The organism is Agarivorans sp. Z349TD_8 (assembly GCF_050870825.2).
Classification (GTDB): Bacteria; Pseudomonadota; Gammaproteobacteria; order Enterobacterales; family Celerinatantimonadaceae; genus Agarivorans.
Window position 1 is genome coordinate 1,727,801 of the sequence record NZ_CP194037.2, and the last position, 57,259, is coordinate 1,785,059.

53 protein-coding genes, 9 tRNA genes and 2 pseudogenes (2 of these 64 cut by a window edge) are annotated in these 57,259 nt (G+C 45.2%); 26 read left to right on the top strand and 38 right to left on the bottom strand.

Annotated features, from left to right (window positions below; translation table 11 throughout):
* The 9 genes in view from mltB to leuS are tightly spaced (at most 57 nt apart) and all read right to left on the bottom strand, a layout consistent with a single transcriptional unit that may run on beyond the window.
* Positions 1-405, bottom strand: partial view of a lytic murein transglycosylase B gene (mltB, locus tag ACRRS1_RS07840; protein ID WP_432468057.1) — the 5' portion only. It extends 567 nt beyond the left edge of the window; only the first 405 of its 972 coding nucleotides appear in the window; its start codon is at positions 403-405; its stop codon lies off the left edge, out of view.
* An 8-nt stretch (positions 406-413) separates the two neighbouring features.
* Positions 414-1,526 carry a rod shape-determining protein RodA gene (rodA, locus tag ACRRS1_RS07845; RefSeq protein ID WP_432459053.1) on the bottom strand — a complete coding sequence of 371 codons (1,113 nt, stop codon included), beginning with the start codon at positions 1,524-1,526 and terminating at the stop codon, positions 414-416.
* Positions 1,526-3,391, bottom strand: a complete 1,866-nt coding sequence (mrdA, locus tag ACRRS1_RS07850) for a penicillin-binding protein 2 (protein ID WP_432459054.1) — start codon at positions 3,389-3,391, stop codon at positions 1,526-1,528. The genes rodA and mrdA overlap by 1 nt, the downstream gene beginning before the upstream one ends.
* A 10-nt stretch (positions 3,392-3,401) precedes the next feature.
* Positions 3,402-3,872: a 23S rRNA (pseudouridine(1915)-N(3))-methyltransferase RlmH gene (gene rlmH, locus ACRRS1_RS07855; protein WP_432453714.1), complete on the bottom strand. Its 471-nt coding sequence runs from the start codon at positions 3,870-3,872 to the stop codon at positions 3,402-3,404.
* Positions 3,869-4,213 (bottom strand): ribosome silencing factor, encoded by a 345-nt coding sequence (gene rsfS, locus ACRRS1_RS07860; RefSeq protein ID WP_432453713.1) that lies wholly within the window; start codon positions 4,211-4,213, stop codon positions 3,869-3,871. The genes rlmH and rsfS overlap by 4 nt, the downstream gene beginning before the upstream one ends.
* A gap of 57 nt (positions 4,214-4,270) precedes the next feature.
* A complete protein-coding gene (gene nadD / locus ACRRS1_RS07865) occupies positions 4,271-4,930 on the bottom strand; it encodes a nicotinate-nucleotide adenylyltransferase (RefSeq protein WP_432468056.1) in 660 nt (219 codons plus the stop codon).
* On the bottom strand, positions 4,917-5,927 hold the full coding sequence (gene holA, locus ACRRS1_RS07870) for a DNA polymerase III subunit delta (protein ID WP_432468055.1): 1,011 nt from the start codon (positions 5,925-5,927) through the stop codon (positions 4,917-4,919). Before holA ends, nadD begins: the two co-directional genes overlap by 14 nt.
* Before the next feature lies 1 nt (position 5,928).
* A complete protein-coding gene (locus ACRRS1_RS07875) occupies positions 5,929-6,423 on the bottom strand; it encodes an LPS assembly lipoprotein LptE (protein ID WP_432453710.1) in 495 nt (164 codons plus the stop codon).
* Between the two features lie 51 nt (positions 6,424-6,474).
* Complete coding sequence (gene leuS, locus ACRRS1_RS07880; RefSeq protein ID WP_432459058.1) at positions 6,475-9,054, bottom strand: leucine--tRNA ligase; 2,580 nt, start codon at positions 9,052-9,054, stop codon at positions 6,475-6,477.
* A 325-nt stretch (positions 9,055-9,379) separates the two neighbouring features.
* Here leuS and ACRRS1_RS07885 point away from each other — a divergent pair, with 325 nt between their 5' ends.
* Entirely contained in the window at positions 9,380-9,874 is a 495-nt protein-coding gene (locus ACRRS1_RS07885) for a zinc ribbon-containing protein (protein ID WP_432459059.1), read from the top strand.
* Here the strand turns inward: ACRRS1_RS07885 and lnt are convergent.
* The 5 genes from lnt to miaB all read right to left on the bottom strand — a co-directional run bounded on the left by lnt (position 9,871) and on the right by miaB (position 15,320).
* Positions 9,871-11,412 (bottom strand): apolipoprotein N-acyltransferase, encoded by a 1,542-nt coding sequence (gene lnt / locus ACRRS1_RS07890; RefSeq protein ID WP_432453707.1) that lies wholly within the window; start codon positions 11,410-11,412, stop codon positions 9,871-9,873. The two genes, ACRRS1_RS07885 and lnt, sit on opposite strands and share 4 nt — an antisense overlap.
* Before the next feature lies 1 nt (position 11,413).
* Positions 11,414-12,298: a CNNM family magnesium/cobalt transport protein CorC gene (corC, locus tag ACRRS1_RS07895; protein ID WP_432468054.1), complete on the bottom strand. Its 885-nt coding sequence runs from the start codon at positions 12,296-12,298 to the stop codon at positions 11,414-11,416.
* A gap of 22 nt (positions 12,299-12,320) precedes the next feature.
* Positions 12,321-12,767 (bottom strand): rRNA maturation RNase YbeY, encoded by a 447-nt coding sequence (gene ybeY / locus ACRRS1_RS07900; RefSeq protein ID WP_432468053.1) that lies wholly within the window; start codon positions 12,765-12,767, stop codon positions 12,321-12,323.
* A 1-nt stretch (position 12,768) separates the two neighbouring features.
* Positions 12,769-13,827, bottom strand: coding sequence for a PhoH family protein (locus ACRRS1_RS07905; protein ID WP_432453704.1), 1,059 nt, complete (start codon positions 13,825-13,827; stop codon positions 12,769-12,771).
* Positions 13,828-13,892: 65 nt separating this feature from the next.
* Positions 13,893-15,320: a tRNA (N6-isopentenyl adenosine(37)-C2)-methylthiotransferase MiaB gene (gene miaB, locus ACRRS1_RS07910; RefSeq protein ID WP_432456192.1), complete on the bottom strand. Its 1,428-nt coding sequence runs from the start codon at positions 15,318-15,320 to the stop codon at positions 13,893-13,895.
* 218 nt (positions 15,321-15,538) lie between these two features.
* Here miaB and ACRRS1_RS07915 point away from each other — a divergent pair, with 218 nt between their 5' ends.
* Positions 15,539-16,693, top strand: a complete 1,155-nt coding sequence (locus ACRRS1_RS07915; protein ID WP_432462914.1) for an FAD-dependent monooxygenase — start codon at positions 15,539-15,541, stop codon at positions 16,691-16,693.
* A 108-nt stretch (positions 16,694-16,801) separates the two neighbouring features.
* Here the strand turns inward: ACRRS1_RS07915 and ACRRS1_RS07920 are convergent.
* The 11 genes from ACRRS1_RS07920 to ACRRS1_RS07970 all read right to left on the bottom strand — a co-directional run bounded on the left by ACRRS1_RS07920 (position 16,802) and on the right by ACRRS1_RS07970 (position 21,790).
* Positions 16,802-16,876: transfer RNA gene (locus tag ACRRS1_RS07920), tRNA-Gln, on the bottom strand.
* 38 nt (positions 16,877-16,914) lie between these two features.
* Positions 16,915-16,999: transfer RNA gene (locus ACRRS1_RS07925), tRNA-Leu, on the bottom strand.
* A gap of 37 nt (positions 17,000-17,036) precedes the next feature.
* Positions 17,037-17,113 (bottom strand) — tRNA-Met (locus tag ACRRS1_RS07930).
* Between the two features lie 146 nt (positions 17,114-17,259).
* Positions 17,260-17,334: transfer RNA gene (locus tag ACRRS1_RS07935), tRNA-Gln, on the bottom strand.
* Positions 17,335-17,452: 118 nt separating this feature from the next.
* Positions 17,453-17,527 (bottom strand) — tRNA-Gln (locus tag ACRRS1_RS07940).
* A gap of 26 nt (positions 17,528-17,553) precedes the next feature.
* A tRNA-Leu gene (locus tag ACRRS1_RS07945) sits at positions 17,554-17,638 on the bottom strand.
* Between the two features lie 37 nt (positions 17,639-17,675).
* A tRNA-Met gene (locus tag ACRRS1_RS07950) sits at positions 17,676-17,752 on the bottom strand.
* Between the two features lie 675 nt (positions 17,753-18,427).
* Positions 18,428-19,519, bottom strand: coding sequence for a redox-regulated ATPase YchF (gene ychF / locus ACRRS1_RS07955; RefSeq protein ID WP_432453702.1), 1,092 nt, complete (start codon positions 19,517-19,519; stop codon positions 18,428-18,430).
* Between the two features lie 23 nt (positions 19,520-19,542).
* The gene (gene pth, locus ACRRS1_RS07960) at positions 19,543-20,133 is read right to left on the bottom strand and encodes an aminoacyl-tRNA hydrolase (protein ID WP_432453701.1); all 591 of its coding nucleotides are present in this window, start codon (positions 20,131-20,133) and stop codon (positions 19,543-19,545) included.
* Complete coding sequence (locus ACRRS1_RS07965) at positions 20,133-20,756, bottom strand: 50S ribosomal protein L25/general stress protein Ctc (RefSeq protein ID WP_432453700.1); 624 nt, start codon at positions 20,754-20,756, stop codon at positions 20,133-20,135. The genes pth and ACRRS1_RS07965 overlap by 1 nt, the downstream gene beginning before the upstream one ends.
* A 569-nt stretch (positions 20,757-21,325) precedes the next feature.
* Positions 21,326-21,790, bottom strand: a complete 465-nt coding sequence (locus tag ACRRS1_RS07970) for a GNAT family N-acetyltransferase (RefSeq protein WP_432468052.1) — start codon at positions 21,788-21,790, stop codon at positions 21,326-21,328.
* 381 nt (positions 21,791-22,171) lie between these two features.
* On the opposite strand from ACRRS1_RS07970, the pseudogene ACRRS1_RS07975 reads away from it, so the two are divergent.
* Positions 22,172-22,324, top strand: a pseudogene (locus ACRRS1_RS07975) (transposase); the annotation flags it as partial.
* A gap of 35 nt (positions 22,325-22,359) precedes the next feature.
* Here ACRRS1_RS07975 and ACRRS1_RS07980 read toward each other — a convergent pair.
* A complete protein-coding gene (locus ACRRS1_RS07980; protein WP_432467449.1) occupies positions 22,360-23,568 on the bottom strand; it encodes an IS256 family transposase in 1,209 nt (402 codons plus the stop codon).
* Positions 23,569-23,687: 119 nt separating this feature from the next.
* Here ACRRS1_RS07980 and ACRRS1_RS07985 point away from each other — a divergent pair, with 119 nt between their 5' ends.
* Positions 23,688-24,479, top strand: a complete 792-nt coding sequence (locus ACRRS1_RS07985; RefSeq protein WP_432468051.1) for a transposase — start codon at positions 23,688-23,690, stop codon at positions 24,477-24,479.
* A gap of 260 nt (positions 24,480-24,739) precedes the next feature.
* Here the strand turns inward: ACRRS1_RS07985 and ACRRS1_RS07990 are convergent, their stop codons facing one another.
* Positions 24,740-25,078, bottom strand: coding sequence for a GFA family protein (locus ACRRS1_RS07990; protein WP_432468050.1), 339 nt, complete (start codon positions 25,076-25,078; stop codon positions 24,740-24,742).
* A gap of 167 nt (positions 25,079-25,245) precedes the next feature.
* Between ACRRS1_RS07990 and ACRRS1_RS07995 the strand changes: the two are divergent.
* A pseudogene (locus ACRRS1_RS07995) lies at positions 25,246-25,769 on the top strand (IS4 family transposase); the annotation flags it as partial.
* A gap of 200 nt (positions 25,770-25,969) precedes the next feature.
* Here ACRRS1_RS07995 and ACRRS1_RS08000 read toward each other — a convergent pair.
* The 4 genes from ACRRS1_RS08000 to lolB form a co-directional block, all read right to left on the bottom strand.
* A complete protein-coding gene (locus tag ACRRS1_RS08000) occupies positions 25,970-26,068 on the bottom strand; it encodes a hypothetical protein (protein WP_439036007.1) in 99 nt (32 codons plus the stop codon).
* A gap of 278 nt (positions 26,069-26,346) precedes the next feature.
* Positions 26,347-27,288: a ribose-phosphate pyrophosphokinase gene (locus ACRRS1_RS08005; RefSeq protein ID WP_432453695.1), complete on the bottom strand. Its 942-nt coding sequence runs from the start codon at positions 27,286-27,288 to the stop codon at positions 26,347-26,349.
* Positions 27,289-27,355: 67 nt separating this feature from the next.
* On the bottom strand, positions 27,356-28,234 hold the full coding sequence (gene ispE / locus ACRRS1_RS08010) for a 4-(cytidine 5'-diphospho)-2-C-methyl-D-erythritol kinase (RefSeq protein WP_432459068.1): 879 nt from the start codon (positions 28,232-28,234) through the stop codon (positions 27,356-27,358).
* Positions 28,227-28,847: a lipoprotein insertase outer membrane protein LolB gene (lolB, locus tag ACRRS1_RS08015; RefSeq protein WP_432453693.1), complete on the bottom strand. Its 621-nt coding sequence runs from the start codon at positions 28,845-28,847 to the stop codon at positions 28,227-28,229. The genes ispE and lolB overlap by 8 nt, the downstream gene beginning before the upstream one ends.
* A 162-nt stretch (positions 28,848-29,009) precedes the next feature.
* Between lolB and hemA the strand changes: the two genes are divergently transcribed.
* The 6 genes from hemA (at position 29,010) to nlpI (ending at position 34,952) form a co-directional block, all read left to right on the top strand.
* Positions 29,010-30,260: a glutamyl-tRNA reductase gene (gene hemA / locus ACRRS1_RS08020; protein ID WP_432453692.1), complete on the top strand. Its 1,251-nt coding sequence runs from the start codon at positions 29,010-29,012 to the stop codon at positions 30,258-30,260.
* Between the two features lie 67 nt (positions 30,261-30,327).
* Entirely contained in the window at positions 30,328-31,419 is a 1,092-nt protein-coding gene (gene prfA / locus ACRRS1_RS08025) for a peptide chain release factor 1 (protein WP_432453691.1), read from the top strand.
* Positions 31,409-32,260, top strand: coding sequence for a peptide chain release factor N(5)-glutamine methyltransferase (gene prmC / locus ACRRS1_RS08030; protein ID WP_432459070.1), 852 nt, complete (start codon positions 31,409-31,411; stop codon positions 32,258-32,260). Before prfA ends, prmC begins: the two co-directional genes overlap by 11 nt.
* 62 nt (positions 32,261-32,322) lie before the next feature.
* A complete protein-coding gene (locus tag ACRRS1_RS08035; RefSeq protein WP_432459071.1) occupies positions 32,323-33,087 on the top strand; it encodes a SirB1 family protein in 765 nt (254 codons plus the stop codon).
* 10 nt (positions 33,088-33,097) lie between these two features.
* Complete coding sequence (gene kdsA, locus ACRRS1_RS08040; RefSeq protein WP_432459072.1) at positions 33,098-33,955, top strand: 3-deoxy-8-phosphooctulonate synthase; 858 nt, start codon at positions 33,098-33,100, stop codon at positions 33,953-33,955.
* A gap of 124 nt (positions 33,956-34,079) precedes the next feature.
* A complete protein-coding gene (nlpI, locus tag ACRRS1_RS08045; RefSeq protein WP_432459074.1) occupies positions 34,080-34,952 on the top strand; it encodes a lipoprotein NlpI in 873 nt (290 codons plus the stop codon).
* A 21-nt stretch (positions 34,953-34,973) separates the two neighbouring features.
* Here the strand turns inward: nlpI and ACRRS1_RS08050 are convergent, their stop codons facing one another.
* Positions 34,974-35,849, bottom strand: a complete 876-nt coding sequence (locus ACRRS1_RS08050; protein ID WP_432453686.1) for a U32 family peptidase — start codon at positions 35,847-35,849, stop codon at positions 34,974-34,976.
* 14 nt (positions 35,850-35,863) lie between these two features.
* Complete coding sequence (ubiU, locus tag ACRRS1_RS08055) at positions 35,864-36,862, bottom strand: ubiquinone anaerobic biosynthesis protein UbiU (protein WP_432459075.1); 999 nt, start codon at positions 36,860-36,862, stop codon at positions 35,864-35,866.
* Between the two features lie 142 nt (positions 36,863-37,004).
* Here ubiU and ubiT point away from each other — a divergent pair, with 142 nt between their 5' ends.
* Complete coding sequence (ubiT, locus tag ACRRS1_RS08060) at positions 37,005-37,493, top strand: ubiquinone anaerobic biosynthesis accessory factor UbiT (RefSeq protein ID WP_432453684.1); 489 nt, start codon at positions 37,005-37,007, stop codon at positions 37,491-37,493.
* A 199-nt stretch (positions 37,494-37,692) separates the two neighbouring features.
* Here the strand turns inward: ubiT and ACRRS1_RS08065 are convergent, their stop codons facing one another.
* Entirely contained in the window at positions 37,693-38,343 is a 651-nt protein-coding gene (locus ACRRS1_RS08065; protein ID WP_432462923.1) for a L,D-transpeptidase family protein, read from the bottom strand.
* Positions 38,344-38,533: 190 nt separating this feature from the next.
* On the opposite strand from ACRRS1_RS08065, the gene ACRRS1_RS08070 reads away from it, so the two are divergent.
* The 5 genes from ACRRS1_RS08070 (at position 38,534) to ACRRS1_RS08090 (ending at position 43,305) form a co-directional block, all read left to right on the top strand.
* Positions 38,534-39,253, top strand: a complete 720-nt coding sequence (locus ACRRS1_RS08070; protein ID WP_432453682.1) for a substrate-binding periplasmic protein — start codon at positions 38,534-38,536, stop codon at positions 39,251-39,253.
* Between the two features lie 286 nt (positions 39,254-39,539).
* Complete coding sequence (locus ACRRS1_RS08075) at positions 39,540-40,544, top strand: TAXI family TRAP transporter solute-binding subunit (protein ID WP_432453681.1); 1,005 nt, start codon at positions 39,540-39,542, stop codon at positions 40,542-40,544.
* Positions 40,545-40,776: 232 nt separating this feature from the next.
* Positions 40,777-42,861, top strand: a complete 2,085-nt coding sequence (locus tag ACRRS1_RS08080) for a TRAP transporter permease (RefSeq protein ID WP_432459079.1) — start codon at positions 40,777-40,779, stop codon at positions 42,859-42,861.
* A 203-nt stretch (positions 42,862-43,064) separates the two neighbouring features.
* Positions 43,065-43,155, top strand: a tRNA-Ser gene (locus ACRRS1_RS08085).
* A gap of 59 nt (positions 43,156-43,214) precedes the next feature.
* Positions 43,215-43,305 (top strand) — tRNA-Ser (locus ACRRS1_RS08090).
* A gap of 49 nt (positions 43,306-43,354) precedes the next feature.
* Here the strand turns inward: ACRRS1_RS08090 and hutW are convergent.
* A complete protein-coding gene (gene hutW / locus ACRRS1_RS08095; RefSeq protein ID WP_432468049.1) occupies positions 43,355-44,713 on the bottom strand; it encodes a heme anaerobic degradation radical SAM methyltransferase ChuW/HutW in 1,359 nt (452 codons plus the stop codon).
* 217 nt (positions 44,714-44,930) lie between these two features.
* On the opposite strand from hutW, the gene ushA reads away from it, so the two are divergent.
* Positions 44,931-46,592, top strand: a complete 1,662-nt coding sequence (gene ushA, locus ACRRS1_RS08100; RefSeq protein WP_432468047.1) for a bifunctional UDP-sugar hydrolase/5'-nucleotidase UshA — start codon at positions 44,931-44,933, stop codon at positions 46,590-46,592.
* A gap of 455 nt (positions 46,593-47,047) precedes the next feature.
* On the opposite strand, the gene cyaB is transcribed toward ushA, so the two are convergent.
* Complete coding sequence (gene cyaB / locus ACRRS1_RS08105; RefSeq protein ID WP_432468046.1) at positions 47,048-47,614, bottom strand: class IV adenylate cyclase; 567 nt, start codon at positions 47,612-47,614, stop codon at positions 47,048-47,050.
* 285 nt (positions 47,615-47,899) lie between these two features.
* Here cyaB and ACRRS1_RS08110 point away from each other — a divergent pair, with 285 nt between their 5' ends.
* The gene (locus tag ACRRS1_RS08110) at positions 47,900-48,232 is read left to right on the top strand and encodes a DUF1840 domain-containing protein (RefSeq protein WP_432459084.1); all 333 of its coding nucleotides are present in this window, start codon (positions 47,900-47,902) and stop codon (positions 48,230-48,232) included.
* A gap of 393 nt (positions 48,233-48,625) precedes the next feature.
* On the opposite strand, the gene ACRRS1_RS08115 is transcribed toward ACRRS1_RS08110, so the two are convergent.
* Positions 48,626-49,435, bottom strand: coding sequence for a substrate-binding periplasmic protein (locus ACRRS1_RS08115; protein ID WP_432459085.1), 810 nt, complete (start codon positions 49,433-49,435; stop codon positions 48,626-48,628).
* 801 nt (positions 49,436-50,236) lie between these two features.
* Between ACRRS1_RS08115 and ACRRS1_RS08120 the strand changes: the two genes are divergently transcribed.
* Both ACRRS1_RS08120 and ACRRS1_RS08125 read left to right on the top strand, forming a co-directional pair.
* Positions 50,237-51,181: a DnaJ C-terminal domain-containing protein gene (locus ACRRS1_RS08120; protein WP_432468045.1), complete on the top strand. Its 945-nt coding sequence runs from the start codon at positions 50,237-50,239 to the stop codon at positions 51,179-51,181.
* Positions 51,182-51,183: 2 nt separating this feature from the next.
* Complete coding sequence (locus ACRRS1_RS08125; RefSeq protein WP_432468044.1) at positions 51,184-51,489, top strand: chaperone modulator CbpM; 306 nt, start codon at positions 51,184-51,186, stop codon at positions 51,487-51,489.
* A gap of 60 nt (positions 51,490-51,549) precedes the next feature.
* On the opposite strand, the gene ACRRS1_RS08130 is transcribed toward ACRRS1_RS08125, so the two are convergent.
* Entirely contained in the window at positions 51,550-52,473 is a 924-nt protein-coding gene (locus ACRRS1_RS08130; RefSeq protein WP_432468043.1) for a LysR family transcriptional regulator, read from the bottom strand.
* Positions 52,474-52,567: 94 nt separating this feature from the next.
* Between ACRRS1_RS08130 and ACRRS1_RS08135 the strand changes: the two genes are divergently transcribed.
* The 5 genes from ACRRS1_RS08135 to ACRRS1_RS08155 all read left to right on the top strand — a co-directional run.
* A complete protein-coding gene (locus ACRRS1_RS08135; protein WP_432468041.1) occupies positions 52,568-53,053 on the top strand; it encodes a GNAT family N-acetyltransferase in 486 nt (161 codons plus the stop codon).
* Between the two features lie 450 nt (positions 53,054-53,503).
* Positions 53,504-54,277: an IclR family transcriptional regulator gene (locus tag ACRRS1_RS08140; protein ID WP_432459090.1), complete on the top strand. Its 774-nt coding sequence runs from the start codon at positions 53,504-53,506 to the stop codon at positions 54,275-54,277.
* Positions 54,277-55,182, top strand: a complete 906-nt coding sequence (locus ACRRS1_RS08145; protein WP_432459091.1) for a dihydrodipicolinate synthase family protein — start codon at positions 54,277-54,279, stop codon at positions 55,180-55,182. The genes ACRRS1_RS08140 and ACRRS1_RS08145 overlap by 1 nt, the downstream gene beginning before the upstream one ends.
* 21 nt (positions 55,183-55,203) lie before the next feature.
* Entirely contained in the window at positions 55,204-56,412 is a 1,209-nt protein-coding gene (rhmD, locus tag ACRRS1_RS08150) for an L-rhamnonate dehydratase (protein ID WP_432468040.1), read from the top strand.
* Positions 56,413-56,467: 55 nt separating this feature from the next.
* On the top strand, positions 56,468-57,259 hold the 5' portion of the coding sequence (locus ACRRS1_RS08155; protein ID WP_432453667.1) for an MFS transporter. The gene runs 525 nt beyond the window's last position; the window shows 792 of its 1,317 coding nt (coding positions 1-792); the start codon lies at positions 56,468-56,470; its stop codon lies off the right edge, out of view.

Consider the following 57,259-nt stretch of genomic DNA (forward strand, 5'->3'; position numbering starts at 1 on the left):
GCCAAGCGTATACAGCGCATCGAGCACTGAATAAGTACCTTTATGGCGACCGTAATAGGTTTCCACGCCAATGATCGCAACGATGATTTCTGCGGGGACTTGAAACGCTTGCTCTGCTTTAGCTAAACTTTTTTGATGTTGTTGCCAAAATGCTAGGCCAGCATCTAAACGCTCTTTAGTAAGGAACAAATCACGGTATTGGTACCAAGGTTTTGCTTCCCAAGGGCGTCTGATAGCATCGATAACCGCTTGCTGAAATTGGGCTTGTTTAGTGGCTTGTTGTAAATCTTTTAAGGGAATGTTTAATTCCTCACTTAAGCTGGTTAGCCGTTGCTGTTGATTCGCTGCAAAGGCAGAACTGATTCCCAATTGACAAATAATAAGCAGCAAATAACACCAACGCATAATAATCCTTATTGGGCATAAAGCCGTTTATGGGTATGAACAGACATTAGAATGCCAAAACCAGCCATTAGAGTCACGATAGAAGTACCGCCATAGCTGACTAAAGGTAGTGGAACCCCAACAACAGGTAGTAAACCGCTGACCATACCAATGTTGACAAATATGTAAACAAAGAAAGTAAGAATAATACTGCCCGCGAGTAAGCGACCAAAAGCGGTTTGCGCTTGGCTTGCGATATATAGTCCCCGGCCGATGACGTAAAAATATAGGCAAAGTAATAACATTACGCCAATAAAGCCAAATTCTTCGGCGTATACGGCAAAAATAAAGTCGGTGTGTCGCTCGGGTAAAAAATCTAACTGGGATTGGGTGCCTTGCAGCCAGCCTTTGCCAGAGAAACCTCCAGAGCCGATGGCAATCTTGGATTGGATGATATGATAACCCGCCCCTAAAGGGTCACTTTCGGGGTTGAGTAGGGTTAATACCCGTTGGCGTTGATAATCATGCATTAAGAAAAACCACAATAGTGGTATAAAGGCGGCAATTATACCAGCGGCTGCGATGACTAGACGCCAACTCATGCCTGCTAAAAACAGAGCGAATACGCCAGATGTCGCCACCAATAGCGAGGTGCCCAAATCTGGTTGTTTAGCAATTAATAAGGTGGGGGCTACCGCGAGCGCAGTTCCGATAAATAAGTGTTTTAAACTCGGCGGTAGAGAGTGTTGACTAATGTAGCGTGCCACCATCAACGGTACTGCCAATTTCATGATTTCTGAAGGTTGAAAGCGAACCACACCTAAATCGAGCCAGCGTTGCGCTCCTTTACCAACATCACCAACCAGCAATACCGCCAGTAGCATGAGTAGGCCACTGAAGTAAAATAATGGGGTCCAACGCATATAAACATCGGGGGGTATTTGTGCCAACACAAACATCACCACCGCAGCTACTGCGAGGCGAATTAATTGGCGATTCAGCATGGCAACACTTTGGCCACTGGCACTGTATAGGACACATAGCCCTAAGCCTATGAGGGCGAGTAAACCGAGTAATAGTGGCCAATCTAAATGAAGCCGCCACCAAAGTGAGTTGTTTTGCTGTTGGCTAAAGTTCCCCATTATTGAACACTACCTTTTGTTTCAAAATAACTATCAAACATACTACGAGCGAGCGGTGCGGCATTACTACTGCCGCCACCGGCATTTTCGATGACCACAACGGTGACAACTTGGGGATCATCAAAAGGTGCAAAGGCGACAAACATGGCATTGTCGCGATGTTTTTCTTTAAGCTTATCCGCATCATATTCTTGGTCTTCGGCGATATTCACCACCTGTGCGGTTCCTGATTTCCCTGCCGCTTTATAGGCTGTGCCTTTGAATGCTCGGCGCCCAGTACCGTTACTTTTGTTAATTACACCATACATACCATCGAGTGCTATTTGCCAATTCTTTTGGTTTTTCAAGTCGATTGGCGGTTTAATTTGTGGCGGAAGGCCAATATGCGAGTGGCTGTCTCCAACACTTTTTAAGATCCTCGGAGAGATGATCTTGCCGCGATTGACTAAAATATTTGTTGCTTGCACGAGTTGTAAGGGGGTTGTGGTCCAGTAACCTTGGCCAATCCCTACCGAGATAGTATCGCCTTGCCACCAAGGTTGGCGATAGCGGGCTCGCTTCCATTCCCGACTCGGCATATTGCCTCGACTTTCCTCGTGGATATCGATGCCAGTATATTCACCAAAACCAAACTTACTCATATAGTTATGAATTTGGTCGATGCCTGTTTCGTAGGCTAGCATGTAGAAGTAGGTGTCAACACTTTGTTCGATAGCTTTGTATACATCGACCCAACCATGGCCCCAGCGCTTCCAGTCGCGGAAGCGACGTTTGGTATTCGGAATTTGAAACCAACCTGGATCCCAAATTCGTTGTTGTTCAGTAATCGTGCCTAATTCCAATCCCATCACCGCTAGCTCCGGTTTGACGGTGGATGCAGGAGGGTAAACCCCTTTGGTTGCGCGGTTAATCAGGGGGCGGTCAGTTGAATTGAGTAATTTGTTGTAGTTCTTGCTGCTAATTCCGTTGACAAATAAATTGGGATCGTAGCTTGGGCTAGAAATCATCGCCAGTACCCCACTGGTTTTTGTATCAAGTAAGATGATGGAGCCACGGCGTCCATCTAACAGGCTTTGAGCTCTTAATTGAAGACGAATATCGACATTGAGGTAGAGATCTTTGCCCGGTACCGGGGGGACAATCTTCATGGTGCGAATAATTCGTCCCCGGTTATTGACTTCGACTTCTTGATAGCCAACGTTTCCATGTAAGATTTCTTCATAATAACGTTCAATGCCCTGTTTACCGATGGTGCGAGTTGCATCATATTCGGCAAGTTTATTTTCTTTTTCTAAACGTTGTAAGTCTTTGACATTGATGCGTGCTACATAACCGAGCAGATGAGTCAGGCTATCGCCATAGGGATAATATCGAGTTAGGCTCGCTTCGATACTCGCGCCTGGAAATTTATGTTGTTGGGCACTAAACATCGCCACTTGTTGCTCGCTTAGCTGTGACTTTAGTACCACCGGCTTAAAGCGACGAGTATGTTGTTTAGTTTGGTAAAAACGTTCAACGTCAGTTTCGCTTAAGTTTAGCAACTGGCTGAGCTGCTGGATTAGTGTCTCGAGATCGTTCACCTTCTCAGGAATAATTTCTATGCTGAAGTTGGGCCGATTTTCTGCCAGTAGAACCCCGTTTCGGTCATAGATTAAACCTCGGGGTGGGGCGAGCGGCAGAACCTTAATTCGATTATCATCCGAGCGGGTGGTATAGGTTTCATGCTGTTCAAATTGCAGATAGTAAAGGTTTGCTAAAAGCACACAAATGAGCAGAAAAATACCAACAATCGAGACCAAACTACGACGAATAAATAATCGTGATTCAGCCGAGTGATCTCGCATTGCGACGCGTTGTCTTGGCATATCTTAGTAACTATTCCCGATGGTAAGGATGGTTGGCGGTAATGCTCCAAGCGCGATAGAGCGTTTCAGCAACGATCACTCTTACCATAGGATGAGGCAACGTCAGCGCCGATAGAGACCAACGTTGTTCAGCGATATCGATGCAACTGGGCGCTAAGCCTTCGGGGCCACCAATTAATAGGCTGACATCTCTGCCATCCATTTTCCAGAGTTCCAATTGCTGTGCTAACTGAGGGGTCGTCCAAGGCTTACCCGTTACTTCCAGAGTCACCACGCGGTTGCCTTTGGGGATCACCGCAAGGGTGGCTTCCCCTTCTTTGTCGAGGATGCGTTTAATATCGGCATTTTTGCCGCGCTTTCCAGCATTGACTTCGACTAGCTCTAGCGGCATATCTTTAGGAAAGCGACGAGCATACTCTTGATAAGCGGTTTCTACCCAACTGGGCATTTTGGTGCCGACCGCCACTAGTTGGATCTTCATCCAGCTTTAGACTCTGCGTGGTTTGGTGCCCACAGTTTTTCTAGTTGATAAAAGTCTCGAGCGCTGTCTTGCATTATATGTAATACCACATCGCCTAAATCAACTAATACCCATTCAGATTCTGCCACACCTTCTAAGCCGATAACCTCAAATTCTGCGCGTCTAGATTCGGCAATCACATTATCAGCAATGGATTTCACATGACGTTTAGAATTACCACTACAGATGATCATAGTATCGGTCACACTGGAAAATTGGCTTACGTCTAGACTTTGAATATCTCGACCTTTCATATCTTCGATTTTATCGATCACAAAATCGATTAGTTTTTTGTTTTGCAACAAATCAACCCCAAATTTGAACTAAAAAGTGAGTATACCACGCTCGGTCAAGCTAGGTTAAGCGCCATAGAGCTTATGTTGCACAATATAATGAGCGACGGCGGGAGAAAGTTTCGTTTCAAGTTGCGCTAAGCTAGCCCCTTTAGAAAGCATCTGACGAATTTGGGTCGATGAAATTGCCATGGGTTCTAATTCACAAAAATAGACCTTACCTGCACGTTGTTGTGTAGGTTGTTGATTGAGTTGTTGTAGCTGCTGGCAGTGCTTAGGGGCTAACCACTGGGCCAGCGCTTCAGAAATGTTGAGGGGGTAGCCGGGGCGTGCGATGACCAGTAGATGAGCATGATCGCATAAATTTTGCCAATGATGCCAGCGATCGAGTTGATTAAATGAGTCTAGCCCCATGACAAAACCAATCGCGTTAGTGGGATATTCGGTGGCCAATTGCTGTAAGGTTTCGTTGGTATAAGAATGGCCGCCTCGATCAACTTCCCGCCAGTCTATATGTAACTTCGGGTGATTGATTAAGGCTAGCTCTAGCAGCTGCTTGCGTTGGGCTGCAGAGGCATGTTGGCGAGCTTTTAATGGTGATAAGGCATTTGGGAGTAGGGTTAAATCTAAAGCCTTGGTTTGCGTGAGTAGTTGCTCGGCACTGCGTAAATGGCCAAGGTGGATCGGATCAAAGGATCCGCCAAAAAATAATTTAAGCGGGCTCATGTTGTACTGACGCGAGTTCGAAAACTAAACGTTCTAATTGATGCCAAGCTTGCTCTCCAGCAAATTGTTTAATCGCTTGGTCGATGGCTGCAATTTGTAGCCTAGCTCGATTGATTTGCTGCGCGTTGTAACGTTTAGCTGCCTGACTGATTAAGCCTTGGCGCTTGTTCCATACCCCATGTTGTTTAAATAAACTTGAATGGTGGTTGCTTGGCTGTTGTTGCAATCGTGCTAAGAGTTTAAATTCTTTATCCAGCGCCCAGTTTATTAAGGTGGGTTCTTCGCCTTCTAGACGGAGCTGTTTGATGATCAGTAAACCGCGCTGAAACTCCCCCGCAAGTAAGGCATCTACTAGTTGAAAACTTGAAAAGTGATTGGCATGTGATAAGCCTGATTCAATCTCTTTTAAGCTGGGGAGTTGTGGTCCCCAACGCAGTGCGATATTAGCAACTGCTTGATTCAGAGCCAGTAAATTACCCTCGTAGTAATGCACCAAGAGGGCGATTAACTCATGATTTGGGTTTAAATGATGTTGTTGAAGGCGCTGCCGGATCCAAGCCTGTAATTGGCTCCCTTCAGGTGTATAAACCATCACCACTAAACCGTGTTTTTCCAGCTGTTGGTACCAAGCCTGTTTTTCACTGGTTTTGCTGAGTTTAGGCAGGCTGAGTAATAATCGCGTTTCTGGATTGACCAATTTGAGCACTTGCTCAAGTTGAGTTTGTGTGGATTTATCAGGAACTTTATCGAGTTGCAGCTCTATCAGCCGATACTGACTAAACAGTGATAATTCAGACATTGCATCAACAATGCTGGGCCACTCAAAGTCGGTGTCTTGGGTGAATTTTATTCGTTCTTCTGCTAGCCCGTGTTGCTGTAGCTGCTGACGAATAAAGTCGATGGCTTCGATTTTAATCAGTGGTTCTTCGCCCGCGACTAAGAAACAGTGAGTGCTCGCGATATCTTGCTGCACAAGCCGATCGGCGAAGATCCGCATGCTACCAGCTTACCGTCGCTAATTGACGCATGATTTGGTCGGCGGCCATTCCCCGTAACTCGGTGTATAGGAGCTCGCGCTCTCGTTGCTTGGCTAAAGCGGCTAAGGGGTTATCTTGGAAGTCTCGGTGTAATTGTACCGTTAGTGGGTAGTTGCCAACATCGGCAATCTGGAGGTAGCCAGCAACACGGTAACTCAGCTCATATTCGGCGACTTGTCCATTGGCAAATAATGACAAGGTTCGCTTATTTATTTCTTCACCACCAATATGAAGAGTGGGAATATCCTCTTGAGGGGAATCAATCACCTGAACATTGTTTTGTGCTAACTGACGTTTTAGCTCACGGATTAGGGGGCTAAATTCATCACTAGAAGACAAATAAACTTGGGTGAGTTTTTCATCGAGTAAATAGCTACCACGAGGGGCAAAGCCACAAGCGCTGAGTATACTTAGACTCAGGATTAGCAATCCATAGCGCAGGTTTTTAAGATTCATACTTGCTCGTATTTAAAATGGCGGAATCTGCTAACAGACTCCGCCTAAGGTTTAGTTGGCAACAATGTTGAGTAATTTACCAGCAACGTAAATTACTTTACGTACAGTTTTTCCATCAACAAATTTGCTTACATTTTCATCGCTCATGGCTAAGGCCTGAACGGTGTCTTGATTCGCGTCAGCGGCTACGGTGAGTTTAGCTCGTAGCTTGCCATTGACTTGAATGACGATGAGTTTACTATCTTCAACCATGGCGTCTTCGTCGGCAATAGGCCAATCCGCAGTATCAATCTCGCCCTGATTTCCCAAAAGTGTCCAAAGTTGGTCACAAATATGAGGGGTGATAGGCGATAGCATTAATACCACGGCGTTGATTGCTTCGCGGGTTACCGCACGAGTATTTGCATCAGACTGGTCAGCTTTCGTCAGTTTGTTCATCAATTCCATAATTGCAGCAATCGCTGTATTAAAGGTTTGACGACGGCCAACGTCATCACTTACTTTGGCAATGGTTTTGTGTACTTCACGGCGTAGATCTTTTTGCTGGGTACTGAGGCTTGCCAGATTGACTGCGCCCGCTGTGCCTGCGTTAATATGTTCAAAGCTGAACTTCCAAATTCGACGCAAAAAGCGTAGCGAGCCTTCTACAGCACTATCTTGCCATTCAAGTGTTTGCTCTGCTGGGGCCGCAAACATCATGAACAAACGAACCGTATCAGCCCCGTATTTGTCTACCATCACTTGCGGGTCAATACCGTTATTTTTCGATTTCGACATCTTGCTCATACCAGCGTAAACCAAGACTTTTCCAGTGGCTGTTTTGGCGCTAGTAATTCGGCCTTTTTCGTCTTTTTCGGTAATTGCATCGACAGGCGAAACCCATACTTTGCCGCCTTTTTCGTCTTCATAGTAGAAGGCATCGGCAAGTACCATTCCTTGAGTTAATAAGCGTTTGAAAGGTTCGTCTGACTCGACTAAACCAGCATCGCGTAATAATTTGTGGAAGAAACGAGCATATAATAAGTGCAAGATGGCATGTTCGATCCCGCCAATATATTGATCGACTGGTAGCCAGTAGTTGGCTTGCTCGGGGTCGAGCATCACATCCTGATTATTGGCGCTACAGTAACGAGCGTAATACCAGCTGGATTCCATAAAGGTATCGAAGGTGTCGGTTTCATGGAAGGCTACTTGCCCTTCAAACTCAGTTTTTGCCCACTCCGGGTCGGCTTTGATTGGCGAGGTAACGCCATTCATCACTACGTCTTCTGGTAGCACAACTGGTAGTTGGTTTTCTGGGACGGGAACCACATCACCATTGGCAAGGTTAAGCATTGGAATGGGGGTACCCCAATAGCGTTGTCGGCTAACGCCCCAGTCTCGTAGGCGAAAGTTAACCTGTTTGCTCCCTTTGCCAATCGATTCAAGTTTGGCGGCTACCGCATCAAAAGCGGCCTTAAATTCTAAGCCGTCAAATTCACCAGAGTTGAACACCTCGCCTTTTTCGGTAAAGGCTTGCTCTGATAGGTCTAGTGCCGCATCGCTTGGTTTAATTACACCAACAATTTCTAAGCCGTAGGCTTGAGCAAATTCATAGTCTCGTTGGTCGTGGGCGGGAACCGCCATGACAGCTCCAGAGCCGTAACCCATTAATACAAAGTTAGCTACCCAAATTGGCACCAGCTTGCCAGTTAGCGGATGAACGGCATTTAGCCCGGTGGCCATGCCTTTCTTCTCCATCGTCGCCATATCGGCTTCGGCTACTTTGTTGTTTTTACATTCATCTATGAAAGCGGCTAAGTCTGGGTTGGTTTTCGCAGCTTCTAGGGCGAGTGGGTGCTGTGCTGCGATACCCACATAAGTGACCCCCATGACGGTGTCAGGGCGGGTCGTGTAAATTGAGAATTGTTGGTCGCTATTTTCTAAACCAAACTGCATTTCGACGCCTTCGGAGCGGCCGATCCAGTTTCGTTGCATGGTTTTAACTTGTTCTGGCCAGTCATCTAGCTGGTCTAAGTCATCTAATAGCTCTTGCGCATAAGCGGTGATCTTAATAAACCACTGCGGAATATCTTTTTGCTCAACTAAAGCTCCAGAGCGCCAGCCGCGACCGTCGATCACTTGTTCATTGGCGAGTACGGTTTGATCGACCGGGTCCCAATTCACGGTGGCCATTTTTTTGTAAACTAAACCTTTCTCATAAAGCTTGGTGAAAAACCACTGCTCCCAACGATAGTAATCTGGCTTACAAGTTGCCAGCTCGCGGTCCCAGTCGTAACCGAAGCCTAGCTGTTTTAGCTGAGTTTTCATGTACTCAATGTTTTCGTAAGTCCATTTAGCTGGTGCGGTATTGTTGTTAATCGCAGCGTTTTCGGCAGGTAAACCAAAAGCATCCCAACCCATTGGTTGCATCACATTTTTACCCTGCATGCGCTGGTAGCGTGATACGACATCACCAATGGTGTAGTTGCGCACGTGGCCCATGTGTAAACGACCACTTGGGTAGGGGAACATCGACAGACAATAAAATTTTTCTTTTCCTGGCTGTTCAACGACTTTAAACGTTTGTGCTTGCTCCCAGTGCTGTTGCACTTTGGTTTCAATTTCACGTGGATTGTATTGCTCTTGCATCTGTGGATTCTTCCAGAATGAACCAAAATTTGGACATGGCAGCATATGCTACCGTACTCGATCCGCATAGGATACCGAGTCCGCTTGCTGACAACAATAGCTAGGCCCTGTTTATCTTTGTGTTGAGGTTTGTTGTGCTTGGTTTTTTATCACAAATGAGTAGGGATTTTCTCGAAGATAAACGAAAGTCAGTTTTTGATAAAGCGCCATGGCATGCTGTCTACAGTCGATTGGTATTCCAGAATAAACTGTGTTTAGCGCACATTCATAGGTAAGCAAACAGGCTATGCTTAACTAAGAAGCTAATCTTAAGGAGTGGGTGGGTATGCCAAAACGAATTAAAGCCTATCAGGCCTTTGTTAAAGATTTAGAACAGCGTATTCAGCAAAGTGGCGAAGTGAGTCGTGAGGAGTTATCTAAACTCATTGATGCCACTCAAGAGTATTTGCATGCAGCGAGTGACTTAAGTAAGGATGAATGGCAGCTGATTGCTAACTACGTGCGACGAGACTTGAGTGACTGGCGGGATGACTATCGTCGCGCCTATGAGGAAAGTCCGTCGATGGAGATACTTAAACAGAGTATTTGGTATTGGTTAGCCAAATTAAGTGACCCGAGCCAAGTGGAATGGCATGAGTTGCTTGGTGATCTGCAACATCAAGGTATTTACCAGCGTGGAGAGTTGATTGGTTTGGGGGTTCTTGAATGTGCTCAATGTGGTGAGCACACCGCCCTATGGCACCCCACCATTATCGATGCTTGTCCGAAATGCCAAGGGGAGCGTTTCTATCGCCACCCCATGAGCCATGTGGAGGATTAAGCTTTGACTGAGCGGCGTTTTAGCCAGTAGGGCAGAGCCGTGGCAAAACCGAATAGGATGAGCAAGGCGATTGGCCATAAACCCAAGCGTTGATAGGGCGTCGCGCCAGTAGCTGGCGTGACCGCACCGCTGAGAGTCAGCTGTTGATATTCTGGCGCTCGTTGTTGGATCTTGCCAAAGCGATTAATAATTGCAGTGACCCCGGTATTAGTTGACCGTAGCACTGGACGGCCAAATTCGAGAGCGCGCATGCGAGCAATTTCTAAATGCTGCTGAGGTCCAATGGAATGGCCAAACCAAGCGTCGTTACTCACCGTTACAATGGCATCCGTTGTATCGGTTAATTGTGGCCTGAGTAGCTCACCAAAGGCGATCTCATAACAAATGGCTGCAAGCCAGTGATGTCCTTTTACCTGTAAATTATTTTGGTTTTCTTCACCGCGGGCGAATGAAGACATTGGCAAATTAAAATATGGCGCGAGAGGTCTTAACAAATCCTCGAAGGGAACAAACTCGCCGATCGGTAATAAGTGATTCTTATAATAACGATTAGGGTTTTCGTAGTAGTAACTGGCGCTGGCAGCAACTTGCTCGGTTTGCTGCCCTAGGGTGATTAGCGCGTTGTAGTAGCGATTGCTTTGTAGGTCATGAGCGATGACGCCAGTGATCAATGCTTGTTGCCGCTGGAGTAATTGTCCATCTAAGTCATGCAGAAAGTCGATCACTTGATATTCGATGGCTGCAATCGCCGACTCTGGCCAAATAATCACATCGGCTTGTTCTATGTTTAGGGTTTGTTGTTGATACATGCTCAAGCTCTCAGCACGATTCTCGGGTAACCATTTGATGTCTAATGGTACGTCTCCTTGCACTAAAGCGACTTGAATTGGTGTCTGCGCGGTGGTCCAAGCGTGGCCTTGAAATAACCAGCCGACAAGTAGCGGAGTCGCGACTATAACAGCGGCTAGCCAGCGCATTTTTCCTTGAATGGTGATTAGCAGGGCACTCGCAGCAGCCAACAGCAAGACTAACCAAGTGACGCCGTATAAGCCAAATATTGGGGCGATGCTCGCCAATGGAGAGTCGATTTGGCTATAGCCAGGTTGTAACCAAGGAAAACCAGTGAGAACCCAACTTCTTAACCATTCGCTGAGTAGCCAGCAAGCGGGAAACCAAGCCAAGTAAAATACCCAACGGCGTTTTCCTCGCCATTGATTGGCTAAGTAGCAAGCGAGGGCGGGATAAAGCGCTAAATAACAGGTTAATAAGGCCATTAAACTGAGGCTGGCTATCAATGGCATTCCGCCAAATTCGGCCATGCTCACATGGACCCAGTGAACCCCGTAACCAAACCAGCCTAAACCATAACAGAAACCGAGCTTAAAACCGGAACGACTGGGCTTGAGTAGTCCTAATAAAGCCAGTAATGATAGTGGCATGAGTGGCCAATAACCATAGGGAGCAAAGGCAAAAGGGGCGATTAAACCACTGACTAAAGCGGCTAATAGACTTAGCCGCGGGCTTAACAATAAGGGCATATTAGTCTTGTATATTCAATTGATTGGCATTCTCTTCAGGAATGCTGACCTGTAGCTGGACTAAGCGACGGCGGTCTGCGGTGCGAATTTTGAAATGGTAACCTTCTACGGTAATACTTTCACCTCGTCCAGGAAGATGGCCGAAGGCATGGGTCACCAAGCCGCCGATAGTATCGACTTCGTCATCACTAAAATTAGATTTAAAATAATGATTAAAATCTTCGATGTCGGTCAAGGCATTCACTGAGTAGGTTTTGTCATTAATTCGGCGAATGTCATCTTGCAGACTTTCTTCGTTGGCGAATTCATCTTCAATATCGCCTACGATGATTTCTAAAATGTCCTCGATGGTTACAAGGCCAGAGACGCCGCCAAACTCATCCACCACAATGGCCATATGGTAGCGTTTGCTACGGAATTCTTTTAATAACTTATCGATGCGTTTACTTTCTGGTACCACCACCGCGGGGCGAATCACTTGGCTCAGTGGTGTGTTGGCTGCATCTTGACTGAACGCATAGCCGAGTAGGTCTTTGGCGAGCAAAATACCTTCGATATGGTCCTTGTCTTCATTTATCACCGGAAATCGCGAGTGTCGCGCTTCGGTAAGTGTTGGTAAAATTTCAGCGATGGTTTGGCTGATGTCTAACGTGACCATCTGGGAGCGAGGGATCATAATGTCTCTCACTCGTTGACTCGATACATCGAGTACCCCTTCGATCATCTCGCGGGTATTTTGGTCGATCAGCTCGCGTTGATTGGCGTCTTGAATTACTTCTACCAAGTCCTCTTTACTCTTCGGCTCGCCTTGCATGAGTTGAACTATTTTGTCTAGCCAACCTTTTTTAGCTGAGCCGTTGCTCGAGTGAGGGTTGTCGTCGCTCATATACTTGTTTTTACCTAGTTGTTTAATAGGGGTCGCTAATACCCAGTTTGGTGAGCACGGCAACTTCTAAAGCTTCCATTTCTATTGCGTCTTGCTCATCAATATGATCATAACCTAGCAGATGAAGGCAACCATGTACAACCATGTGTGCCCAATGGTCGAAAACAGCTTTACCCTGCTGTTGGGCTTCGTATTCAACCACTTGTCGACATATTACTAAATCACCCAATAAAGGCAATTGTATTCCGGGAGGAGCCTGAAAGGGGAAGGATAATACGTTGGTGGGTTTATCCTTATTTCGGTATTGGTGATTGAGCGCCCGACTTTCTGCTTCATCGACGATGCGAATGGTTAATTCGATATCTTGCGCTTGTTCAACTAGGGTCGCATTTAGCCAAGCTTCAAAAGCGCTTACGGTAGGCAAGTTTTGTTTATCACCTGTGGCGATCTGTAAATCAACCATCGCCATTTTATTGCTCACTCGTTTGATTGAGCTGCTGAGTGGCACGGCGTTGCTGTTGTTTTTCAGTTGCAATACGGTCTCGTTCATCTTGTTGCTCGTAGGCTTCGACGATCGCGGCGACAATTGGATGGCGTACCACATCTGCGGCTTGGAAGAAGTTAAAACTTAAAGCTTCCACTTCGCTCAGTACTTCGATGGCATGCCGCAAGCCAGATTTTTGATGGCGAGGTAAGTCGACTTGAGTAATATCTCCGGTGATCACCGCGCGCGAGTTAAAGCCAATTCGAGTCAAAAACATTTTCATCTGCTCTACAGTTGTATTTTGACTTTCGTCTAAAATAACGTAGGCATCATTCAGGGTTCGGCCACGCATGTAAGCTAGTGGTGCGACTTCAATCACATTGCGCTCGATGAGTCGTTCAACCTTTTCAAAACCAAGCATTTCAAATAGAGCGTCATAAAGTGGACGTAAATATGGGTCAACCTTTTGGCTTAAATCGCCGGGTAAGAAACCCAATTTTTCACCTGCCTCAACGGCTGGGCGGGTGAGCAAAATTCGTCTCACTTCCTGACGTTCTAAGGCATCAACCGCACATGCTACCGCGAGGTAAGTTTTACCCGTACCAGCAGGGCCAATACCAAAAGTGACATCGTGACCAAGCATGTTGCTAATATAAGTGGCTTGATTTGGGGTGCGTGGTTTGATGACGCCCCGTTTGGTCTTAATGTTTAACTGCTTGCCGTAGTGAGGGCTCCCTTCTTCGTCTTGCTCCAGGGCTTGGCTCTCTTGAATAGCGAGGTGCACTTTTTCGGGACTTAACTCCGGTATATCTCCACCTTTAAGAGGGGCCGTCTCTACGTAAAGAGTGCGCAAAATACTCGCCGTAATTAGACAGATGCCATGACGACCGGTAATTTGAAATTGATTATTCCGATAGCTGATTTCAACCCCTAAGCGTTTTTCTAACTGTTTGAGATTGTCATCGAGAGGGCCACATAATTGAGCGAGACGAGGGCTGGAAGCGGGCTCCAGATAAATTTCAATGGAATTGATTTTATTACTCAAATTGTTTTATGGGCAGGTTTTAAGAAACCTGCCGCTACTCCTTAAGGGGTTAGCATAGACTGCAACTAAGGGGTAAAGCTTGCCACGCCTAGGTGGTTTGCTTGCCCATCGGTTTTGTCGATAATAGTGGCAGGAGCGACGTCATTTCGCAACTGCATTTGTTGCTCAGTTCGGAGTAATTCACCACGTAAAGAATGAGCAAATACGTCGACGATCTTCACATCAACAAATTGACCAACCAGTTGGTGACCGCCTTCGAAGTTGACCACCCGGTTGTTTTCGGTACGTCCACGTAATTCCATTGGGTTTTTCTTCGAGGGACCTTCTACTAAAATCCGCTGTTCGCTATCCAGCATTCGACGACTCACCTGCATGGCTTGCTGGTTGATCCGTTCTTGCAAGATATACAGACGTTGTTTCTTCTCGGCTTCGCTCACATCGTCTGGTAGATCTGCCGCTGGTGTTCCTGGACGGGCGCTGTAGACAAAGCTATAGCTCATGTCGAAGTTAACCTGCTCGATTAGTTTCATGGTATTGGCAAAGTCTTCGGTAGATTCACCTGGGTAGCCAACAATGAAGTCGGAGCTGATTTCGATATCAGGGCGAGCCTTACGTAGTTTGCGAATAATCGATTTATATTCGATTGCAGTATGGCCACGCTTCATCAAGTTGAGGATCCGATCGGCGCCGCTTTGTACCGGTAAGTGTAAGAAGCTGACTAATTCAGGCGTATCAGCATACACTTCGATAATATCGTCAGTAAACTCAATTGGATGACTGGTGGTAAAACGAATACGGTCAATGCCATTAATGCTGGCGACGTAACGTAGCAATTCGGCGAAACTACAGATACTGCCGTCGTGCTGGAGACCACGGAAAGCATTTACATTTTGTCCCAGCAAGTTGACTTCGCGAACGCCCTGTTCTGCCAGTGAGGCGATCTCATAGAGTACATCATCTAAGGGGCGGCTGACTTCTTCGCCACGGGTATAAGGTACTACACAGAAGGTACAATACTTACTACAGCCTTCCATAATGGATACAAAGGCAGTAGCGCCTTCGGCACGAGGTTCAGGCAACCGATCAAATTTTTCAATTTCAGGGAAGCTTACGTCTACTACCGATTTCTCGCCACCTTTCACTTGTTTGATCATTTCAGGCAAGCGATGTAGGGTTTGCGGGCCAAATACAATGTCTACGTAAGGTGCGCGTTCGCGGATAGCTTTGCCTTCTTGTGAGGCCACACAACCACCTACGCCAATCACCAAATTAGGATTTTTTTGTTTCAGGGTTTTCCAACGGCCAAGCTGGTGGAATACCTTCTCTTGAGCTTTCTCTCGAATAGAACAAGTATTCAATAGCAGTACATCGGCTTCATTGGCTTCTTCAGTTAGCTGAAAACCATGGGTCGCATCTAGTAGGTCGGCCATTTTAGAGGAGTCATACTCGTTCATTTGGCAGCCCCAAGTTTTGATATGCAGCTTATTTCCCATCGTTTTACTCATTATTACATCGTTGAAAAAGGACGCATATTTTACTGGTTTATATTGGTTCTGACCAGCGTCAATTGTATGCTTTCGTGGCCGGAGAGGTAAAAAACGTCTAGCAGTGCTGAGTATTGATATCGAATTGAATTATTGTCGGCAAGATTAGCTTCAACTCTAGGCTTCGGGTTAAACTTGCTGCAAACGATTTGGCTAATGTGGTTCGAGTGGAAAAATTTGATGTAGTGGTTGTGGGTGGCGGCATGATCGGTGCTGCCAGTGCTCAAGGTTTTGCCTTGCAAGGTTTGCGCGTATTAATGATTGAGTCTTATGTACCGGAGGCTTACCAACCCAGTCAAGCACTCGATTTGCGGGTGAGTGCGATTAGTCACGCCAGTGTACAATTGTTAAAGAAATTACAAGCTTGGTCTGCCATTTGCGCGATGCGTGTATGTCCCTATCAGCAGCTACAAGTCTGGGAAGATCCTCTGGATAAATTAATTTTTGATTCTGCCCAGCTTAATTTGTCTGAGTTAGGTTTTATGGTTGAAAATCGAATTATTCAATTGGGACTTTGGCAGGCGAATCAACTCTCCGGTGTGGTTTGTAGAATAGCCAAGCAAAGCCGATTAGTGAGTAATACTAGTGAAGGTGTAGTGCTGTCGGTTGATGGTTCTGAGATCACCGCCAAACTGATGGTGGTGGCTGATGGTGCAAACTCCAGTATGCGTCAACAATTGGGCTTAGGCATCACTGCTTGGGACTATCGCCACGACTGTTTTGCGATTAACGTTAAACTTGATGCACCGCAGCAAACGGCTACTTGGCAACAATTTTTCCCTAGCGGTCCTCGAGCTTTTCTACCACTAGCCAATCAGCACGCTGCACTCATTTGGTATGATGCCAAAGATACTGTACGTGGATTAAAGCAACTCAACAAATTACAGCTTAAAAAACGCATTGAAGCAGAATTCCCGAGACTTCCTGGAGCGATTGAGATCTTAGATAGTGGCAGTTTTGCATTGACTCGCCGGCATGTGAATCGTTATCTGAAACAGAGTGCGGTGGTGATTGGTGATGCTGCGCACACCATTAACCCCTTGGCTGGGCAGGGCGTGAATCTTGGCTACCGTGATGTGAAGTGCTTGCTTGCGCAAATTGAGCATTATGGTTTAGCGAATAAAGACAAGGCCTTGCGCAGCTTCAATGTGCGGCGTCGTCCTGATAACTTGATGATGCAAACGGGGATGGATTTATTTTATTTGCTGTTTTCGAATTCCCTAACACCCGTTCAGCGGTTACGCCAACTGGCGATCAAAGGTGCGCAGGGGAGTGGTCCCATCAAAGATTGGGCCTTGAAGTATGCACTGGGTGATATATAACCAGACAACAGAAATGTTAAACAAGTGAAAGCCTGCTCGATGCAGGTTTTTTTATTCGCTGTGAATTGACCAAAGAAAAAGGCCTGCTAAAAAGCAGGCCTTTTAAGGTGGCAGGGATAGCTGGATTTGAACCAACGAATGGCGGCATCAAAAGCCGCTGCCTTACCGCTTGGCGATATCCCTACAAAACTCTTTAAATTGTCTTCTTCACTAAAGAAGAATGGTGCGGAAGGAGAGACTTGAACTCTCACACCTTGCGATACTAGAACCTAAATCTAGCGCGTCTACCAATTCCGCCACTTCCGCAAATTGTTTTACATCAGACTCTTGATAGTGAGAATGATGGTGGCTATGGCGGGACTTGAACCTGCGACCCCAGCATTATGAGTGCTGTGCTCTAACCAGCTGAGCTACATAGCCATCTATAATGTTGCTAAGCAACACTACAAATTTATCGGCAGGGAAAGCAAACGCTAGTCTACGACATAGTACTTACTGTCTTACCTGGGTAAATTACCCTAATCAGTTACTGCATTCTCAAGTGATAAACTTGAGGACAATAAAAGTGGCAGGGATAGCTGGATTTGAACCAACGAATGGCGGCATCAAAAGCCGCTGCCTTACCGCTTGGCGATATCCCTGCAGAAACTTACACTCGAAACAATGTTTCGATAATCTTCACCCTAAAGTGTAGACCAACAACCAAGAATCTTAGTTCTTGTTGTTTAACTCAAGTATAAATACTCAAGCTTTAAAAGGTGGCAGGGATAGCTGGATTTGAACCAACGAATGGCGGCATCAAAAGCCGCTGCCTTACCGCTTGGCGATATCCCTACAAATTGTATCTTTCTCAAGAAAGATGGTGCGGAAGGAGAGACTTGAACTCTCACACCTTGCGATACTAGAACCTAAATCTAGCGCGTCTACCAATTCCGCCACTCCCGCAAATTGTTTTACATCAGACTCTTGGTAGTGAGAACGATGGTGGCTATGGCGGGACTTGAACCTGCGACCCCAGCATTATGAGTGCTGTGCTCTAACCAGCTGAGCTACATAGCCTTGTGAACGACGCTTTGCGTTGTTAACGGCGCGTATTATGCGTATCTGTCCTAGGAGCGTCAACCGTTTTTTTTCCAAAAAACTGCAAAAAAGTCTGTTTGAACAGTTTGTGTACGCGATGAGGCTTGTTTGTACAACTTGACTGTTTGCTTTATGGCCAATTAGTCCTTTTAGCCTGTATATGCGCTAATTTTGAACACGGTATTATTTCAAATTTTTATGACTTGTGATGGTGTCTTGGCATGAATGCGAAGTGAATGTTTGAACTCATCAATGGTCTCTGCGTTCTGAATGGGGGGGTAAGCGTGCGCAATGAGTGTAAATAGCTTACGGCTTAATACTAATCTGATTCATTATATAAGCAACTTATTGCGCTGCATAAATCTGTCGATAACGAGGTATGAAGTGCCGTAACTCGTGGCTCTAATTACAAGATACATCAATCAGTTCGCGCGGATTTAGGCCAGCAACAATCAACCAATAATGAGTGAGGTTGGTATAAGGCATCGAAGGCTTGTCTATGGAGCTAAATAATAACCTTAGGTCGCTAAGCCTAGAAAATATCATTGATTGAGGTAAAAAGTAGGTGCTATGTCCATGGGTAAGTAAGGTGAATGAGTACATTAAACAATAAAAAAGCCAACCTAAGGTTGGCTTTTTGTGAAGTTCTAAGGTTTAAACGTTAAATAAGAAGTGAATCACATCACCATCTTTAACCACGTAAGTTTTCCCTTCTTGACGCCATTTACCAGCTACCTTTGCGCCAGATTCACCCTTGTATTCGATGTAGTCGTCATAACCAACCACTTCCGCGCGAATATAACCTTTTTCAAAGTCGGTATGAATCTTACCTGCTGCCTGGGGCCCTGTAGCGCCAACAGGCACGGTCCAAGCTCGCACTTCTTTCACGCCTGCGGTGAAATAGGTCTGCAAGTCGAGCAACTCGTAACCTGCTCTAATCACTCGGTTGAGTCCGGGCTCTTCCAAGCCCATTTCGTCCATAAACTCGGCTTTTTCTTCTGCGTCTAGTTCGGCGATTTCGCTTTCTATTTCCGCACAAACAGCCACTACGGCAGCATTTTCGTTCGCGGCGATCTCTTTTACTTTATCTAAGTAAGGATTATTCTCGAAACCATCATCGTTCACGTTGGCAATGTACATGGTTGGTTTCGCGGTTAAGAAGTTCATGTAAGCGATGGCTGCTTTTTCTTCTTTGCTTAAGTCTAAGCTACGTAGCATTAAGTCAGCTTCGAGGTGGGCTTGTACTTTTACCAATACCTCTAACTCAAATTTGGCCTCTTTGTCGCCACCTTTGGCTTTTTTAGCAACCCGGATCTGAGCTTTTTCACAGGTATCTAAATCAGACAAGGCTAGCTCGGTGTTAATTGTGTCGATGTCTTCTGCGGGGTCAACTTTACCTGACACGTGCACGATGTTGTCATTTTCAAAGCAACGAACCACATGTCCAATGGCATCCGTTTCACGGATGTTTGCTAAAAATTTGTTACCTAAACCTTCTCCCTTAGATGCACCCGCAACCAACCCTGCAATGTCTACAAATTCCATGGTGGTGGGTAATATGCGTTGTGGGTTTACAATTTCAGCCAATGCATTTAGGCGCTCGTCAGGTACCGGCACTACGCCGGTATTTGGCTCAATAGTACAAAATGGAAAATTTGCAGCTTCAATGCCGGCTTGAGTCAAAGCGTTAAAAAGGGTTGATTTACCCACATTTGGTAAACCAACGATGCCACATTTAAATCCCATAATATTACCTATTGTCTAGGGGCTTAGCCCGCTTTGTAACTATGTAATCGATTCATTGCTTTGCTTAAACCATCTTTAAGCAAAATATCGGTACTGCGCACCGCTTCATCAATTGCATCATCAATCTGTTGTTGGTCGCTTTTAGGAGCTTTTCCTAAAACGTAGCCTGAAACGCGGTCTTTATGACCCGGGTGTCCAATTCCTATCCGTAAACGATAAAAATCCTTGTTATTGCCAAATTTACTGATGATATCGCGCAGACCGTTATGTCCGCCATGTCCGCCACCTTTTTTAAAGCGAGCGACACCAGGGGGTAAATCAAGCTCATCGTGAGCAACCATGATTTGCTCAAGCTCGATACGATAAAATTTAGCTAAGGATGCAACGGCTTTACCGCTGAGATTCATAAACGTTGTGGGGATCAATAAACGGAGTTCTTGGTCTGCCAACTGAATACGGCCGGTCAATCCGAAGTGTTTACTGTCTGGTTTTAATTGGATGTGATGATTGTTGGCTAGTTGAGAGACTAACCATGCACCAGCGTTATGGCGGGTCGCGGCATATTCGGGGCCTGGATTACCCAGGCCCACGAGTAAACGAATTTCGTTTATCACTATTCTTCAGTAGCTGCTTCTTCAGAATCAGCAGCGTCTTCAGAGATACCTTTAGGCATTGTGATAGAAACTACTGCTTGGTCGTGGTTTTCACCTTTACCAAGAACAACAGAAACGACGCCTTCAGGAAGAGCGATTTCTGAAACATGAATAGAAGCGCCTAACTCTAGGTTCGCGATGTCTACTTCAATGTATTCAGGTAGATCTTTAGCCAAACAGCTTACTTCGATCTCAGTTGATAGGTGGTGTACTTTACCGCCATTTTTCACTGCTTCTGCTGAATCTTCGTTTAAGAAGTGCAGTGGTACTGATTTAGTAATGGTGTGGCTATTATCAACACGTTGGAAGTCGATGTGTTGAATACGTGGTTTGTAAGCATGACGCTGCATGTCTTTTACTAGCACGTCTACGGCAGTGCCAGCAACGTTTACAGTAATGATGCTTGAGTAAAAAGCTTCCGCTTCTTGAGCTTTCATTACGTGGCGCTGCTCAAGCGTAATTGAAACAGGCTCTTGGCCTGCACCGTATACGATAGCTGGAACTTTATCTGCGTGACGTAGGCGGCGGCTCGCACCTTTCCCCAAGTCAGTACGCAGTTCAGCGTCAAGTTTGATATTAGACATTGTGTTTCTCCAAATAAATAAATGAGGCTAAGGTTTCGCGACCAAACCCTAACCAGTACCTCATTGAATGAATGCATCATACGTCATTACTTCAATTCAAAAGGCGCGGCATTCTACCATTGAGCTTTTTTGAAAGCCAATAAAAAAGCACGGTAAATCTGTTACGGTATCCATTGAATTAAGTTTGTGAGTTCACTCTAGGCGGTGTCAGGCGTTCAAAACACCTTATTTTTATACTAAGTTTGTGAGAGGGTTGAAGAACACTCAAAGTTCTAGATACTAGTATTTAATTAAAATTGTGACTGATAAGCTCAAAATGACGCTTTGTACACTTGATTAGCTCTACGTCTTAGGTCTCAAAGTGATACTCAGCTAATACGTATTTGTACAAAACGAGTTTGGCTGCTTGTATGAAATCTGTCCTTCTGCTTTTTAGTATCCCAAAAAGCAATAGCATTACTTTTCAGTGGTGCTATCAATGAAAGCTTTAGGACAACGTTCATGGCATACTCAAAAATCAATTGCGATAACTTGCACGCCAATGTAGATAAAATGCATGCGGTAACCTTTTAGTTAATCTTTTCCATTACAAAGTTAGTTAACAACTGTCCATTAATGTCTACTTTCTGTTTTTTTACGACACAGAAGCCAAAGTGTTCATAAAATGGTCGGGCTGTTTTACTCACCTGTGAGTAGTAACGCTTTATACCTTCCGAGCGCCCTTTAGCAAATAAGCACTCCATTAATAATCTACCCACGCCGATACCTTGATATCCTGCATGACAGAAAAAATGATCAATATATCCATCCTGTTGCAAGTCTGCGAAACCGACTATTTTCCCATTTAGTTCTGCGACAAAAGGATTCATATCATCCACTCGCTTTTGCCAAACAATCATGTCTAAGTTATCAGGAGCCCAGGCAGTTACCTGCTCTAGAGAATAATCATTGATGTTTATATTTCGGATCGTGTGATACTTCAGTTTCCACGTTTCTGATGCATCTTTTTTCTGGTAATTTCTTATAATAATCATGGTGTTTTTACGGATCCTTAAATTTCAGAACGTTATTTTACTAACGATTTATCACCATGAATAGCCACATAGTGTTGTGCTTTGGGATGAATATGCGAAATCAAAAAACTCATCGACTATCTTGAGCGAGAGAAAGCAATACAGAAAACAAGAAATACAGAAAACAAGAAATACAGAAAACAAGACATACAGAAAACAAGGCATACAGAAAACAAGACACCCAAACTAAAAGCAAAGAGGAATGAGAAAGAGAGACATACAGAAAACAAGACACCCAAACTAAAAGCAAAGAGGAATGAGAAAGAAGACACCCACCCCAACTAACGAAACGCTTTTAATAGTCTAAAATGTCAATAGTGGTTTATTTGGGGAGTTATTATTATGCCTCGGCCAAGACGCTCGCAGGTGAGCTTATCGGATACACTCTACTATCATTGTGTTTCGCGTTGTGTTCGACGGGCGTTTCTGTGTGGCGAAGACAAGGTAAGTGGTAAAAGCTATGAGCACCGCCGCCAGTGGGTCGAGGATTATTTACGACCCTGTAAATAATTCTGTGTAACTGCTTTGGGTTACAAGTAATCAGTAAGTCGGTCTTCAAACATAATCATAAAGCGATTGAGAGCCTGTCGCCAGTTTCTTATTGGCATCGACCAGCGTTTCGATGCATCCATAATTGCAAGATAGACAACTTTCCTCGCTGATTCATCCGTGGGGAATAGCTTACGCTTCTTTGTCGCTTTGCGTATCACACTGTTCAAGGACTCTATCGCATTCGTCGTGTAAATGGCTTTACGAATGTCCTGAGGGTAGCTGAACAATGTATTTAAATTATCCCAATGCGCTGTCCAAGAGCGGCTTATCTGTGGGTATTTATCATCCCACTGGTCACCAAATTGTTCGAGGGCCAGAAGCGCTTCTTCCTCGGTATTCGACTGGTAAATACCTTTGAGATCTGCCGTTACAGCCTTGTAGTCTTTCCAAGGGACATACTTCATTGAATTGCGCACCATGTGGACGATACAGAGCTGTATTTGGGTTTTTGGGAATACGGCGTTAATAGCATCTGGAAAGCCCTTCAAGCCATCAACACAAGCGATAAGAATGTCGTTGATACCTCGAGTCTGGAGTTCAGTGAGAACGCTGAGCCAGAACTTCGCACCTTCCGTTTCAGATATCCACATCCCCAAAAGTTCTTTCTGACCTTCGATATTTACGCCCAGAGCCAAGTAAATCGCCTTATTGACGACCTGTTTGTTTTGGCGGATTTTCACCACGATGCAATCAAGGTAGACGATGGGATAGACTACATCCAGTGGCCGTGATTGCCATTCAACAACCTGCTCTAGAACTGAGTCGGTAACTTTAGATATGAGGCTTGCAGAGACATCAGCATCGTACATTTCTTTGAACGTAGCGACGATTTCACGAGTTGTCATGCCTTTGGCGTAAAGGCTTAATATCTTGTCATCCATCGATTGAAATCGAGTTTGATGCTTACGAACAAGCTTCGGTTCAAACGAGGCATCTCGGTCTCGAGGTACATCCAGTTCAATCTCACCATCGTCGGTGATCAAGGTCTTGGATGAATAACCATTACGACTATTCTTATCGGGCTTTTCAGCGTGTTTCTGATAACCGAGGTGGTCATCAAGCTCAGCATTTAACGCTGTCTCAACAGTCACCTTGGTTAACATTTTACGAAAGTCATCTAGATCTGAAGGGGTCTTGATTGACTTAGCGGCTTCACGAGCAAATGCTTCGAGAGCTTTCTTATCCATGTTGCTTATCCTTAGCCTGTTCAGGCCTAATTATAAGCAATTACACAATTTAATTTACAGGCTCTTATTTACTCAAATTAGCGTCAGTGTTCGCCATTGATGTTTGTGCTTATGCTGTCATGAGTAATCATACCCACCTCGTGCTACATGTTAATCCGCAACAAGCAGAAGCCTGGTCAATGGATGAAGTGTTAGAACGCTGGCATAGCTTGCATCAGGGCACCTTACTGACTCAGATGTATCTCAACCTTGAGTTACGTCCGCAGTTGAGTGAGGTGCAACTACAAGCCATTCGCGCCACCGCCGAAGTGTATCGGACTCGCCTGTATGACTTAAGCTGGTTTATGCGCCATTTAAACGAACACATTGCGCGAGCCGCCAATCAAGAAGACCAATGTACCGGTCGATTTTGGGAAGGACGCTTTAAATCCCAAGCGCTTTTGGATGAAGCCGCCCTCATGGCGTGTATGGCTTACGTAGACTTAAACCCCATCAGAGCCAAGATGGCAAGTACACCAGAGGACTCGGCCCATACCAGCGTACAGCGACGAGCAAAAGCAGCTCAGCTAAAACAAGCCCAGGCAACAAACCTGTTTCCCTTTGTGGGTAACCCAAGAGAGCCGATGCCCCAAGGCTTACCCTTTGAGCTGAAAGACTACCTTGAGTTAGTCGATATGACCGGACGCATGGTAAGAGAAGATAAACGGGGTTACATCGACAGTGGAGAAAGTTCCATCATCCAACGCTTAGGGATAAATGAAGCACAGTGGCTGACTTTAAGCGGTGAGTTTGAACGGCACTTTTCTGGCGCAGTCGGTCAAGAGCGCTTGCTTAGAGAATATCATCAGCATATGGGGCATCAACGAACGGCCGGTTTAAGTTGCAGCAAACGTTTGCTAAACCGCGCTTAAGCGCGAGCTTACTTTCGAACCACCCTCAATCATCAGCCTTGTATGGGGGGATACCTTGCCTTGCTGAGACGCACATTGGCCCAGAAATCACGAAACTGAGCCTCCTAGTGTGAATTTAGCCACCAATCAGCATGATTAACGCCAGAGGACTAAATGATTGCAGTTGTGTTCACTTCACTAATACTGTTACTGTCCCTGTAGTTTTTATCATGGATGTCTATGCTCTTTTCATGCTCTTTTTAAACGCCTTGTATGGTGAGTTAGTATGATGCACCATCGATCTTGCGAACTGGAATATTTGAAAGTACTTCATTTTCAGCCATTCTCATATTGACCGCCAAGATATTTTCGGAGCATTTCTGCGTTGTTACGTAATGCGTCAGGCAGCCACATGAGTTGCAACGATGAAACTCTACTTCTTTGTCTCCCCAACAATAAAAAGCAGTTTTCTCATTCATATTGATTTGAATTTGCTCTGGAGAAAAGTACGCCCAAGCCGTAGCATAACGACGACAAATAGAACAGTTACACTCGCCAACTTCTTTAGGGAGCGAACTTAATGTTAAACTAACGTTCCCACAGTGACACTTTAATTCCATTCGATAATTCTCTGTATTCACCTAACACCGCAATCTAGATAATCCCTTGGAAATTCATATAAGTAGACGTGCCCCCGTTGTTTAAGCTAATTGATTTCGCCAAAAACCTTTTTATCAAATCCTGCGCGGAGGCTTTCGGGATGTGCGAAATTGAAATTCTACACTAAATGCTTATTGGGCTGTGCCCTTATATTCACAAAAAACACCTTAACTCTCTGATGGTTGCCCCTACATCACTCTTGGATTGCGACAAATTGTCTCTCACTGAACTCGGGCGTAATAGCACAAACCGAACCTAAACACTGCATTAAACGTATGGACCGCTTGCTCGGTAATCACCCTCTAAATCGTGAATGTTTAGCCATATACCAATGGCATGCTCGGCAGGTTTGCGGGGCTAATCCCATGCCTGTGGTGCTAGTAGATTGGACTGATGTGCGTGAGCAATGACGCGTGATGACCTTGCGTGAATCTATCTCAATAAAAGGCCGCTCCATTACCTTGTATGAACGCACCTTCGAGTTCAACGATTACTAATCATCATCAGTTCCTATCCGAGCTAGCCAATGTGTACACCGCTGATAGTGACGGATCGGGATACCGTAATACTTGGTTTAGAGAGCTGGCCTCTTATAGGTGGTATTGGTTGGGTAAGTTGCGGGGAGAAGTTTGTTATCAGCTCAGTGAACAAAGGGAACTCACTAAAACGGTAAATTTAGCCGTTAATCGGCATGACAATTAATAATAGCAGTGGAATTACTTTAACAATTGGTGTTGCTGTCTCCATGTTTCTTATCATGGATGTCCATAGTCTTACATAGTCTTATCCACAAAGTGAAGTTGAAGAAAGCGGGATGGAGCGACGATTATCGGGCACGAGTCTTCTTTGGGTTATAAATCCATCAAAGTATGCTCCCGCCCTGTGGCTACCCCAAGCACTTCCGCTATCTGTGTGCGGTTGTAGCCACGCTTAAAGTGGTAGATAGCCATTAAGCGAATTTTTAATCTAGGATCTGAGGTTTTTTTTAAAGAGTCGTTTCAGTTCATCATGTGTATGTATGCGGATAAGTACTTGAATGAGCGATAAACTATTAGATCAGATATTTAGCGCAATTGGTATAACAAGTCTCTGTCCCAAAGCGATATAGATAAATCTCGTAAATAAAAAAAGCGAACCATGCGGTTCGCTTTTTGCGTATTGGGGCCATTAAGTCAAACATTTAATTTAATGGAGCCAACTACAAGATCATATTTTAATATGCTTGTTATCAGAACATTGCAGAAATGGATTCTTCATTGCTGACGCGTCGAATCGCTTCTGCGAGCATTGGCGCTAAAGATAATTGACGTACTTTTTCCAAATTACGCATTTCATCTGTTAATGGGATAGAGTCAGTAATAATGACTTCATCGAGTGCAGAATCGGTAATGTTTTTCGCGGCATTACCCGAGAATACTGGATGAGTCGCATAGGCAAATACCCGCTTAGCACCTTTGGCTTTGAGTGCTGCAGCTGCTTGGCAAAGCGTACCGCCAGTATCGATCATATCATCAACCATGATGCAATCACGGCCATCGACATCACCAATAATGTTCATGACTTGAGCAACATTTGCACGCGGACGACGTTTGTCGATGATTGCTAAATCACTGTCATTAAGCATTTTCGCGACGGCGCGGGCGCGGACGACGCCACCGATATCGGGTGATACCACAACCGGTGACTCGAGGTTTCTATCTAACATGTCTTGCAATAGCACAGGGCTACCAAAGGCATTGTCGACAGGTACGTCGAAGAAGCCTTGAATTTGTTCTGCGTGAAGATCAACGGTTAGAACTCGGTCAACGCCGACACTTGATAGAAAATCAGCCACAACTTTGGCTGTAATTGGCACCCGTGCGCTGCGTGGGCGACGGTCTTGACGAGCGTAACCAAAGTAGGGGATTACCGCAGTAATACGACCCGCAGAGGCGCGACGTAGAGCGTCAACCATCACGATCAGCTCCATTACGTTGTCGTTGGTTGGAGCACAAGTGGATTGGATAACAAAGATGTCTCCACCACGAACATTTTCATTGATTTGTACACTAATCTCGCCATCACTGAATCGACCTACTGATATATCACCAAGAGTGGTATATAGGCGATCAGCAATACGTTGGGCAAGTTCGGGCGTGGCGTTACCGGCGAAGAGTTTCATGTCTGGCACGATGGAAACCTCAGATTTATCGGGTCAAAAGAGCGTTACGTTGTTTAATACCTAAGAAGACGGTTCCTTAAGTATCTACTGTGTTGTTGAGTGTTGTTTTGTGATTCAATTGCTGATGAAGCGGCGATTGATTACAGGCCTTACACACAAAGCCAGAAATATTCTTAGGACATTTCGCCAAAACTGACAAGGCTTCATGTTCCGTGTCGAAGGCGGCAAAAACGCAACTACCCGTTCCGGTCATCTTCGACGGCGCGTATTCTACCAACCAGCGAAGAGCTTGTGCAACCTCCGGATAAACTTTAGCCACAATTTCTTGGCAATCATTTTGCCAATCTGCGTTGGATAATTGTTGCCAACTTCTTTTGGGCGTATTTCTGGGTAAGTCTGGATGGCCAAATACACTTTCTGTCGCCACATGCACCTGAGGGTGCAGCACTAGATACCAAGGCTCTGAAATTTCGACGTTTTGCAGTTTTTCGCCAACCCCTTCTGCAAAGGCACTATGCCCATGAATAAAAATAGGCACATCGGCGCCCAGTTGCAAACCGAGTTGAGCTAAGTCTTCAATAGCAAGTTGACACCCCCACAGTTCATTTAATACCAATAGTGTGGTCGCAGCATTGGAGGAACCACCGCCAATGCCACCACCCATCGGTAAATGCTTGTCTAAAGTGATGTCGACCCCTTGGGTGATCTGACAATGTTGCTGAAGTAGCCGGGCTGCTTTGACGACGAGATTGTCATCGGCGGGGAAGTCTAGTTTGCTGGTTAGTGAGATGCTGCCGTGTGGATTCGCAACAAAATACAGTTGGTCGCAATAGTCAATGAATTGAAACAGGGTTTGAAGTTCATGGTAACCGTTAGGAAGACGCCCATTTACATATAAAAATAAATTGAGTTTAGCGGGAGAGAGCCATGGGCCACTGTTTATTTGTTTAGTCATGTATTTGCCATTGATGAATATTGAGTTTCAATAGAGTGCTTTTTGAGCGAATTTCCAGTTGGCGCGGTAAAGCAAGCTGTCCGTACTGAGCATAATTGAGGTAATTCACCTGCCAGTTATCGGCTGTCGTGAACGCGGCTAAACGATGCTGCGGATTTAATTGATAATCATTTTGAGTCGGGATCCCGAGTAACCAATTCGGTAATTGGGCGATGGGGACTTGCCAACCGGTTAGCTGCATGATTAGTTGTTGCGCATTGTCACCGAAATACTCTTGGTTTTTGGTTTTTACCCACACCTTGTGTGGCTGATAATGTAACTCGATGGCTTGGGTTCCCAAAGGGCCATTGAGTTTGAGAATGCTTTGCTCGCCATCCTGTTGCCAAGACAAATTTGCTGCTTGGCGCGAAGTTTCGCCAATAAAGGCGATCTTGCCACTGAGCTGCCAAGCTGTAAGTTGCTGGAGTTGGCTGAGATGTTGGTCCCACTCACTATTTTTAGTTGTAATTGGGGGCTGGATGGTACAGGCGCTGAGTGACACCGCGAGTACGATAAATAAGGCAAATTGGCGCACAATAGCTCCGGTCTTTTTTTGCAGTATAAAAGTTTGCATAGGTGACTGTAAATTACCTAAAAGCAAAGATGTGTTGTAAAAGCTCGATAAAAATAGTCTAACTGGCGGCGCTTTGCGATGGAGTTTCTTTTATTTAGCCCCTTATTCCCGTACAATTTCTCTTTTTACCCATAGGATACGGCGCAACAAAGCCCCACAGCGATGACCTTGTTAGTCTTAGGAATCAATCATAAATCTGCTCCCATTGGTTTGCGTGAACTTGTCGCGTTTAGCCCAGAGCAAGTCAACCAAGCCTTGAGTAAAGCAGTTGCAGAGCTTGGTGTTGAAATGGTGATCGTATCAACCTGCAATCGTACTGAACTCTATTGTCATTTAGGAGAAGTTGATAGTACCGATGTCATTAATTGGTTAATTTCTTATAAACAGTTGCCCGAACAAGAAATTATCTCTTGCTTCTATCAGCATCAGCATCAGCAGGCAGTCGCTCATTTAATGCGAGTTGCCAGTGGTTTAGATTCGCTGATTTTAGGTGAACCGCAAATTCTTGGGCAAATTAAACAAGCCTACAATGAATCACGTGAAGCCGGTGCCGTCGGCAGTGTATTAGAGCGCTGCTTTCAGCGTGCATTTTCGGTGGCGAAAGAGGTTAGAACCAATACCGATATTGGCGTGAACGCAGTCTCGGTGGCCTTTGCTGCAGTCAGTTTAGCCAAGCAAATCTTTGATGATTTAAGTGAATCTAAAGTGTTGTTGGTTGGTGCGGGCGAAACCATCGAACTGGTGGCAAAGCACTTGGTGGATAAAGGGGTGACGCATTTGATGGTGGCAAACCGAACGGTGTCACGCGCTAAATTGTTAGCTGAGCGATTTTCAGCCGATGCGATAACCTTAAATGACATCCCTTTGCACTTGGCTGACTTTGACATTGTGATTAGTTCTACAGCGAGTCCTTTACCGATTATTGGTAAAGGCATGGTGGAGAGTGCTTTGAAGAAACGTCGTTATCAACCGATGTTTTTAGTCGATATTGCGATCCCGCGAGATATTGAAGAGCAAGTCGGTGAGTTACGCGATGCCTATTTGTATAGTGTTGATGATTTGGAAGGCATCGTTGAGCAGAATATGGCATCACGCGCTCAGGCAGCAGAACAGGCTGAATTTATTGTTGAGACTCATAGCGAAACATTTATGGGCTGGTTACGGTCATTGGAATCGGTAACCACCATTCGTGATTATCGAAGTCATAGTGAGCGGGTCCGCGACGCTGCGGTAGAAAAAGCACTGGAGTCTTTAGCCAATGGCAAAGATCCGGCAATAGTGATCCGTGAAACAGCTTTCCAATTAACTAACAAGCTTATTCACGCCCCAACAGAGGCGATTAATAAGGCGGGACGTGATGGCCGCTTTGATGAATTGGCTGTGATACGAGAGGCCGTAGGCCTAACTAAATAACCTGATTATTGTCGATGCTTCGTTGCTAATCATGGTTGGCGAAGTATTGTATTTATAGAGAGAAAGCATGAAAGCGTCCATTATATCTAAGCTTGAGACCCTACAAGAGCGGTATCAAGAAGTTCAAGTATTGCTCGGTGAGCTAGAAGTTATTTCTGATCAGAACCGTTTTAGAGCCCTTAACAAAGAATACTCTCAGCTAGAAGAGGTGGTGAACTGTTTTACCACTTACCAACAGGCACAAGAGAATTTTGATTCTGCCAACGAAATGTTGAACGATGACGATCCTGAAATGCGAGAAATGGCTGAGTTAGAAATCGCCGATGCCAAGCAAGAGATGGCGCGTTTAACCGACGAATTACAGTTATTATTGTTGCCGCGGGATCCCAATGATTCACGAAGCGTATTTTTAGAGATCCGAGCTGGCGCGGGTGGTGATGAAGCGGCTATTTTTGCTGGCAATTTGTTCCGTATGTACAGTAAGTTTTCTGAAAATCAGGGCTGGCGGATGTCGATTGTATCAAGCAACGACAGTGAGCAAGGCGGTTATAAAGAGCTGATTGCAAAGATCGACGGTGAAGATGTATATGGTTTAATGAAATTCGAGTCTGGCGGACACCGGGTGCAACGGGTGCCTGAAACTGAGTCACAAGGCCGGATCCACACCTCTGCTTGTACCGTCGCAGTGATGCCGGAGATCCCTGAAGCCGAACAAATCGAAATTAATCCCGGTGATTTACGGATCGATACCTTCCGAGCTTCTGGCGCGGGGGGGCAGCACGTGAACAAGACTGACTCTGCGATTCGTATTACCCATATCCCCAGTGGAGTGGTGGTGGAATGTCAGGAAGAGCGTTCTCAGCATAAGAACCGGGCCAAAGCGATGTCAGTATTGTCGGCTCGTTTACAGGCTGCAGAAGATGATAAACGTCGTGCAGAAGAAACCAGTATGCGTCGTGAGTTGGTTGCCAGTGGCGATCGGAGCGAGCGGATCCGCACCTATAACTATCCACAAGGTCGCGTGAGTGACCATCGTATTAACCTTACTTTATATCGCTTAAACGATATTATGGAAGGGGATTTATTAGCCTTACTCGACCCTATTTTACAAGAATTTCAGGCAGACCAACTCGCGGCCTTGGCAGATAATGACGCCTAAGCCACCAAGCATCGCGGAGGCTTTAAATTGGGCGAAGCAGACTCTATTTAGTGGTGAGTCTCCGCAGATTGATGCTCGAGTATTATTACAATATGTATTGCAATGTGAACCAGCATACCTGATGACTTGGCCTGAGCGTCACTTAACGCAAGCTCAATGGGATGATTATCAACATTGGGTATTTAAGCGCCAAGGGGGACAACCAGTGGCTTATATTACTGGTTTACGTGAATTTTGGTCCTTACCTTTAAAAGTATCAGCGGCGACGCTCATTCCACGTCCCGACACTGAAGTTTTAGTTGAACTAAGCCTAAAGAAAGTCACTAACCAAGCCGATACAGAAATAGTTGACCTTGGTACAGGCACGGGGGCGATCGCTTTAGCAATTGCCAGTGAGTTGCCCTTGGCCAAAGTATATGCTTGTGATGTGCGTTTAGATGCGGTTGAACTAGCGCGTGAGAATGCTCAAGGTTTAGATTTAGAACGGGTTGATATAAGGCAGGGTTCTTGGTTTGGTCCGTTTGAGGGGCAACGCTTTAATTTAATTGTGAGTAATCCACCCTATATTGATCCGCAAGATCCACATTTACAGCAAGGCGATGTGCGTTTTGAACCAAGCTCTGCGCTTACTGCTGAGCTTCGAGGTTTGGCTGATATTCAGCATATCATTAGTTCTGCTCAGGCTTATTTAAAGCCGGGTGGGTGGCTGCTGTTAGAGCATGGTTTCGATCAAAAAGAAGCCATTCAGCAACGATTAACTGCTGAAGGTTTTGTACAAGTATTTACCGCGCAAGACTATGGTGGCATGGATAGAGTCAGTGGCGGTTGTTATCTCGTTTAGTTGGACGGGTCATAACATCGTCAGTTGGGTGACTGAACAATTAGCTAAAGGATAGGGATTGAGTGATTTTTCGCATTTTAGGTATTGAAGAAGAAATCGCTGGGCAATCTTTTGGGGAGGTCCGCAAGAGTTTGCATCGACTGTGGTTAGATTGGCTTAAGGTCAACCCTGTTGCGCAGGGCACCGCTCCGCGTTTTGAACAACTAAAGCAACTGTTCTACCAAGACTTAGGCTTTAGTGGTGATTGGCAAAGTTACTATCATAGTAACAATTTGTTGATTCATGATGTGCTAGAGCGGCGCAGTGGAAATGGCACGACTTTGTCCGTGTTATTTCATTATTTTGCTCGTAAATTAGAGCTAGAATGTCAGGCTATTGTATTTCCTGCGCAAACGATATTAGCCTTTAACATTGAAGGGCAGGGGGTATATTTTGATGCCTTTGCTGGAGAATCCAAAAGCTTGGCGCAGTTAGCGGTGATGCACCGTGGTTACAAGGGCAATTTGGCCAGTTTAATCAAGGAAAACCTGCAACCACTCTCTTCGGCAGAGATGACGCTACGCTGGTTAGCTGAGCTGAAGGCGGCTTGTTTACGGGAAGAACTATTTGAGATGGCCTTACGGACCTCTCAGGTTTTGCTGCGTTTAAAACCTGGTGATCCTCACGAAATGCGTGATCGCGGTTTTATTTACCAACAATTGGATTGCAATAGTGTTGCAATTAACGATTTTGAATATTTTATTGAGCAATGTCCCGATGATCCCTTATCGAAGATACTGAAGATGCAGATCAACACGATGGACGCTCAGCCTGCAATTTTGCATTAAGAGGAATAGCATGCAGCAACAAACGATTAATATTGGCGAAATTAAAGTCGCCAACGATGCACCCTTTACCTTATTCGCTGGGATGAATGTACTAGAATCTCGTGAATTGGCGATGCGCATCGCCGAGCATTTTGTGGAAGTAACCGACAAGCTTGGTATTCCTTATGTATTTAAAGCTTCATTTGATAAAGCGAACCGCTCTTCTATTCATTCTTATCGTGGCCCTGGAATGGAGCAAGGTTTACGTTTACTCGAAGAGATCAAACAGCAGTTTGCTATTCCAGTGATCACCGATGTTCACGAAGTGGCGCAAGCGGCTCCTGTGGCGGCGGTCGCTGACGTGATTCAATTACCGGCATTCTTGGCCCGTCAAACAGATTTAGTGGAAGCGATGGCTCGCACGGGGGCGGTGATTAACGTTAAAAAACCGCAATTTTTGAGCCCATCACAGATGGGAAATATTGTCGATAAATTTGCCGAATGTGGCAATAATCAGGTGATATTGTGTGAGCGGGGCAGTAACTTTGGTTATGACAATTTAGTCGTCGATACGCTGGGGTTTGGCATCATGAAGCAAGTGAGTCGTGGCGCACCCGTTATTTTGGATGTGACTCATGCCTTACAGTGTCGTGATCCTTTAGGTTCGGCTTCGGGCGGGCGTCGAGAACAGGTTGGAGACTTGGCTAAGGCAGGCATGGCGACGGGTTTAGCGGGGCTGTTTCTAGAGGCTCATCCTGATCCTGATCATGCTTTGTGTGATGGGCCAAGTGCCTTGCCTTTATCGAAACTAGAACCTTTCCTTAAGCAAATTAAAGCGCTGGATGATTTGGTGAAGTCTTTCGACAATTTAGATACCCTCTCAAAATAAGAAATTTGTCGTTAATGGTAACTTTAAGTTTCCCTGAGCTTTTTCTCTTGTTAGGGTAAACTGAATAAGCTAGGCGTATTCGCTAGGTCTAGCGACTTTGCTAAACAGATAAAATGGAAGTGATATGTTAAAAAAAGCCTTGCGCACCGCTTGTTTGGTCGTGACTTTGGGTTACCTAAGCGCTTGTGCTAGCACTTCAAGCCAGACGCCGAATACAGTTGTTCTTGCAACGCCCTTACAGGTGAATTATCAATCAGAAGTTGCGCTGGCTCGTTTGGGACAAATGCTTAGTTCTGGTGAATATGATCAACAACAGATGGCGCAGTTATATTACGAACGAGGCATTGTATTTGATCGTGTTGGGCTACGAGCCTTAGCCCGCTTCGACTTTAATCGAGCCATTCAGTTAAAGCCCGACTTTGTCGAAGCGTATAACTTTCTGGGGGTTTACTTTACCTTAGCCGAAGAATTTGACAGTGCTTTTGAAAGCTTTGATTCGGCCTTGGAGCTTGAGCCAGATTATGCATTCGCTTACTTTTATCGCGGTTTAGCACTGAATTACGCAAATAAGCCAAAGTTGGCAGTGGTTGATGTTAAACGCTATGCTGCTCAGGCTCCCAATGATCCTTACCGCGTATTATGGCGTTATCTGATTCAATTAGAAGCGGGTGAAACAGACGCATTAACAACGCTACAAGCGGCTTTAGCTGAATACTCTAGCGAACATGACTGGGGTTGGCAGATTGTTCGCCTCTACGCTGGCCAAATCGATCAACAGCAGTTTTTGGCCAGTACGATGGCTGGCGAAACGGATAATCGCGCTTTGGCGGAGCGGCTTTGTGAAGCATACTTCTATATGGCGAAGCTCGCACAACGGGCGGGGAATCACACCTTGGCCAGCAGTTATTTCAAACTCTCTTTAGCGAATAACGTTTATGATTTTGTCGAACATCGTTTAGCTTTATTTGAGTTGCACCGCTATGAGAGCCAACCCTAACCGGCTCTCATTGAGCTTGTTTTAGTCTTGCTGGTGGCGGATCCCAGCAATTTGATGCCAGTAGCCATTGACACTATCCGGCGTAGGAAATCGTTCGGTAGTTTGGCTGCGGCGGCGAAAGGCTTCTAGGTGTTCGATACTATCTTCACCTAGTGGACTAATTCTCACAATATCGACCAAACCCTGCATACTTTGTTGGTCATTAATTAAGTCGTAACAATCTCCCGACATGGTTTGAATACCATTTAATACAAATAGTGGCTGGCCTTCTTGGCTATCGACGCGGCGTCCATTTGGGTAATTAATGCAGCAGGTTTCGCAGTTGTCTTTGCTTTTCCCCTCAGCCTGAGCGGTAAAACAACGGGCTGAATAAGCCAGTGGTAAATGCCCGTAAGCGAAGACCTCTATCTCAAAGCGTTCACGGATCCCCATTTCAATACATTCATTACTAAGTTTTTGTAGCCAATCTCGAGAAAGTTCAACGGGCATTACCCAGCGTTGCATTCCTTGGTCAAGCAATACTTTCAGCGCATAGCCATTGTAAATATTAACCGCAGGACCGCAGACGAAAGGCAAACTGGCTCTATGTGCTTCTTCGATAGCACTAAAGTCATTTGCTTCGATTAAAAAATCGCCATTACTGACTAATTTTTGAAGTTGTTTAATCTCTGAAGGTGCTTCTAACAAAGCCATGGTCGATATTACAACTTGTTTGCCAGCGAAGCTGAGTTGTTTCGCTAAGTCTAGCCAGTCTTGTACCTTCATATTGCGTCGTTTGCTACATACGGTTTCGCCGAGATAGACAATGTCGGCGCTGCTGGCCTTGGCTAGATGATAGAACTCTTCAATTTGTTGGTTGGGCCAATAATATAGAATTGGTCCTAGTGCATATTTCATATGGTACCTATCCTTTATTGCCAAGCTTTTTGGTAAGCACCCAACGTGGTTTGGCTGCCTTCAGATAAATTAGCTAATTGACTCATCCAGTGGCTTTTCGCGGAAAAACTCTCTGGGTTTGCTTTAAAGCTATCGATTGCTTCTCGCCACACTTGGGTCACTTGAGCGACATAGGCGGGACTACGTTGGCGCCCTTCTATTTTTACAGCGGCTATATTGGCGGCGAATAACTCCGGAATCAGTTCAATGGTATTGAGGCTGGTGGGTTCCTCTAAGGCATGATAACGCTGTCCGTCTACATCAAAACGCCCCTTACATAAGGTGGGGTAGCCGGCGGTTTCATTCGGAGCATAGCGGTCAATCAGAATGTTGTTTAGCCTAGACTCTAAGCCCTGTTCGGTTTCTTGCCAACGGACATAAGAAGCGGGTGAACAGGCTCCAACGGTATTGGGCGATTCTCCGGTTAAATAGGAGGACAAATAACAGCGACCTTCTGCCATGACACAAAGGCTACCAAAAGCAAATACTTCCAGCTCCATATCTGGGCAAGCTCTCGAGAGTTGTTTGACCTGATGGATGGATAATACTCGTGGTAGCACAACACGTTTTACCGCAAAGTTACGTTGATAAAAAGCGATGGCCGAAGCATTGGTTGCCGAGGCCTGCACCGAGAGGTGAACTTCTAGGTCTGGGTGCTGTTGCTTCGCATATTCGAGCAAACAAATGTCGGCTAGAATGACGGCGTCAGCGCCGATATCAACGGCGCGGTCAATGGCTGAGAACCAAAGATGTTGCTGTTGTGGATGTGCAAAAGTATTAATCGCAATATGTAATTTACGCCGATGTTGCTTTAAGTAGTCGACCGCTTTATCAAGCTTCTTTCCTTCAAAGTTTAAACCAGCAAAATGGCGAGCATTAGTGGCGTCTTTAAAGCCAATATAGATAGCGTCGGCGCCGTGATCCACCGCCGCTTTAACTGCAGGTAAAGAGCCTGCAGGGCAAAGTAATTCCATAGGTCCCTCTCAAGAGATTTTTTGTTATTTTACTGGTCTTAGTTATTCAGGATATTGACTCAGAGCAGGTTTGATGTTGGCAAAGTTGAGTAAACTGAATCACTTATCTGCTCGATCTATTGTTTATATATGAGGAAATGAAGTGCTGGATAGCTTGAAACAATCTTTAGTGAAAGACATGCCCAAAATATTGAGCATTCCTGTGAAGTTCTGTCCTTTTGCTGTGCAAGGCTTGGTTTTAGAGAAAGCGCTAGCCCTTGCTTTTGCGGAAGCAATTGAAGAAGGCGATCTTGATTTTTTGCTACAACGTTGGTTGAAGCTTGAAGTGACCGATCTAAATGCTAGCTGGTTTGTCACTTTTCAACAGGGAAAATTGCGGGTTCAAGCGAATGCACCTCAAATTGATGTCAGTTTTTCTGGTCAGCTTAATGAATTTGTATTGCTCATGGGACGCCAAGAAGATCCAGATACATTATTTTTTCAACGCCGCTTAAAAATAGAAGGTGATACCGAGCTCGGTTTAGAACTTAAAAATTTACTGGACAACTTAGACTTTGACAGCTTGCCCGCATGGCTTAGCGAAGGCTTGAAAAAAAGTGCCGGTATGGTGCTGCAATATCATAGCGCGTAACAGGGTTTGCGATTTAACCAGCCATTTGGTGCTTTTTAAATGGTCACTATAAAGTAGCTAGCAGAATCCTTGTGCTTATTTCTCCTTAGGAAACACGGCAATTCGGGTCTGTTTGCTCTTGGTATGCTTCTGCTGGCGGTGATTCAAATTCATTTATCTCAATAAAACTGAACATAAAAAATCATTCGCTGCCAGGTTTCTATCGCTTAAATCTCTCAAATTGTTGTTGGATTTGTTGATAAAGTTCTGTGGTCCATGGGGGTAAGTGATCAGGTACTGGAAACAGCGGCAATAGCCTTGGATCGTGCGGGGCGATAACCACTGAACTATTGCCGGGGCCAATACGTTCCACCAAGATAAATAAATCTTCGATATTTTGATCGCCGATGGCTAAACAGCCGATTGATGACGCTTTGCCATGAATAAAAATGTTTGAACCGGGTTGCTTGCGTTGTTCCAACTTTGCTTTGGCAAGATCGAAACTATTAGGGTAGTTCAGTTTCATCGAAAGATGAAATTGACTATTCGGGTTTAGAGCCTCAATCTGATAGATCCCCTCGGGGACTTGCAAGTCCCCTTCTCGAAGCTTTGGCCCTGCCGTGCCACTCGCATGTCGGATCCAATAAGTATGAATAAAGTGATAACCCTCCCCACTGTCGGCCCATAGCTCTAAGCGTCGTGAACGTTTGCTCGCCAATAAGGTGATTTTTTGCGGCGGGTAATCGACTTTAGCGGCGACAAATAGCGGTAATAAACGCTTTAGACTATCGTTATGGTAGGCCTTTATAGCCTGACTAATGGAGCGTTTTCCTGCTAAGTGCTGAGTCGAGTTTGGCCATGTAGCAGCCATTATAGAAAAACAATAGCCACCAAGGAGGGCATAAAAGCATAGTCGAATGAAACTCAAAGGTGAATGCTCGGTAGATTGCTGAGGCTGCAGTGTACTTGTTGTTTTGTCTTCTGACTAGCGTTGCCATGTTGGCTGCTGGTTGAATTTGCTGACTAGGCAAGTCGTGAAAATGAGAAATTTGGGGATTGGGATGAAATACAGGATTAAGTTACTCATTGCTTGTTCTCTATTCACGAGTATTCAGCTACAAGCTCATACATTGGAAGAGCTGAGTTACATGAGTGAAGACTTTTTCCCTTACAACTATGTTGAACAGCAACAGCCGCAAGGTTTTGCTGTGGAACTGTTAAGTTTGGTATTTCAGCAATTGGGTAGCCCGCTCCCAGAGATCCAGTTTTTACCTTGGAAACGGGCATACGCAAAACTGCAGCAGCTGCCTTATACGGTGTTATTTTCAACTATTAAAACTGCCCAGCGAGAGTCAAAATTTAAATGGGCTTGTCCAATTAACATCGGTCAGGCCAATTTATATGCACTGAATGACAGCAAAATTGAGATCACGGCGTTGGCGGATTTAGCGAATTATAAAGTTGCATTACTCAGCGGGCAGTCGATCCATGCTTATTTAAATGATGCTGGCCTACAGCATAATATCGTGGCGATTAAGACTATTGAGCAAGCATTTAAATTATTAGCGCTACGCCGAGTTGATTTGTTGGCCCTGGTCTCGGAGCACATCGACCCACATGAACTAAGCTTCAAACAAGTCTATAGTTTGTTCGATAATGAATACTGTTATGCTTTTCATCCATCGGTGAGTGAGCCCGAATTACGACGCTTTCAACGAGCCTTGCAGTTAGTCGTCAGCTCTGCGAGTTATCAAAAGCTCTACCAAAAGTATTTTAAGTAGTTGCCTTATGGTTGGTTCCGACTTTAGTCGTAGGCTCGTGTTAATAACTTGTTAATTTGCAACTTGTTCATTAGCATGATTATTCGCTCGCTTGAAGATGGCGGGTGCCATAGAAATTCATCGAGAGCTGCTGATAATTGGCGTGATTAAGGCGTCGAGAGCTTTGAGTCGTTGATGACGCACGCTTAAATCAGCAAGTTGTAGGCTAGGGCTGAGTTTTCATCGTTTAGATATTCAGGATCAAGGGTTCGCGTGGTCGTAGAACCTTTACTAAGGAGAGTAAATCATGGCTTATTGGCTAAAAAGTTTATTACTACTGACAACAATGCTCGGTGTAACAGCGCAAGCGGACACCGCTAAAAACTACTTGTTGGCAACTGCGAGTACCGGAGGAACCTATTATCCGGTGGGGGTCGCATTGGCAACCCTCACTAAGGTGAAGATCCAACCGACCCATAAAGTGAGTGTTTCTGCGATTAATTCTGCTGGTTCAGCGGAGAACATTAAGTTATTGCGTGATAAAGAAGCTCAGTTTGCCATTTTACAGGGGCTCTATGGTTCCTATGCGGTTAATGGGAGTGGTCCTCTTGAACAACAAGGAAAGCAAACTCATCTGCGCTCTATTACTATGTTATGGCAGAATGTTGAGCAATTTGTTATTCAAAAGCAATACGCGAAAACAGGGGATATTAGCGACCTACTAGCATTAACTGGAAAGACACTCGCCTTGGGTAAGAAAAACTCCGGAACTATTGGCTCGAACCGTTTTCTACTGGGGCATCTTGGGGTTGATATTGATAGCCAAATGAAACTTTTTTCTGCAGGTTATGGCCCCTCTGCGGAAGCGCTACAAAATGGCCAAGTAGTCGGCATTAACACGCCGGCAGGGGCTCCTACCGGGGCTATCACTAAGTTATTTGCCGCAGCGGCGAAAGATGTTGTACCGCTGGATATTAGCGATGAGCAAATGCAGCAGGCAAATGGGGGCCTGGGTTTATGGACTCGGTATGTGATACCCGCTGGCACCTACCCGAATCAGGCAAAGGACTGGAATACCATTGCGCAACCGAATTTTTTAGCGGTACATGCTGACGTGGATGAAGAATTTGTTTATTTGTTGACCAAAACGATTTACGAAAACTTGGCTTTTTTACAGGCGATCCATAAAGCAACCCTCGCCATGTCGTTAGAAAAAGCGCTGGCAGGTTTGCCTGCTCCACTTCATCCCGGTGCGGCACGTTACTATCGCGAACAGGGGATTCAAATTCCCGATAACTTGGTGGCGAAATAAGCGCTTGTTTTGGCTTAACAAGTCAGTGAATTTGCTTGTTAAGCCTCTTCATATCATAAGACCAAGCCGAATCACCGATAGAAAGGGCTTCAAATATTCAGTGCGAAGGCCTCTCGTGAGCATTGATCCCGTGGTCATCTCTTGTTAATGGAAGCAATTCTCATCATACGTGCACTTCGCATGCACTTTTATTTATGCACCGCGCATTATTGTTACTCAAGGAGCTTCTGCTATGCAATGGAATGCAGTCCCCGATAGTATCCGTCAAGAAGTCAACGAAACCCGTTCCTTGTCATTGGTGTATGTGCTGGGGATCGTGATTAGTCTAGTGCATGTCTATTTCAATATTTTCGCAGATATTGCAGTTTTGCAACAAAATATTATCCACTTTGCAGGTTTTGTCTTGTTATGTGGCTTGCTGAAGCCGCTGACAAAGCATCACTTGGCCAGTTGGTTGGATCGTATATGGGTATTTTCTATCACGCTGTCAGCGATTTATTTGCTGTTTGCCGAAGACTTGATTTACCAACGGGGTGTTCGTTTAGTCACTCTCGATTGGATCTGCGGCATAGTGGTGATCCTCGGCGCGATTGATATGACGCGTCGGGCGACAGGTTGGGTGATCCCATTGCTCATTGTGAGCTCTATTTCCTATTTGGCCTGGTGGGGCAATTATGTGCCGGGCGTTTTTCAATTCAAAGGTTTAAGTCTAGAGACGCTGTTGTTTCGAAGTATTTATGGTGACGATGCCATCTTTGGCAACATTGCCCGAATTTCGGCGAGCTTTGTGTTTATGTTTATCCTGTTTGGTGCCTTTTTATTACGCTCGGGCGCAGGGGATTTTGTGATCCACTTGTCAAAAAGCATCGCCAGTAAACTGGTTGGCGGACCTGGGATTGTGGCGATTATCGCCTCAGGTTTAACCGGGACTATTTCTGGTAGCGCGGTGGCCAATACGGCCTCAACTGGGGTGGTGACGATTCCTCTGATGAAAAATGCTGGATTTAGTGCACGTTTTGCTGCCGCCGTTGAGGCTTCGGCGTCAACTGGAGGGCAAATTGTTCCCCCGATTATGGGGGCTGGTGCCTTTGTGATGGCTAGTTATACTCAGATCCCCTACAGCACCATCGTCATCGTGAGTATTTTTCCTGCGATATTGTATTTTGCCTCACTGGTATTTTACGTGCGAACGGAATCTTACAAAATGGGTTTAACGCGTACCATGGAAAAAGGCGCGCCCTTACTGCCGATGGTGTTGCGAGAAGGTTTATCCTTTATTGTGCCCGTGAGTTTATTGATTGGTTTACTGGTGATGGGATATACCCCGACTTATGCGGCGGTGATTGCGATTATCACGGTGATTATCAGTTCCTGGTTTACCCCGAATAAGATGGGTTTTCGAGCGATCGCCGATGCATTTGCTCTAGGGGCGCGAAATATGGTGGTGACAGCGGTATTGCTCTGTTCTGTAGGCCTGATTGTGAATGTGATCGCCACCGCCGGGATTGGTAATACCTTCTCGTTAATGATTACCGAGTGGTCGGGCGGAAGCTTATTATTGGCCTTATTGTTGGTGGCTATCGCTTCTTTGGTTTTGGGGATGGGTTTACCGGTCACTGCCTCATATATTGTACTGGCGACCTTGTCGGCACCCGCCTTGTTACAATTAATGGCGAACGCCGAGTTGGTGAGAGTGTTGAGCACCACAGAGATCAGTAGCGAGCTGCATGCGGTATTAATGCTGCTGGGGGTGGGTGCGGAGCAAGGCAGTTTGAGCTTAGTGGAGGCGCAAACTTTAGTCAGTCAAATCCCTGATGAGATGATGGCCTTGCTGCAACCAATGTTGCTTGATGATGGCAAAATAGCGATGTTGTTGCTGTCTGCTCATTTAATCATTTTCTGGTTGTCGCAAGACAGTAACGTAACCCCGCCAGTTTGTTTATGTACCTTCACTGCCGCCGCTATCGCCAAGTCTCCACCAATGGCGACCGGTTTTACTTCCTGGAAAATCGCCAAGGGTCTATACATCATTCCCTTGTTATTTGCCTATACGCCTTTAGTGCAGGGGGCGGGGTGGGAGCCGATACTCGTGTTTGCTTTTGCTTTGCCCGGCTTATACGCCTTTACTTTAGTGATGCAGGGCTGGCATAAACGACAGCTACAGATTTGGGAGCGAGTGCTGATGGCCGCGTTGGCCACGGCTTTATTGTATCCTTTGGGTTTTGTTTGGCAGTTGTTTAGTTTGTTCTGCCTAATTATATTCGTGCTTTACCTTGGCAAAAGCGCCAAACTGAAACTGTCTTCGGTGGAGTCGTGAAAAACCGCCAGTAAGCTCAGTGATAGTGCTTAAGTGCCTGGCGGATATTTCAAACAACTTAGTTCAAACATCTTAGGGAATGCCGGGTAGAACAAGAATTCGTCAATCCATAAAAAGTTTGACTCAATTGGCTGAATTGCGAGCGGTTGAACTGAAATAGCCTTTACATTTTAAAATCATAAACGTAATATTCACACCGCTGCGGAGGGGTGGCAGAGTGGTCGAATGCACCGGTCTTGAAAACCGGCAAGGGTTAATAGCCCTTCGAGAGTTCAAATCTCTCCTCCTCCGCCATATTAACTTGGCATGTCATCAATCAGAACATGACACTTTAATTGCAGCAACACCCCTGCGGAGGGGTGGCAGAGTGGTCGAATGCACCGGTCTTGAAAACCGGCAAGGGTTAATAGCCCTTCGAGAGTTCAAATCTCTCCTCCTCCGCCATTTTTAAAAGCCATGCTAAAGCATGGCTTTTTTCGTTTCTGCTCGGCACTTATTGTGCGAGCGGATAAAGACGCAGGTAGTTTTTCAGGGCGTTTGCTAGATTTACCGACCAAAACTGTCCCGCTAAACTTAAGTTAAGCTGTTGGCCGTGCTGTGTGACCAGGCCGTTTTTTTGCCAAGCATCAAACAGCGTTTGACAATGGCGAAACACCTGCGCGCCTTGAGGAAGTTTAGCCGCGCTTAGTTCTCCTTGGTCACAGCCACTGACAATGGCAGCTTGTAGCGTGGCATCTTGGCTCGGTGGGGTTAAGGTTTGAAAAGCCCAGCTGTTTTCTTGCACTGCATTTTTCCAGGTATCGATATCGCGAAACTGCATCATGCTAAAGCCATTGATTTTTCCGCCAGCCCCGGCGCCAATGGGCAAAATATCGACCCCCTGCTTGACCAGGCTATTGTAATGGCTTTGCTCTCGGGGATCGCTTGCCCAATGACAATAACTCAGCTGCTTTAAACCCTGCTTGGTGAAAAACTGATGCCCTTGGCGGTACATCAGTGCTTTTTCGCTGGTGCTTAAAGGTTGGGCAACTCCCTCCTTCTCCGAATTTCGTTGTAATGCGGTACCGCCAAATGTGAGCAGTTGATAGAGATCGACACCATGGACACCGCTGCTCAGCACATCTTGTAGATCCTGCTGCCAGTTTTCAGTCGTCTGATGGGGCAGACCATAGAGCAAGTCGATGGCAATAGTCGCTTGTTGTGAAGCGCTTAATTGTTGCAGCCGTTGGAGAATGGTCTCACGTTGGTCGAGTCGTTTGGCGCTGCGACGAACCTGGCTGTTAAAGCTTTGCACTCCAAAAGAGAAGCGATTAAATCCGCCCGCGAGCGCGGCGGAAAACTTGTCATCGTCAAATCGATTGAGTCGACCCTCTAAGGTGATTTCGCAGTCACTGCTTAAAGGAAAGTAATGTTGGATCAGCTGACCAAGTTGCTTTAGTTGGGCTGAGTTTAAATCGGTGGGGGTGCCGCCGCCCACGTAGACTGCGTCGAAGGGCTGCGCCTTGCTCCAGGGGTAAGCTGCTTTGGCCTTGAGCTCCTGTTCTAAAACTGCGAAATATTGGTCCATCATTTGCGGGCTACTGGCATATTGAAAAAAGCTGCAGAAACTACAGCGCACGCGACAAAAGGGGATATGAATATAAATCGCACGCTTTTGCTGTGAGGTTGGCGAAGCTGAGAGTTGTGCAAAGAGCTTGTTGAATGCGGTATCTCCTGACAGCTGTGCGCCGGTATTTTGCTGTGCATGGGCGGTGGTTTTTTTAGCGAAGGCAAACTGTAAAGGCGAAGGGCTTGCCTGGCCGGTGAGTGCTTCGGGTAAGGACGACAAAGACAGAGAATTTACTTGAGTCATGATTGGCTTCACAAAGTATTTATTGAAAATGTAAATTATTATCATTTGCATTTCATTGATCTAGACCAAGTCTGCGCTGCTAAATGTTGAACAACATCTTTGGCTGATATCTGAGCAAATTGCCAATATAACTTGAATTTTCTCTGTAAGACTCTGTTCTTGTTGAAAGTAACTGAACTATTATTATTCTTCATTAACTGATCATCAAGGAATGAAGATGAAGCGCTGTTATCGTTTTGCAATATTACCCTTTGTGCTACTCATGAGTGTGTTAGTGGGCTGCAGCACCCAGCCCAGTCATAGTTGGCAGCCTGATCATAGCTATAAAATCACCGTGTTACATACCAACGATCATCATGGCCGTTTTTGGCAGAATAAATACGGCGAATACGGATTGGCGGCGCGTAAAACCCTCATCGATGGGATCCGTAAAGAGGTCGCGGCTGCAGGGGGCAGTGTATTACTGTTGTCTGGCGGGGACATTAATACTGGTGTTCCGGAGTCAGATTTACTGGATGCCGAGCCTGACTTTAAGGGGATGAAGTTACTCGGTTATGATGCGATGGCTTTAGGCAATCATGAGTTTGATAACAGCTTGGCGGTGCTGGCGCAGCAGCAGGAGTGGGCGGGATTTCCCTTCTTATCGGCCAATATTTATCAACGATCCACCGGTCAGCGTAAATTTCAGGCCTATACAATTTTCGACCTGCAGGGCGTTAAAGTGGCGGTGATCGGTTTTACGACGGAAGATACCTATAAATTGGTGCATCCCGATACGGTGGCTGATATCGAGTTTCGGGATCCCAAAGTCGAGGCGAAGAAGGTACTGGCAGAACTGCATCAACAAGAGCAACCGGATTTGGTATTTGCGGTGACCCACATGGGGCACTACGCCAATGCGCAACATGGGGTTAATGCGCCGGGTGATGTGAGTCTGGCGCGTTCATTAAAACCAGGTGAGTTAGATTTAATCGTTGGTGGCCACTCTCAAGAACCTGTGTGTATGGAGCTGCCAAACCATTACGATGTTCATTTTAAGCCTGGCGCGAAGTGTCAACCCGACCAACAAAATGGCACCTGGATCGTGCAAGCCCACGAATGGGGGAAGTACTTGGGACGCGCCGATTATACGTTTAAAAATGGTGAGTTTAGCCTCGATAGTTATCGCCTTATTCCAGTAAATTTGAAGAAAAAAGTACTGCTTGACGGTAAAAAACAGCGGGTATTCGTCGCCGATGAAATTGCCGCCGATCCGCAAGCTTTAGCTTTGTTGAGTCCTTATCAGCAACAGGGGCAGGCGCAACTTGGGGTGAATATTGCGCAGCTCAAGGGACGTCTGGAAGGGGATAGAAATAAGGTGAGGTTTGCTCAAACCAACCTCGGTCGAATGATCGCAACGGCGCATATGCAGCGGGTGAATGCTGACTTTGCGGTGATGAACTCTGGCGGAGTGCGTGCTTCGATTGAGCCCGGTGATGTGAGCTATAAAGATGTTCTTACGGTACAACCCTTCTCCAATACCATTACCTATGTGGACATGAGCGGTGCTGAAGTGCTCGAGTATTTATCGGTTGTGGCGACCATGCCGGTGGATACCGGGGCCTATGCGCAGTTTGCTGGGATTGAGATGACCGTGAGTAACGGCAAGGTGAGCGATGTGGTGATTGCTGGTCAGTCGCTGGACAGCGCTCAAATCTACCGCTTTACTGTACCAAACTTCAATGCAGCAGGCGGCGATGGTTACCCTAAGATTACCGAACATCGGGGTTTTGTTGATACTGGCTTCGTGGACGCTGAAGTGCTAAAAGCCTTTATGCAACAGCATAGCCCGCTGAATGCGGCAGATTTCGCGGCTCAAGGAGAGATCACTTATCGCTAATTAAACGTTTCATCAATCAAGCTACATAACTGATTCTGGAGTTGGCACCTTGCTTGATGGTTGCCTCTAAAATTTGGTTTCGAGCCTTATAATCGTCGGAGTATAGTGCTTAATACTTGCATATTCATTGGGGAATGATCAGTATTTTTCTAGGTCTGTTGTTAGGCTTGAACCACCGCCGACTTCAGGATTAACTCATACCATTACTTATCTTGGTATAAACAAGATTGCTGTTTTGCTAGCAAATTGAGTAGCAGTTAAACCGATTTAGTGGTTGGTTGAATAGCATCATACATAGCCTTGTTATCTCACGCGGCTTTAAGCGTATAGACGAAGGGATATCACTTGGCTAAGTTCTCAAAAATTTGGATTACATCGATGGATTGGTTTTATGAATTTTCGGCTTAGCTTTCTTATGGCGTCACATCTAGGCGGTTGGGGAGAAACAACTCATATCAGCAGTGAGTGGATTGTGTCGCTTGTTCGATGAATAACTCACGATAAGATTTTGTCTCTAGGTCTGGAGTGCTTAAGCCAAATTGACTGGCTAAGCTTTCGAGTTCAACTTTATAGTTTGCTAGCATTGACTGCTCATCGGTCATAATCGCAAATTCAGCAAAGTGTCCAATTCCTTCGAGATAATCTAGTGTTACATGGTACTGACCGATGAAGTAAATACTACGGATTTTTTTTGCTTGTAAAGCGACCTGATAGCCCATAGTTTGCAGCATACTTTTTGCTGAGTGTGCATTGATGATATTCGTCGCTTCGCAGCGATCAAACTCTGGACCTTTGACTATCCATAATTTTATTCCCGACGGTTCCATCTCACGGATACAAACACTCTTATTTTGCGCTTGAAGTTGTTGAGTGGATGTATCGAAGTAGCAATCCGATTCGACGTTATCTAGAAGCATTACCTTATGAGGCATCTTAGCTAAGGTTTGCAAAAAATCAGATTTTGACGGCAATCTAAATTTTAGTTCGACTTCATATTGACCCTTGAAATGCTCTGAACTCATTTATTTTGCTTTCTTATTCTATTGGGAAGAACTGAATATTAGCATGACTGTAGCACTAAAGTAGACAAAAACGCTTGAACCAAAGCGTGTGGGTGCGAAGCTTGCGACGAGCAGGCTAGCTGGTTGATTCAATGGTGCGATGTGACATTTCATTAATTATGCGGTATCGCAATATGCTATGGTGGGTCGAGGTAGTTTATTGTATTCAGTGTGATGCCACATGCGATGAAAGATGAGTTCTAAATGTGGCATTGTTAATAACAATTAAAACAGTAGAGTTATAATATGTTGATTACATTTAGCTGTAAAGCCTATGCAAATATTACGATGTTTGGTGATGTGGGCCTACAGATGTTGAAGATGATGGGCCAAAGTGACAACGTGCCCGGAGCAATTTTGGCTGCAGATGTGGCAACCGCACTTGCTCAGTTAAAAGCTGCGATAGATCTAGCGGAAAAAGCGCCGGAACTTGGCGATGCCAAAGATGAAGCCGACGATTTGATTGAAGCGCCAGTGAGTTTGGGGCATCGAGCATTCCCCTTAATTGAGTTATTGACCGCAGCTGCTAAAGAAGAATGTAACGTGATGTGGGAGGCGATTGGTAATCAACATCCATAAGGATGGCTAAGGCTTTTTGTCTGATTGCTTTGCAGGGAGACAATAATCATGTAATAAGTATCTGTCAAACATACTAAGTCGCCTTGTTAGTAACAGTATTAGCCTCAGTTATAGTGTCCACTCATGTTAGTTTCTAAGTACGATTTGGCGGTTTCAACCTTGAGTCGGTGTACGTTATTGTTAAACAGGCGTTGGTGGAATATGAATTTGAGATATTCATATTTGAATGAAACTCTTTTGTTGGTGGTTGTTGATTCAGAACTTCGGTAAGAACATTGTTATTTCATTGTTGTTCAGTCATTTACGAAATCAGCGAAGTAAGCCTGTTTAAGGTTAGTTGAGAGTATGTTTTTCGGTTTTTCGCGCGCGTTGATGGCGCGGCTAAACGAAGGATCACTGAAGATACTTATTGAAAATCATATCATAAGTACCGTCTTCCTTCATCGATGCAAGAGCTTTGTTGTAATCTGCAATGAGCTGTGTGAAGTCGCGTTTTCTTGTGAATGCGAGGTAACTTGGAACCGCCTCCAGATTCGGGGATAATTGCCTTATTTTATTGATTTCTCCCAGCGATTTAGCGGTGCTTAAAACAACATGCCGATAGGAAGGGATCAAATCTACTCGGCCAGCTAAAAGTTTTCGAACATTACTTTTAGAGTTTTGAGCTACATCTATTTTTGAGAATAGTCCTTCAGCCAATGCAGCATCAAGTTTTGGCCCATAGCTGGTGTGATTAATCACGCCAATCGATTTATCAGCCAATTTTGTGAGGTCACCGTCATAGGTAACTGTAGAATTACTCGAAACAAAAAAAGCTTGTACCTGAGTGATCAGGACTTCACTGGTATAGCTCATAAACTCTTGTCGTTCATCGGTTAAATATGCTGAGAATATACCATCCACATCACCAGATTTGACGGATTTTAAACATCGAGCCCAAGGCATGAGTTGAATTTCAACGGTATACCCAGCGCGATAAAATGCTTCATTTATAACATCAATTAAAATACCCGTTTGTTTACCATTTTCTAGGTATGAAGTGGGAATACTGTCAGCTGCTGCGGCTAGCACAATAGTTTCAGCAGCGACTTTTTGATTAGATATTGTCAGTATTAAAATGGAAATGACTAAATAACATATCCGCTTATATATTTTTTTTTGAAAGATTTTTGTTAAAAACATAATGGTTTGCTTGTCACGCATTTTATTAACCCACTTTATATATATGCTTTTAGATATTTGTTAATGATTTCAATGTCAGAGCAAAGTGTTTGTTCAGCCTATTCAATATTTCGCTAGTCTTTGGGGATTGTTCATCGTGGCTCATTTTTTGAGACTGGGCATCTACAGTAGATTTATTTGGATACAGGGCAAAAAGTTTTACTGGTTTCATCTATATGTCAGCCTTTCATAAATAAGCTCTTATGCCTTGAGTTGTTCAAGATACGCTCCGCTCGTATGAAAACATTTGGATACGGTTTGACTATGAAAATTTAGCCAGATTTTGTGGACCATTCATGTTTGCTTCAGACTTAAATTTTGCTTCGAAAAACCATATCAAGTTCTCATAGTATAGTGGGGGATCTGGTATTCACCCAATATCAACTCGTGGCATAAGAGACCTCTTGGCTTAGTCTGAGATAGCCTGATGGCTCTTAAATCGTGACTAATATTGATTAAAAGCAGTGAACCTTTGCGTTTTCGAAGCTAACTATCCTGATTCAAGCAAAGCGATTTTTTTGTGGTGTTGAGCCCTGATTTTATGACTGAAAATTGTTTTGCCAGAATTTATTCTCAATCGACGTATTGTGTATCTCTTGGTTGGATTAACACCTCATTTTTGATCGAAACTCCTACACTTAGAGCGAGGAAGAGTGAATCCATGAGGCTTCGATTTTGCCTGCTTCTTGGTGTGCTTATTACGCTCATGAGAAAAAGCGTTGATCTGGAACTCGCTAAACCCTGCTAGGCCTTGAATGAGGCTTTGAAATGAAGGATAGGCGTATGGAATTCAAAGATTACTACAACATCCTTGGCGTGAAGCCTGATGCGGGAAGCAAAGAGATCAAAGCGGCCTATCGTAAGCTCGCGCTGAAATACCATCCTGATATGAATTCTGATGCTCGAGCTGAAGCAAAGTTTAAAGAACTGGCTGAGGCGTATAAAGTTTTAAAACATCCCAAACGACGTGCTGAATACGATCAACTTCGCCAATATGGACAGCAGTCAAGTCACGGCTTTCGCCCACCACCGGGGTGGCGAAGTACCAGTTACGCTGAAGAGCCTGATCGCGAGCAATTCGAAGGTGATTTTTCTGAGTTTTTTAATTCAATTTTTGGTCAGCATCGGGCTACATTTCGGCAGCGGGCTTCAGCTGCGCCGCAACGCGGTCAGGATATCGAGATTGAACTGCCGCTATTTTTAGAAGAAACCATTCAACAAACGCATAAAACCATCGAGTATCAGCTGCCGGTGTTTGGTAACGGGCGGCTTGAGCATGTCACCAAGCAATTGAAGATTAAAGTGCCGATGGGAAGTTGCGATGGTGAACGGATCCGAGTGCCAGGCCAGGGGCACCCCAGTTCCAGTGGTGGCTTTGCGGGCGATCTCTATTTGCATGTTCGTTTAGTACCGCATCCGCTGTTTGATGTGCAGGGACATCATTTGTATATCTCATTGCCCTTGTCCCCATGGGAGGCCGCTTTAGGCACCAAGGTGACACTGCCCACCCTTGAAGGGAAAATCAGTTTATCGATCCCTGCGAATACTCAAGCAGGGCGCAAATTGCGAGTGAAGGGTAAAGGCTTAAGAAGTAAAAATGTCACTGGCGACTTATTTGCGGTGGTCAGCATTGTGATGCCAAATAAAGCGACGCCACAGCAACAAGCGTTATGGCAGGCGCTGGCCTCTAGTAGTCACTTTAATCCCAGAGCAGCGTGGAGGGAATGAGCATGAGTGAAGCTTTCGTCAATATATCCTTCAATGAACTCTGCCAACTTGCAGGAATAGAGCGTGATGTGCTGATTAATGTGGTGGAATACGGCATTGTTCAGCCACTAAGGGGGGAAGGGATAGAGCGCTGGATATTCGATACTACGAGTCTTCATTGGATCAAAAAAGCGGTGCGGCTTCATCAAGACTTAGAAATAGATTGGGTGGCGGTCGCCATGGTGGTTAACTTGTTGCAACAAAATGAAAATTTGTTAAAGCAAAATCAAGCTTACCAGAGACAGCTTCAGCGTTTTATCGGCGGCTAGCTAGTCTCTGGTGGTGATTGGTTCATGATTTGTCAGTTAGGTGAAGCTCAGCACTGTCCTTTATTGGTGTGGCAGTGTATCTGTTTGTTCGATGAATTGTTGAAACTGTTCGATAAACCAGATGAGCTTCGGATCCTGATAGCGGGTTTTATGCCAATATAAATTGAGTTGGTAGTTAGGAAGTTTAAAGGGCAAGGGACTTAGGCTTAAACGAAGTTGTTGTTGCATCTGTTGAGCATAGCGATGGGGGAGGGTTAGTAAATAGTCGGTATTTTGCACAAAATAGGGAGCCGCTAATACACTGGCAGTTTTAATCGCAATCTGTCTCTTTTTTCTTATTTTGGCCAAGCTAATATCTACGATGCCGCGGGATTCGTTCCAAGGTGTGACTAGAATATGTTTATGTTCTAAAAATTGTTGTAAGTTGAGTGGGCCTGGGGTTCCTCGCTGCGCACAACGAGCATTAACATAGTGGTCTTCAAGCCAAGTTAAGCGCATTAAACTTTCGCTACTCTCTGGCTGATGGCTGAAACCACAGGCCAAGTCGAGCTCTCCCGATTTAAGCGCTGCTTCTGGTAGGCGTTGTTCTAATTGTAGAAACTCAATATTAATTGCTTTAAACCCTTGGCTTAAGTGAGCGGTAAACGCTTGCATACACCAAGAGCTATAGTCGGTGGTGGCGATTTTAAAGTTGTGGGTTTGCGTCGGCGAAAAGGCTTGAGATAACTCAAAACCCTGATTGAGCATGGTGAGTGCTGGCATCACATGTTCAGCCAAACGTTGGGCATAGGCTGTGGGTAGCATTCGGTTTTCGATACGAACGAACAGCTCATCGCCTAGTCGTTCTCGTAGGCGAGTGAGCGCATGACTACAGGCCGATTGACTCAGCTTAAGTGTTTCGGCGGTGACGGTTACAGAACCTGTTTGATATAAACTGGCAAATAGCTTCAGTAGATTGAGATCAATATTAGGAAATTTGTCCATGCACACTCTTCATTTGTCGTCTGCATATAATGCACTGTATTCATGAAGCTATAGAGCTTACACTCTCCCTACTTTGAGTCAACAGGATAAGCAAATGCCCTTAAATATTAGACCCGCAGAAAAAGTCGATGCAGCGACAATTTTAAATTTTATTCAGCAGCTCGCAAATTATGAAAAGGAGCCGGAAGCGGTAGTGAATAGTGTTGCACAAATAGAACAACGTTTATTTGGTTCAGAGATCCATGCCCATGCGCTCATCTGCGAACAGGATGGTGTGGCGATTGGTTTTGCGGTGTATTTCTTTAACTACTCGACTTGGCTGGGTCAATATGGCCTTTATTTGGAAGATCTTTATGTGTCTCAAGATCAACGCGGTCAAGGGGCGGGTAAGGCTTTAATGGCCTATTTAGCTCGGCTTGCGGTGGCGAAAGACTGTGGCCGTTTTGAATGGTCGGTATTAGATTGGAATCAAAGCGCCATTGATTTTTATCATAGTATTGGCGCTCAGCCACAAGATGAATGGATTGCTTATCGCTTATCGGGTAAAAATCTAAAGCTTTTTGCTAGTATTGAAGGCTAGTTGTTGCTTTCTTTTTTTGCTTAAAGTTGCCGCTTTGAACGGCGGTGAGTATGCTGAGCTTTGGTGAGTAAATCAGAGCATGGTGTTCGTTGGGATCTCACCATTGCAGCGCAAGGCCTTGCGCCGAATCTTCAGGCTCCTTTGTTCAATGTTGGAAGATTAATTGTGAATTGAACGCGGCAAGCCCCGTGAATTTGTTTGGATCTCTATTCAGGCGTTGAAAAGTACCGTAACAGCGAAGTGTTGGGCAACTGCCCGTTTTTATAACAAAGCCAGCAATATATCCAGCTGGCTTTTTTGTTTTGAGCCGTTTGCGCTTGTTTGGAAACTCTCCCGTTATTTTCTAGTCTCTATATCTGTGATTTTGCTCATAAATTCTCCATCAAATGATTGAGTACCGATGAGTTCGTGCTACCTTGTTTCCAATATTCAAAACATGGTTCCAGCATTTTGGAAAAAGAAGTTAACATACCGGCTTTGAGTCGAACAATCAGTATTATCGACGTATTGGTCGCTCATGGAAATCTCAGTGCCAATCAAATCATTCGCATCCTCGGCCTACCGAAAAGTTCGGTGTATAACTTATTAAATCAACTCAAGCGTGAGCGGATTGTCGATCAAGATAGAACCGGCCAATATGTGCTGGGTTTGAAGTTACTCGAATGGGGTGGGGCCGTTTCTGCACATCAAGATTTAAGAGACGTTGCCTATCAGCATTTGGAATCCCTTGCCAGCAAAACTGAAATGCTTTGTCATTTGGGGATTTTAGACAATGACACACCTATCTATTTAGTTCGGGTGGATAGCCTATCGCACATCCAGGTGAAAACCTGGGAAGGCAAACAACTTTGTATTTATCGTTCGTCTTTAGGCAAATGCCTTTTAGCCTATTTAGATAAAGCAAAGCAGCAACAGATTATCAAATCAATCAGTTTTGTCGATCATCTCCCCAATAGCATTGGTTCACGGGCCGAGCTTGAGCAAGAGCTTACGCGGATACGAAGCCTTGGGTGGGCGAAAGATGATGAAGAAGATGCCGCCAATATTCGCTGCGTGAGTGCACCGATTTTCGATAAGCATGGTGCCGTTATCGCAGCGATTTCTTTGGTGGGTACGGTGATGCACATTGGTGATGATTTTACCTTTGAAGACGCCGCCTCAGAAGTACGAAACACAGCAACCGCAATATCTAGAGAGCTAGGTTTTAATGGAGAAGTAAATTAATGAATAGACCCCCAAAAGTATTATGTGCCTTATTAACGCCATGGAAAGATCAGTCCCCCAATTTGGCCGAAATCAGGCGAATTGTCGATTTTCAAATTAAGCAAGGTTTGCTCGGAATTTTCCCAATCTCTTCTGTGGGAGAGGCCGGCATTATGAGTTTTTCTCAAAAATGTGCGGTGATTGAAGCAGTTTGTGCCGAAGCGAAAGAGCGGGTTCCTGTTTGGAGTGGTATTCCTTCAAATAACGCAGATGAGAGTATTCAATTGGCGGCTTTTGCAAAGTCACAAGGTGCCACCGGATTGGTGTTAATGCCACCGGCTTTTTATCCCTGCGATGAAGCCGCGATTATTAGTTTTGTAAGCAAAGTTGCAGCCTCGACAGACCTCCCCATCTGTCTTTATAACATCCCTTTTATGGCGGATCCGATTAATGCCGAAACGGCGGCAAAACTAGCCCGTTTAGCCAATGTTGTTGGAATTAAAGATTCTGGCGGTTGTTCCGTTAATTTCATGAAAATGCTGAGCTTATGTAAAGCGGTTGATCCTGAATTTAGGGTGATGACTGGCCGCGAAGAGTTCTTATATGGCTCGTTGATGCTTGGTGGTGATGGTTGTATGACCGCAACTTCAGGGGTGATGCCAGAAGTGATGGTGAAAATTAACGCTTTATTTGAAGCCGGTCAGTTTGATGCGGCTAAAAAGCTTCAATTCGCAGCGATGGAAGCGATGATGGCGATGTCCTCAATTCGTTTTCCGTTTGGCTACCGAATTGCAATGGAAGCTCGAGGATTCGATATGGGTCAATCCCCATTAACCCATACCGAATCAGACTCGAGCTACACGACTGCCAAGGTTCAGAGCTTGGCAATATTAATTAACACACTAGTCGAATTAACGGTCAATTAACGATCGGGAGTATATAACAAAATGACGTTACCTAAAATAAAAGAAATTCGTGCCTATTACATAGGCGGGGCGACAGGTAAAAAAGGCAATGGTGGTGCAGACTATCATGACCAACAAGGTGGGCATTGGATTGATGACAAGATCTGTACCCCGATGAGTCGTTATAAAGAATATGAACAGTCTCGACAGTCTTTTGGGATTAATGTGCTTGGTACCCTGATCGTTGAAGTAGAAGCTGACGATGGCGCCACAGGATTTGCAGTTTCGACCGCTGGTGAGCCCGGTTGTTTTATTGTTGAGAAGCACTTAAATCGTTTTGTCGAAGGCAAGTGTGTCTCTGACATAAAATTAATCCACGACCAGATGATCCGCGCGTCAATGTACTATAACGGTGGCGCAGGTCTGGTCATGAATGTCATTAGCTGTGTTGATTTGGCGCTTTGGGATCTATTTGGCAAAGTCACCCAGCTTCCGGTATTTAAATTACTTGGTGGGGCTGTGCGGGATGAATTGCAGTTTTATGCCACCGGGGCACGACCCGATCTCGCTAAAGAGATGGGCTTTATTGGTGGCAAAATGCCCACGCATTTTGGTCCGCATGAAGGTGATGCTGGGATCCGTGAAACCGTGAAGCAGTTTAAAGACATGCGAGATCTTTGCGGCGATGACTTTTGGTTAATGGCCGATTGTTGGATGAGTATGGATGCGAATTATGCAATTAAAACCGCTTGGGCGATGCATCAAGCAGGTGTTAATTTGAAATGGATCGAAGAGTGTTTTCCCGCCAATCAACATCAAGCTTATCGTGAGCTAGTAGCAAAAGCCCCACCAGGGTTGATGGTCACGACTGGAGAGCACCATGGCACCCTTGAGTCATTTCAAGAGTTATCTGAAACTGGGGTCAACATTATGCAACCAGATGTTGGCTGGTGTGGCGGATTAACCACGCTCGTAGAAATTGCGGCAGTGGCTAAATCTCGGGGCCAGTTAGTGGTGCCGCACGGCTCGTCCGTCTATTCTCATCACGCGGTGATTACTTTTACTAACTCACCTTTCAGTGAGTTTTTGATGACCGCGCCCAAAGCGGATCATACTCGTCCACAATTTGACCCTATTTTGATTAATGAGCCGGTTCCCGAGCGAGGTCGCATTCACAAAGACCAACTGGATAAGCCGGGATTTGGTGTTGAGCTAAATCGCGACGGTCTTACTCGCCCTTATACTCATTAATTATTAGGACTAGAGCAGGCGCGCTGCGTTCGCTCTAGTAATAAAAGGTCTTGTTATGAACAATTCATCATTGTTAGATTCTGCTGTCCATAAATCAATGGTCCGTCTCGTTCCATTGATGTTATTACTCTACATTTTAGCTTTTCTCGATCGAGCAAACATCGGCGTCGCGAAGGTTCAGTATATGGCTGATACCGGAATTGGTAGCGCCGCATTTGCCTCGGGGGCATCAATTTTCTTCTTAGCTTACGCCTTCTTGGGGGCTCCATGTAATTTGTTAATGAAGAAAGTCGGTGCCAAACGTTGGATCGCCTTTACCACCATCCTATGGGGCTTGGTTTCATGTTCGTTAGCGATTGCCGATACCGAAACTAAATTTGTGACCACTCGTTTCTTGCTAGGGGCTACAGAGGCTGGATTCTTCCCAGGAATGATTTACTTAACCTCTTTATGGTTCCCGCAAAAAAATCGCGGCACCATTATTGGTATGTTTTACGTGGGTCCCTGTATTGCCTTGGCTCTGGGTACCCCTTTTTCTGGGGCCTTACTCGAAGGTTTACACGGTTGGTTAGGCCATCCTGGTTGGTTTTGGATGTTCTTAGTGGAAGGTTTGTTAGCTGCTGCAGTCGGCGTATTTGTTTACTTTTATTTAGATAGTGAACCTAAACACGCCCGCTTTTTAAATGATGGTGAAAGAAAAGCCCTGATGCGCGAGCTGAGTCAAGAAGAGCAAAAATCGGTGGCATCGAGGATTTCTGATGCGATTAAAATTCCCCGGGTGTGGGCGCTCGCCATCGCTTACGGGGTGATCCAACTGTCGGTTTATGGTTTAGCATTTTATTTGCCT

Excerpts from the sequence above, each read along its gene's own strand:
- rodA (WP_432459053.1), bottom strand. The coding sequence starts at position 1,526 with ATGGGGAACTTTAGCCAACAGCAAAACAACTCACTTTGGTGGCGGCTT.
- mrdA (WP_432459054.1), bottom strand. The coding sequence starts at position 3,391 with ATGCCAAGACAACGCGTCGCAATGCGAGATCACTCGGCTGAATCACGA.
- rlmH (WP_432453714.1), bottom strand. The coding sequence starts at position 3,872 with ATGAAGATCCAACTAGTGGCGGTCGGCACCAAAATGCCCAGTTGGGTA.
- nadD (WP_432468056.1), bottom strand. The coding sequence starts at position 4,930 with ATGAGCCCGCTTAAATTATTTTTTGGCGGATCCTTTGATCCGATCCAC.
- holA (WP_432468055.1), bottom strand. The coding sequence starts at position 5,927 with ATGCGGATCTTCGCCGATCGGCTTGTGCAGCAAGATATCGCGAGCACT.
- ACRRS1_RS07875 (WP_432453710.1), bottom strand. The coding sequence starts at position 6,423 with ATGAATCTTAAAAACCTGCGCTATGGATTGCTAATCCTGAGTCTAAGT.
- leuS (WP_432459058.1), bottom strand. The coding sequence starts at position 9,054 with ATGCAAGAGCAATACAATCCACGTGAAATTGAAACCAAAGTGCAACAG.
- ACRRS1_RS07885 (WP_432459059.1), top strand. The coding sequence starts at position 9,380 with ATGCCAAAACGAATTAAAGCCTATCAGGCCTTTGTTAAAGATTTAGAA.
- lnt (WP_432453707.1), bottom strand. The coding sequence starts at position 11,412 with ATGCCCTTATTGTTAAGCCCGCGGCTAAGTCTATTAGCCGCTTTAGTC.
- corC (WP_432468054.1), bottom strand. The coding sequence starts at position 12,298 with ATGAGCGACGACAACCCTCACTCGAGCAACGGCTCAGCTAAAAAAGGT.
- ybeY (WP_432468053.1), bottom strand. The coding sequence starts at position 12,767 with ATGGCGATGGTTGATTTACAGATCGCCACAGGTGATAAACAAAACTTG.
- miaB (WP_432456192.1), bottom strand. The coding sequence starts at position 15,320 with ATGGGAAATAAGCTGCATATCAAAACTTGGGGCTGCCAAATGAACGAG.
- ychF (WP_432453702.1), bottom strand. The coding sequence starts at position 19,519 with ATGGGATTTAAATGTGGCATCGTTGGTTTACCAAATGTGGGTAAATCA.
- ACRRS1_RS07965 (WP_432453700.1), bottom strand. The coding sequence starts at position 20,756 with ATGTCTAATATCAAACTTGACGCTGAACTGCGTACTGACTTGGGGAAA.
- ACRRS1_RS07970 (WP_432468052.1), bottom strand. The coding sequence starts at position 21,790 with ATGATTATTATAAGAAATTACCAGAAAAAAGATGCATCAGAAACGTGG.
- ACRRS1_RS07980 (WP_432467449.1), bottom strand. The coding sequence starts at position 23,568 with ATGGATAAGAAAGCTCTCGAAGCATTTGCTCGTGAAGCCGCTAAGTCA.
- ACRRS1_RS07985 (WP_432468051.1), top strand. The coding sequence starts at position 23,688 with ATGAGTAATCATACCCACCTCGTGCTACATGTTAATCCGCAACAAGCA.
- ACRRS1_RS07990 (WP_432468050.1), bottom strand. The coding sequence starts at position 25,078 with ATGGAATTAAAGTGTCACTGTGGGAACGTTAGTTTAACATTAAGTTCG.
- ACRRS1_RS08000 (WP_439036007.1), bottom strand. The coding sequence starts at position 26,068 with ATGGCTATCTACCACTTTAAGCGTGGCTACAACCGCACACAGATAGCG.
- ispE (WP_432459068.1), bottom strand. The coding sequence starts at position 28,234 with ATGACTAAACAAATAAACAGTGGCCCATGGCTCTCTCCCGCTAAACTC.
- lolB (WP_432453693.1), bottom strand. The coding sequence starts at position 28,847 with ATGCAAACTTTTATACTGCAAAAAAAGACCGGAGCTATTGTGCGCCAA.
- hemA (WP_432453692.1), top strand. The coding sequence starts at position 29,010 with ATGACCTTGTTAGTCTTAGGAATCAATCATAAATCTGCTCCCATTGGT.
- prfA (WP_432453691.1), top strand. The coding sequence starts at position 30,328 with ATGAAAGCGTCCATTATATCTAAGCTTGAGACCCTACAAGAGCGGTAT.
- prmC (WP_432459070.1), top strand. The coding sequence starts at position 31,409 with ATGACGCCTAAGCCACCAAGCATCGCGGAGGCTTTAAATTGGGCGAAG.
- kdsA (WP_432459072.1), top strand. The coding sequence starts at position 33,098 with ATGCAGCAACAAACGATTAATATTGGCGAAATTAAAGTCGCCAACGAT.
- nlpI (WP_432459074.1), top strand. The coding sequence starts at position 34,080 with ATGTTAAAAAAAGCCTTGCGCACCGCTTGTTTGGTCGTGACTTTGGGT.
- ACRRS1_RS08050 (WP_432453686.1), bottom strand. The coding sequence starts at position 35,849 with ATGAAATATGCACTAGGACCAATTCTATATTATTGGCCCAACCAACAA.
- ubiU (WP_432459075.1), bottom strand. The coding sequence starts at position 36,862 with ATGGAATTACTTTGCCCTGCAGGCTCTTTACCTGCAGTTAAAGCGGCG.
- ACRRS1_RS08065 (WP_432462923.1), bottom strand. The coding sequence starts at position 38,343 with ATGGCTGCTACATGGCCAAACTCGACTCAGCACTTAGCAGGAAAACGC.
- ACRRS1_RS08070 (WP_432453682.1), top strand. The coding sequence starts at position 38,534 with ATGAAATACAGGATTAAGTTACTCATTGCTTGTTCTCTATTCACGAGT.
- ACRRS1_RS08075 (WP_432453681.1), top strand. The coding sequence starts at position 39,540 with ATGGCTTATTGGCTAAAAAGTTTATTACTACTGACAACAATGCTCGGT.
- ACRRS1_RS08080 (WP_432459079.1), top strand. The coding sequence starts at position 40,777 with ATGCAATGGAATGCAGTCCCCGATAGTATCCGTCAAGAAGTCAACGAA.
- hutW (WP_432468049.1), bottom strand. The coding sequence starts at position 44,713 with ATGACTCAAGTAAATTCTCTGTCTTTGTCGTCCTTACCCGAAGCACTC.
- ushA (WP_432468047.1), top strand. The coding sequence starts at position 44,931 with ATGAAGCGCTGTTATCGTTTTGCAATATTACCCTTTGTGCTACTCATG.
- cyaB (WP_432468046.1), bottom strand. The coding sequence starts at position 47,614 with ATGAGTTCAGAGCATTTCAAGGGTCAATATGAAGTCGAACTAAAATTT.
- ACRRS1_RS08110 (WP_432459084.1), top strand. The coding sequence starts at position 47,900 with ATGTTGATTACATTTAGCTGTAAAGCCTATGCAAATATTACGATGTTT.
- ACRRS1_RS08115 (WP_432459085.1), bottom strand. The coding sequence starts at position 49,435 with ATGCGTGACAAGCAAACCATTATGTTTTTAACAAAAATCTTTCAAAAA.
- ACRRS1_RS08120 (WP_432468045.1), top strand. The coding sequence starts at position 50,237 with ATGGAATTCAAAGATTACTACAACATCCTTGGCGTGAAGCCTGATGCG.
- ACRRS1_RS08125 (WP_432468044.1), top strand. The coding sequence starts at position 51,184 with ATGAGTGAAGCTTTCGTCAATATATCCTTCAATGAACTCTGCCAACTT.
- ACRRS1_RS08130 (WP_432468043.1), bottom strand. The coding sequence starts at position 52,473 with ATGGACAAATTTCCTAATATTGATCTCAATCTACTGAAGCTATTTGCC.
- ACRRS1_RS08135 (WP_432468041.1), top strand. The coding sequence starts at position 52,568 with ATGCCCTTAAATATTAGACCCGCAGAAAAAGTCGATGCAGCGACAATT.
- ACRRS1_RS08145 (WP_432459091.1), top strand. The coding sequence starts at position 54,277 with ATGAATAGACCCCCAAAAGTATTATGTGCCTTATTAACGCCATGGAAA.
- rhmD (WP_432468040.1), top strand. The coding sequence starts at position 55,204 with ATGACGTTACCTAAAATAAAAGAAATTCGTGCCTATTACATAGGCGGG.